Source organism: Mucilaginibacter rubeus, from assembly GCF_014643835.1.
In the GTDB taxonomy this organism is placed as follows: Bacteria; Bacteroidota; Bacteroidia; order Sphingobacteriales; family Sphingobacteriaceae; genus Mucilaginibacter; species Mucilaginibacter rubeus.
The window spans coordinates 1-57671 of sequence record NZ_BMKD01000004.1 but is presented as its reverse complement, the minus strand read 5'-3'; the positions used below and the strand labels follow the sequence as shown (position 1 = coordinate 57671).

The window sequence follows — 57671 nt, the reverse complement described above, 5'->3', positions numbered from 1 at the left end:
TAAAAACTGGGCTTTTATAAAAGATAAAATACTGGATAAACAAAACGGTGAATGGTTTTGGGGTATCAAAGCCGATGGCAGCATAATGCCCGGCGAGGACAAAGCAGGGCTTTGGAAATGCCCCTATCATAATAGCCGTGCATGTATTGAAATTATCAGGCGTATAGGCCCGATAAATTAGCCGTAAAGCAAGGCTTCAAATGGTTTAACTTAGCGGCAGTGATTATGATAAAATTTTTCAGAAGGATTGCTGTTTTATACCTGCTGTTCCATAGCTCAACCGCTATGGCGCAGCTGTTTGAACCTGCCGATAAGCACGCCACAACCGAAACCCTGCAGCTTTTTTACAGTATGCAGCGCCTGCTTAACGTGGGGGTAATATTTGGTCACCACGATGACCTGGCTTATGGTGTGGGATGGCGTAATGAACCAGGCCGCTCAGATGTTAAGAGTGTTACCGGATCATACCCGGCTCTGTATGGCTGGGATTTGGCCAGGATTGAGCACGACAGCATTCATGATATTAACGGAATCGCCTTTGAACAGCAGAAGCAGTTTGTTAAGGACGTTTACGCGCGCGGCGGCATCAATACATTTTGCTGGCATATGGATAACCCGGCCAATGGCAAAACCGCCTGGGATACCACACAGCATGCCGTAAAAGATCTTATCCCCGGCGGCGCTTTTCATGATGTATACGTTGGCTATCTTGATCGTGCGGCCAATTATTTAGCTGATATGAAAGGCCCGGAAGGAGAGGCTATCCCGATATTGTTCCGGCCATTTCATGAACTTACGGGCAATTGGTTTTGGTGGTGCAAAAACACCTGTACCCCCGATGAATTTAAAGCCCTGTGGCGTTTTACTATCGAATACCTGCGGGATAAAAAGAAGCTGCATAACCTGCTCATCGTATATTCGGCGGCTGATTTTGAATCAGAAGATGAGTTTTTGGAACGCTATCCCGGCGATGCTTACGCGGATTTTATAGGCTTTGATAATTATTGTACGCAAAGCGTTGAGCGTTTTCAAGCAAAGCTGGATCAACGCCTTGCCATTGTTGATGGCATCGCTGTAAAACACCATAAAATAACATGCCTGCCCGAAACCGGCTATGAAGGTATCCCCATGCCCAACTGGTGGATGGATATATTACTGCAAACCCTTGCTAAGCATAAAGTATCCTACGTAATGGCATGGCGCAACGGAAACGATCATCATTATTACGTTCCATATCCCGGCCAATCCAGCGCCGGTTATTTTATAAAGTTTTATAACAACCCGCAAACCATTTTCCAAAACCGCATAACACCACTGGGCATTTATGGTAAGCCAAATTGGAAGCAGTAGCCTTGCGGTTCATGGATGATATTTCATGGTTCATAGAGGAGTGGATAATACATTCATTTTGGCTTTATGCTTTAAGCCTTCGGCTTTTTGCTTAAAACAGCTACCCCCGATATCCCGGCCAGCAAAGAGGCTAACAGGATCCCATATTTGGCCTGGTCAATCATTTCGGCATGATCAAAGGCCAGTGCCGATATAAAAAGGGACATGGTAAAACCTACGCCTGCAAGCAAAGCCACACCTGTCATTTGTTTCCAGGATGAGCCTGCGGGTAATTGTGCGCCAAATTTTACCATGAGCCAGGTAAAGAGCAATACACCTGTAAACTTGCCGGCAACCAGGCCTATAGCCACGCCCATGCTAACAGGGTTGGCCAGTGACGAGAAAAAGTCATGGCTAACAATAATCCCGGCATTAGCCAAAGCAAAAAGCGGCATGATGACGAAAGCTACCCAGGGGTGCAGGATGTGTTCAATTTTTTGCAGCGGTGTTTCGGCGTCAAGGCTCAGCTTTTTTATTTTATCAATAATGTGGTGCTGTCCGGGCGTTATAAGTGTGCTGTTGTTTGGCTGCTCGTTTTCAAAATCGGTAAGGTATTGCTTTACAGATTGGGTGTAACTGATCTCACTGATGCGGGTACGTGCGGGAATAGTAAAAGCCACCAACACACCCGCGATGGTTGCGTGGACGCCTGAAAGTAAAAAAGCTATCCAAACAGCGAAGCCTATGATCAAATAAAAAGCGGTACTCCTGATCCCCATTTTATTGCCGATAAGTAAAAGTACCAACAGCCAAACCCCAACAGTAAGCGGTACAAGCGCTATGTGGCTGCTATAAAAAAGAGCAATAACTAAAACAGCGCCAAGGTCATCAGCAACGGCCAATGCCGACAGGAAAACTTTTACAGAGGATGGAATATGTTTGCCCGCCATAGATAGTAAAGCCAGCGCGAAGGCTATATCTGTAGCCATCGGAATTCCCCAGCCATGGGCTGATGGCTTACCTGTATTAAAAAGGAAAAAGATGAAAGCGGGCACCAGCATTCCGCCCAATGCGGCAAACATGGGGAGCGAAGCCTTTTTTACAGAGGATAGTTCGCCGGCCATAAACTCGCGTTTCAACTCGAGGCCTATCACAAAGAAAAATAAAGCCATAAGGCCGTCGTTGATCCAAAGGTGCAGCGGATGGTTTAAAACATATTTATCAAAACCGAGCGATAGTTTAAGGTCCCAAAGTTGGTGGTAACTGTGCTGAAAAGGCGAGTTTACCCATACGATAGCCACGATCACGCTGATAAAAAGCACTATGCCGCCGGTATGTTCCTGGTTTATGAATTTGCTTACCGGCTGCGTGATTTTATCAATAGGGTAGCTTTGTTTCATAGATGCCTAAAATAAGGAATTAAGTTTGATTTTTGGGTGACACAACCTGTCGATTCAGGGAAATCGCTTTTAACCACATGCGGATTGAAAAACAATAAATGAAAAATTTTCACACTAATTTTTACGGATTAATCGAATTACACGAATTGAATCAATTTAAGATTCGTGTAATTCGATTAATTGTGGAGCGCTGCAAAGCATTTGTGTAGAAGTTTTTCAGTATGAGATTAGTAAAACAAATCGAATTATTTTAAACGCGATTTCCCTGCCTGTCGATTACATCCATTTAAAACAAAACCCGGCCATAAAACATTTATCAATGAAACTGGATATTATGAATAACTATCAGCAAAAATGGATAAGTACATTGAAAAACGCTCATTTAAATGGTTGGGAGATCAAGCCGCAGGGTGATGATATTTTTGTGGAAATGCCGCATGTTACGGATCTTAAACTGATAAGGGATAACCTGCCCGAAACACTTGCGCTGATGGCTTTAGATATTAATTTACCGAAGGAAAGGCTGAAGTTTATTTTTCACAACGGGTACGAGCAGTTTGAATACCTGCTTAATCCTGCTGCTGCGGATTTGGAACAGGAGGGGTAAAATCAACGGTTGTTGTTTCGTTAGGTAATTCCTCTTTGGTATTGTCCGAATCAATTTTGGCCATTGTTGATACCACTACTACCGAAATTCCCATACAGGCAATCAGGATAAAAGAGGCCCTGAGGGTAGCAATTCCTGCTATAAAACCGATAACCGGCGGACCGACTAAAAAACCCATAAAACCAATAGTTGATACTGCCGCCAGTGCAACGCCCGGCGACATGGTTTTTGATTTACCGGCAGCGCTGTATACCATTGGCACTACAGATGATACACCTGCACCGACCAGTAAAAAACCGGCCATGGCTGTATAAACATAAGGGAAAGCTACCGCTATTAACAGGCCTGTCGCGGTCAGTGATCCGCTAACCTGCAAAGTGCGTTTTAAGCCAAATTTGTGAGCAAACCAATCGGCCACAAAACGGCCGCCTGCCATGGTGAACATGAATGTAGTAAAGCCTATGCCAACCAACGCCTCGGGGGCCAGTACCACTTTTTTGAAGTAGATCACGCTCCAGTCGAACATGGCGCCTTCGCAAATCATCGAACAAAAGGCTATGATACCTAATTTGATGAGCGATTTATCAGGCATTACAAACACAGGCCCGGAGTCGGTTACTTTATCATCTTTCAGGTAACGGGCAGCTACGGCCACGCCAATCGCTATCACGATCAGCATTAACGAAAAATGATGAAAAGGGATAATGCCGTTGGCTATCATGAACGTGCCTATACCTGCTCCGGTAAAACCGGCCAGGCTCCACAGTCCGTGAAAAAATGCCATAATTGGTCTTTGGTAAAGCTGCTCGGTAGCTACTGCCTGCGTGTTTACCGCAATGTTTACAGAATTGCTTGCAAAGCCGAAGCATAGCAGGCAGATGATAAGCTGAAACGTATTTTGTGCGAGGCCTAAACTTACCAATGCGGCAGCGTAAACCAATAGCGCGGCGATAACGAGTTTTTTACTGCCTATTTTGGTGATGATCCAGCCCGAAAAAGGCAGGGAACACATGAGGCCAACCGGCAGGGCGAATAACACGGCACCCAAACCGGCATCTGATAAACCTAAATTTTGCTGAACAGTAGCAATACGCGATGCCCAGCTGGAGAAACTTAACCCCGCCATAAAAAACATAGCACCCACGGCAATGCGGAGCGTTAGTTTGTTAATGGTATCTGTTTTTTGTGCGATATTGTTCATGTTTTAGCATTGCCATAGTGTCTAAATGACACTATGGTTAATTGCCACAAATATAAGGCAATTAATTGTACTTTTAATAAGCTAAATCGTTTTTTACTTTTACGTGAATTAAACGCTATATAAATGGAAAAGCGCTCGCTTAGCCTGTAATTGACTGAAAGCGAACGCTTCTATAATCTTGTTTTATATTGTTAAGTTTTTACATTGAAGGAGCCAACAACGACATATGATATACCAGTATTCAGGTTTTTAAACTCAGCCCTGAAAGTACCTACTGCATTTCCTTTGCTTGTGCTTGAATGATTTAACGTTGTAAACTTAACTTTGCCACCCAAAAAAGTAGCATCTATATTTGTACCCAAATTAACATTCAAATCTATTAGATCATAGGTGCCTGCGACCACTGTATTGGCTCCTAACTGAAATATATCCGAACCATTACCATTGATGTACGAAACCATAGTAGTTCCGGTAGTAGATATCGGACTTTGATCGATAGATGTAAGCATAGGGCCGCTCTTTACAACCTTGGCACCTCCATCAACCTGGTAGGAGATGGTTCCTTGGGAAGTAGCCGGGTAATCAGATCCATCGTCGGCAGTGCTGGTTCCTGTTCCAGTCCCTGTGCCCGTCCCGGTACCTGTCCCCGTTCCGGTGCCTGTACCCGTCCCAGTTCCTGTACCTGTACCCGTCCCGGTGCCTGTACCAGTTCCCGTTCCCGTACCAGTTCCTGTACCCGTCCCGGTTCCAGTCCCTGTCCCTGTTCCTGTATTTGTAGTAGGGACAACGGCAATTGTTTTTGTTTCTTTATCCGGCCCGAGCGGTGGGTCAAGTTTGCAGCTACTTACCGAAGCTGCTATTAAAAGAAGGGTAATTACTTTACAGTAAATTTTTTTCATATATACAAAGAGTGATAGTTTATGGTTTTAACGGTTTAAATATAAGTATTTTAGCTCTTTGTACGTAGGAGAAAAACTATTTGATACAAATAATGTTAAGAAAAGTTTACAATTTTTTTAATTATTTACAGTCGCCATCGGGGCTGCATGATTCACCTTCGATCGTATCAAATGCTGGTTTGGGGTTTTCTTCCTGCCAGCCGGTAAAGGCTTTTGCAAGGGTATCTTTAAATACGGCCACCTCCTGTGCCCCTGATACGGCATATTTGCGGTTCATTACAAAAAACGGAACACCGCGTACACCTAAATATTGAGCCTCGGCAATATCATGTTTTACATCGTCGGCGTAGGTGTCGCTTTCAAGCGTTTGTTTAATTTCTTCAGCGTTCAGGCCAATCGCCGTACCCATTTCAATAAGGGTTTCGGTATCATCAATATTACGGCCTTCAGTAAAATATGCCCTGAACAAAGCTTCTTCGGCAGCGTCTCCCAATCCATGTTTTTTGGCCAGATGAGCTAACCTGTGCGCGTTAAAACTATTAGCTACAACCGATTTGCTGAAATTATAGGTAAGGCCGGCTTGCGCCGCCATTTGGGTAACATGCTCGTTCATCTGTTCGGCATGATCAAGCGTCCATCCTTTTATATCGGCCAGATACTGGTTAATGCTGATATTGGGATTGGTTTTAAGATCGGGATTTAGCTGAAAGCTTTTCCATTCTATCTCAATTTGTTCTTTGCCTTCAAAGCCGGCCAGTGCTTCCTCGAACCTGCGTTTGCCTATATAACAAAACGGGCACATCACATCCGACCATATTTCTACTTTCATCATTTCCATTTTAAATGTTTAAACAAATTTAAGGCCTGTAATTCTTAACCCCGTAAGGGCAAAGTAAAATTTAACAGGCTTTGTTAGATGCCAGAGTGATTTTTGAACTACTTTTATGGCTTTAAAAACACGTTCCCCTCATGAAGAATTTATGCCTGAGATGCTTTTTGCTCTTAATGATCTTTACATGCCTTAAAACATCGGCACAACAAAAAGTAGCTGATAAAAATTTATTCAGTGCAGGTTACGCGGCAGGTTTTATCGGCGGCTTGTATGATTCCTATTATCCATATAAACAATTAAAGCAACATGGCGATTTTGGTTTGGGCGCCCCGGGCAAGCTTGATGGTGAGCTCATGGTGTTTAACGGCAAACTTTATCAAACCCAGTCAACGGGTAAAACAACCCAACTTGCCGATACCGGCAAAACCCCTTATGCTGTGGTTTGCTTTTTTCATGCCGAAAAAAGATATAAGTGTAATAAGCCTTTATCTAAATCGGCACTGTTTAGCTACCTCGACAGTATCTTAACCAACCAGAACGGGATCTACGCTATCCACATCAAAGGAAATTTTAGTACGGTTAAAACAAGGGCTTTCCCGCCGGTTGATAAACCTTATTTACCCTTGGCGGCGATGCTTGACAGGCAGCATTTTTTTGATTTTAAGAACATCAAAGGCGATTTCATAGGTTTTAAGATCCCCGCACTGATGGAAGGAGCGCATATCAGCGGTTACCATTTTCATTTTTTATCTGATGATAAAACCGGTGGTGGCCATATCATTGATTTGCTTGCAGATGATATCACCATTGAAGTTGAAACGTTGACAAGTTATACCATTGACCTGCCGCAAACGCCGGAATTTAACAGCTTTGACTTTAAGAAAGACCGTAAGGAAGAGATCAAAAGCGTGGAGAATGGAAAAAAGCAATAATGACTGATCGTTTTTATTTGGACGATAATTTTTTGTAATATGTAAATTTTTATAAATTAGGAAATTATAAACCAATTATAAACTTATTGAGGTAACAGCCCAATGCTGAGGATTTATTGAATAAGCATGAGATGGAACAGTGCTAAAATATTCTGGATAGGTATCATTTTACTGGTGGTACCCGGCCTTATTCATGCTTACCTGCTCATGCCATTTCCGGGCAGCCAGGATCTGAATGCCATAACCCTGTGTTACTATCTCGAAAAGGTGATCATGCCGCTGCGTTTGATTGGCTTGCTATTCATTGTTTGGTACTTATTTAAATTCTACGCTAAAAATACCTTTAAACAAAAGGCTGTTAAAGCCGCTGTTTTTGTACTTTGTATAGGCAGCTTTTACATAACCGATTATATGTATAAGGCCGAAACCATGTTTAAAGAAACCACAAAAGCTGTTTTTGCCAATGGATTAAAAAACAGGGTGCCGTTAAGCTACCTGGTAGTAGGTGTTGTAAACAACGGTGTCGCCAAAGCTTATCCGCTCATCTACCTGGGCTATCATCATAAACTGCAGGACGATGTAGGCAATAAACCTGTTTTGGTTACCTATTGCACCATGTGCCGTACAGGCAGGGTTTACAGTCCGGTTATAAACGGTGTAAGGCAAAACTTCAGGCTGGTGGGGGCAAGGCACTATAATGCCATAATTGAAGATGAAAACACTAAAACCTGGTGGTACCAGGCTACCGGTAACGCGGCTGTTGGGGAGCTGAAAGGAAAACAATTAACCGAGCTGCCTTATGAACAATTAACCCTCGCGGCCTGGTTACAGAAACATCCCGAAACACTCATTTTACAACCCGACAGGCTATACACCGCAGATTATGCCGACCTGAAAAACTACGACCGTGTGCAAGCTATCGATCGTGACAGCACTATAAAAAACAAAGACTCCCTGATGCGTAAAAGCTGGGTAATTGGTGTGATCATAAACGGCAAAGCCAAAGCTTATGACTGGCGCCACATGTACGCCAAACGTCTGCTGAATGATGAGTTGAACAAAAGTTCACTGCTTATTGGCATTGAAAAAGATAGCCTCAGCTATCATGCCTGGAATACATCAGTAAGCGGTAAAACCCTGCACTTTAAACTGGATGATAAAGGTATGCTTACAGACGAGGAAACCGCTTCGGTTTGGGATTGGGACGGCCTATGCTTAACCGGTACGCAAAAAGGGCAGCGCCTTGCTAAAATTCAGGCCTACCAGGAATACTGGCACTCATGGAAACATTTTCATCCCGGTACCGTGTTTTGGAAAGGCGATGAATCGCTGGAGCAAACGGCATCCATTTACCCGCCTTTTTAACAAGCGGCTTTAATTAAATAGCGGTTGCTATTTTGCTGATGTCATCGTCATTAAGCAGAGCGTCTTCAGAAATGTTGGGGTAATACTTATTCAGGATCTTTTGAATAAGCTGGTAGCTTTCGATGGATTGAATGGGAGCGGAAGCCAGTTCAGTGATGGTTGAACCAATGAGCTTAAGTTTTTTTGCCTCATACTGGTTGATCACAAAGTCAGAAGTTTTTTTCTTACGGCTTTGTTGTATGAGATCATCAAGTTTCTTGATCTCTTCAACCAGGTCAATCATTTTTAATACTTCCACCTTTTTCATCAGCGCCAAAATTAGTGATTTATTTGTAACAGGGGGTATAACAGGATATAAGTTGTATTGTTTGTAAGTATGAGACGGGTGGAAGAGGTAATTGTTACGGATAGAAATTGAGCATGTTTTCAGTGTGTGCAAGATAGCGAAACAAAAAAAGCGTCATTGCGAATGATTAAATCCATGGACTCTGAAGGTTAGATGACAAAGAGGGACTTGTCAGTCTGAGTGTTAAATCCGAAGGCCTTTGAAGGTGAAATGACAAAAGAGGGCCTGTCAGTCTGAGCTTGTCGAAGACTCGTGCGCAGAGGCCCTGCCCGCCATACTTCGACGGGCTCAGTATGACACCCCTTTTTTAAGTCGTCATGGGTAGGAACGAAGCAATCCCCGACTTTACAGGGCGGATGTGCATAGCCGCTCTGCTACCTGGGGATTGCTTCGTTATCTTATAATGACGTGATTGTAAGTTGTTGGTTATTAAATATATTTTTTTGATCGATATTATAAATATGGGCGTTGCCTGCGGCCCGTGCTATACGCTCATACTGCACAGGCATTAGCCACAAGGCCGGTATCCGCTCCTATCACTAACGCCCCCCCGCACCGTCTGTAAAATGTGTTTTATACATCATTACCCATTTTTTTTCCGGGTTTCCCCGGTGTTTCCTTGTAATGAAGGGGCGGAGACAGAATTATAAAACGATTATTTCTTATCCTCCGTAGTATCTCTTTCAACCAGGGCCATACCGCATTTAGGGCAGGTGCCGGGTTTATCAAAGGTAAGATCGGGGTGCATGGTGCAGGTGTATTTGCCTTTTTTCTTTACGGTTGAGGTACTGTCGGTTTTGCCGTTGCTTTTAACCGCACTGTTGCAGGCGCCAAGGGTAAGGCCGGCTAAGGCTAAAATGATAAAGCTTTTTTTCATTGATTATTTGTTTTTGATGAATGAGGCCAACCCGAATAACGATACTACCAGCACACCTAAGGCGGCCAGCATACTCACTATATCGCGGATATCCTTACCCGCCCAGGTCATGCCGAAATACTTGTGTAAAAATATAAAAGAAAGCCCTTCGGCTCTGTCAATTCCTGCAACTTTTGCAGCCAGTTTTGATGAGGTAGTTTCAATGTACCAATTGCTGCCGTCGGCATAATTTACCCTTTCAACCGGCAGGCGTTTGTTAATGAAACCGTACTCGTTATCAAACTGCTTTACCTGGTTAACTTTTACCCTGCCATAAAATTTATCAGCATCAAGGTTGGTATGGTAATAGTTACTTAAAAAACGGGCATAATTCTCATCTCCATTAATTTGTTCTTTGCCGGTTAAGGTGTTGAAGTAGGAGATCTGCTTTTTATTATCAGTTACCTGGTAATAGCTGTTGCCATTAAAGCTGACCACGGCTATCCTCTTGATGATACTATCGGCAACAGGAAGCTGAAGGTTGGAGATAGCCAACTGTTTCCTGTTGATCACCTGCCCATAATCAGGCTTTGGTGTTTCGGTATTGTGCAGTTTTACGGCAAGGTGAAAAGCCCCGCTGATCACAAAAGTAAACATCACAAACGAAACAATAAGCCCTATCTGCCGGTGATAACGATGAACGATGCGCTTGTCCTCACCGCCATTTTCTTTTCGCTTTTGAGTTACGAATTTAAACTTCTTCCACATTAAACCATAAACGGCTAAGCCGCTGATAAGGGCTAACAGCATTACCGTCATGATGATGAGTAATATTACATTACGGAAAGTATCGCCGCCGATATCAGCCAAAAACTGCCAGGTATGGAACTGTTCAAACAGCCAAAGGAAAGCTTTGCGGATATTGTTATTAAATGTCCCCATGCGGCTCTGACTGGTTTCAATATAAATATTCATGCCATCGGGACGGTCAAAGCTAATCTTCCAAACAGGCAAAAGGTGATTGATGGGCTGGTATTGCCCATCAAACGTTGTTTGCAGATCGATCTTTTTAATGTTAGATGTCGAATCCTGCGTAAAATAGCGGGCAAGATAAGTGGCATATAGCTTATCCCCATTTTTTAACAATACCCCATCATTGGCTGAGTAGTAATTGTACACGCTATCTTTATCCAGCACCTGGTAATAAGTGTTGTGATTGAAATTAACCAGTCCGAAGTTCCTGATAACGGAAATGTTATTTTTATCCAATACCTGCTGAATGCTGAGCACCGGTTTCATCCGGCTTTGTAATAAAGGCTTGAATACCTCTTCGGCTATTGACGGCCGGAACCAGTTTGACATGAACGGGTGTGAAAGACCGCTCAATGTCCAGAAGATCACCGGGATGAGGGCCGTTAAACCCAGCACCCGGTGCCATTTATAAAAATTGCTTTTTACTGTTGCAGATGCCATTGATCAATATTTTGAAAATGAATAACTGATGCCCAGGGTGTAAGTACGTGGCGGCGCGGCATTATAAGTATCGCCGTACTGGCTGCTGGTTACTGTTGTAGCGTAAAGCTCATTGGTTAAATTAAGCACATTGAACCAGATGCCCGCGCCTTTTAATACGCTGCTTTTTACATCATAACCCAGGCGCAGGTTGTAAATATCATAACCTGAATAGGTTTTGGTATTGGCAGGGTTGGTGTAGTATTGATTGATGTGCTGCCACTCTGTTGCTATCCTGAAGCCGGGCAGGTATTGCGGCTTGTAGCTGAGCTCGGAGTTGGCAACCCAGGCCGGCGCGTTGTTCATGCGTTTGCCATCATAGTTGGTAACCGTGTTGGTACCAGTGGTGTAATTGGTGGTCACTTCACTGTATTCCACATAGGTGTGTTTGGCATTGGTACCGCTAAACCTGAAGGTAAGCTCTTTAACCGGGGCCACAGTAAGCGAGTATTCAACCCCCCGGTGACGTGTTGCGCCTGCGTTTTGGTTCTGGGTAGTGTTATCCGGCAGAAGTTGGTTAATGATTTCGTTATGGCCTTCTAAATCAAACACACTCAGCTCAAAATATAGCTTTTTGTTAAAAGCGGAAAACCAGCCACCGGCTTCGTAATTATCAAAAGTGGCCTGTTTAAGCTGGGTAAGCTGACGTGAACTGTACAAATCACCTGTCTCTGGTGGTTGGAAACCTACGCTATAGTTGGCGTAAATACCTTTGTTATTGCCAAAGTTATAGGTGATGCCCAATTTGGGAGCAACGATATTAAAATTGTTGGTTTCCTGTTGTTTATACTTGGTTTGTCCGGCCGGGATCTCATTATCGAAATTGTAATGAACCCTGTCATAACGTAAACCGCCTACAATTCTTAATGCTTCCGTAGGCTTGACTTCATACTGGACATAAGCCGCTGTGTTAAACAACTTGATCTTGTAATTATCAATGTACCTGCCGGTATTACTGAAACCGGTGTAGTAGTTGTTGGCTACATCTTTGGTGATATCAAGATATTGGGCATAATATGAACTCGGGCTATCATCCATATAAACACCGCCAATCAGCCTCGAATGCAGGAAATCAAAATCAACCCGGTGCTGTGCCAGTAAGCCATAGCTGTTGAATTTTTGATCGTTTACCTGGCCGTTGCTGCTTTTGTAAACGCCATTAACGTCGCGAACATCGGAAATATAATAGCTTGGTAATTGTGCTGTGGAGTTATTGCGAAAGAAGAGCGTTACAAATGTGCTGTTCTTATCACTCCACTGATGATCCAGGCGGGTGCCGACACGAAACGATTTTACCTTGCGATAGGTGAAACGTTGGTTGGAGCCATAGCTGCGGTCATAAAACCGGGCGCTGTCCAAACTACCCGGAGTTTGGGTGTTGAGGTAATTATAGGCAGCTGAAGTGGTAAGCTTTGTTTTGGTACTGAAATCATAGGTAGTTTTAAAATTGGCCGAGTACTTATCAAAATCAGAATAGTCCTGCCAGCTATCTGCCTGATGGGCTATATAACCGCCAACGTATAAACCAAATTTGCCTTGTGTGAAACCACCATCGGCATCCACGCGGCGGTAATGGTAATTATCTCCCTGAACAGAAACATTGCCGGCGTAGCCTGTAGGCGGTCCCTGGGTAATAAAGTTAACCGCGCCACCAATGGAGTTACTGCCGTAAAGCGATGATGCTGGTCCTTTAATCACTTCGATATCCTTAACGCCCGACATGTTGATCTCATACAGCGAGTTATGGTTGAAGATGCCTGTTGGGCGGATAGGTACGCCATCTTCCATATACAGGTAAAGTGCATTGTAAGTTATAGGCTGACGAATAGCCATGGTATGCTGTTCGTTACCCAGGTTCACCATGTAAACACCTGCAACCTTGTTCAGCAATTGATAAAGGGCAGTGGCTTTGGTATCCTTAATTTGGGTAGAATTGATTTTACTGATGGCGATGGGGGCGTCCTGCCTGGCCTGGCCCTCGCGGCTGGCGGTTACCACTACAGGTTGCAGGTCCACAGTTGAAGGCTCTAAGGCAACGTCAAGTTTTTGGCCTTTTATGGCAGATACTTCAATAATGTGCGCGCTGTAACCAACCATGGCAAATTTAAGCCGGTTAACGTCTTGTGCATTGATGCTAAAGTGCCCTTTGGCGTTAGTCATGCCCAGTTTTTCGCCGGTTTTAGCATCGGCATTACAAATTGATGCACCCGCGATGGCTTCGTGAGTATTGGCATCTGTTATGGTGCCCTGTATGTTTTGGCCGTGAGCCAGGGTTTTAACGAGTATAAAAGTTATAAGTAGGATTAAATATCGTTTCATTATGTAGTATTACGGGAGTTGCCTCCCGGTGTAAAAATGGGTAGGGTAGGGTGTGGAGCGATTGATGGGAATGGATTGTAGCTTCTGCCTGCCATTACTTTTTGCCGATGATTGGTCAAAAAACGTATGTCACGCCGAGGAACGAAGTACTTAAAAACGGGTGTCATGCTGAGCTCGTCGAAGCATGGTGGGGGGGCCTCTGCGCGCGTCCTTCGACAGGCTCAGGATGACAATCCCTCCGCACCCAATGTCATTTAACCTTCTTTTGATGGTTTTTTAGCACGTAATTACAAGGTTGTAGTTATACAACTGATATAGCTATCCTACACCATCAATCAAAAACCAATAAAAATGAAATGATTATCCTAACTGCGGAGGCTGGAATATCGTAGCCGGGCGATCGGCCGGTACGGTGGGGGTGTAAGGGGTTGAAATAACCTGCAACAGGCTGGAGTGGAATTTAACATCAGTTGAGCTGATGACATAAACCTCCTGAAAGAGGCTCTTTTGCGACTGCCTTTCGTCGCTGGCCTGCTTGTCCTCTGCCTGTTTGATCTTTTTCGCGAAGTAGCATTTGCCATCGCAATGGAGCCAGGGTTTGTTCCTGTTTTCGCAAAGCTTGGTGGCAATGTAATTCCTGTTCAGTTCAAAACCCGCGAAAATAAAAAAACGCGAGAAGTTGACCGTGATCAGTGAAAAGATGAGTAAATAGGCTGTAATACGTTGCAGCATGGCGCAAAGGTACGCCCTGTGGGTTTAATAAGCAACTTTAGTTAAAAGTCGGTAGTCTTAAGTCGCAAGTTCTAAGTCGGAAGTCTCGGTTTTTTTTAAGTCTTGAGTTAAAGTTCAAAATCTAAAAGCATCAGACTAAAGACTTAGAACTTTCGACTCAAGACTTGTCCCTTTTCAGCGTAGCATGCAGGTGCTGGCCTTTGTAAACCAGGTCCATACCAATGGAATCCTGATAAACTTTACCCGTATGGGGCGAACTGCCTCCCGGCACCGGAATACTGAAAGAGAAATTATCGCCGTTGATCATGCCGTCGGTAATAGCCACATCCCCTTGTGGCGCGTGGGCAGTGCCGGTAAGCTTGCCACTGTCTACCTTAAAAGTGTAGCTTAAGGGAAAATGATCATCGCCCGGAAGCGCTAACGAACCTATCCATCTGCCGTTAATATCGGCCATCGAAATAAAACTGAAAGCGGTAATAATAACAAACGCACTGATCACCAGGAACTCTTTTTTCATTGTTGATATAGTTTAAGCAGATGCCTATAAGCAGTAATTTTAAACTATATACAATTTTGTTGCCTTTAAGTTTAAAAAAAAGAAAAACCTTACCGGACGGGTAAGGTTTTTTCTTTTTTATTTTAGAAAATGTCATCCTGAGCGTTTAAATCCGGAGGCCTGTGAAGGGGAAATGACAAAAGAGGGTCTGTCAGTCTGAGCCCGTCGAAGACTCGCGCGCAGAGGCCCTGCCCACCATGCTTCGACGGGCTCAGCATGACACCCGTTTTAAGTTGTCATGAGTAACTTGTTTCAGCACCCCACGAAACAGGCAGACCATGCAAGGTCGCTTAGCAAGTGGGGTGCTGAAACAAGTTCAGCATGACGATAATATTTGAAAATTATTTCTTATCAACTGGTCTTTTCAATACCGAGTTGCTTTTTGAGCCATTGATATCCAGTTCAACGCTAATCGAATCGCCCATGAATTTACCTGTATGCGGAATTGTGATACCGCTGGTGGCTACTGTAAATGAAAAGTCGGTACCATTGGTTTTGCCTTCTTTAATGTCAACGTCGCCTTCCGGAGTTAAGGCTGTGCCGGTCAGTTTATCGCCATCAACCTTAAAATTATAAAGCAGTGGGTATTCCTGGCCGTCGCTTGTAACTAATTTGCCGGCCCATTTGCCGTTAAGATCAGCTATAGCTGCAAGACATATCATAAAGCAGCTTACCAATAGTGTAGTAGTAAAAATCTTTTTTTTCATAAATTTGAATTTTGGTTTATAAATATAAGCACCTTGATTTATAGGATGAAATGATTATATGATATTTTATGGTGTGGAATTTGAATATCATGTAATTCTTAAATCAGGAAATTAAGGTTGTTGAGCTCTTTTTAAAGTGCTATGTACTTTTGAGCCATTGGCTTCAATATCAACACCTACCGAATCGCCATAGAATTTACCTGTATGGGCAATGTGAATATCTTCGATGCTTACGGTAAATTTAAAACTGTCGCCGGTTATTTTGCCATCTTCAATCGGCATATCGCCTTTAGGCGTTTTGGCTGTGCCAGTTAGTTTGTTCCCATCAATCTGAAAATTATAAAGCAATGGGTAAACTTCTCCGGTTTCTGTTTCAAGCTTACCTTCCCATTTTCCGGAAATTCCCGCAAGGGCTGCAAAGCAGGCTACAAAACAAACTGTTACAAGGGCTAAGGTTAAAAAAGTCTTTTTCATAGCTGTTGTTTTTCTATCAGTAAATGTATAATCGATATTGAACCAGAACGTAAACTGTACATTAAATTTACCGTCGGCAGTATTATCGGTTTATGAACAAAGATTGTACTATAACGGCTTGGTAATTAATGCCGGGTTCAATTTTTTACTTTCACTTGTATTTAGGGGCATTTTTTGACTATCTCTAAATAAATGTTAATGATACATTTCCAATTATTCAAAATCATTGTACCTTTAAATCTGCATACTAACCGGGCGAAATCCTGTTTCGCTTTTCACTTTTAAACAACCTATAATAATGAAGAAAATTTTTACCGCATTGCTATTGTTGGGTGGTACATATCTGGGCGCTTCTGCACAGGATGTTCAGCTTAACAAAGGCTGGAAATTTGCCGTGGGTGATTCTGCCCAATGGTCGTCCCCAACTTTTAACGATCAAAACTGGCAAAACATTAATGTTGCCCATTCCTGGGAGCCTCAGGGGCATCCCAACTACGATGGCTTCGGCTGGTACCGTGTCCACGTAGTGATCCCATCATCGCTTAAGGAAAAAGCCTATTTAAAGGATAGTCTCCGCTTAAGCCTGGCCAGCGTTGATGATAATGACGAGGTGTATTTAAACGGAAGGCTTATCGCCAAATATGGCGGCCACAGCGGAACCATTAAAGATGGCCATTACGGGCCGCGCACTTATAGTATCCCGGCTTCAGATCCGGCAATTTTGTGGGATAAAGAAAATGTGCTGGCCATCCGCATTTATGATACCGGCGGAGATGGTGGTATTTACGGCGATAATTTTTCTATTGCCATGGCCGATGTAATGGATCACGTTACAGTTAATACCGATGGCGATTTTACTTTCCAGGAAAATAACAGCCTGGCCAAATCAGTTAAATTGATTACGACCAATAAATACCAGTACCAGGGTACTTTGGCCTTTAAAGTTACCGATCCTGAAACGGGCGCGGTGATCTACGAAAAAACAAACCCTGCAAACTTTACCACCGGCAAGCCTTTTACCTATTCGTTTGTGATAGCCCGCTTAGCAAAAAAATCGTATACCATAGCTTATACTTTTACAGATCAAAAATCGGGTAAAGAGATTGTTAAAACCGAAACCACGCCTTATGTGCTTACACCTTACCCATCGCCCAGGCCAAAAATTAATGGTGCCGATGTTTACGGTGCAAGGCCGGGTAACCCTTTCCTTTATCTGATCCCGGCAACCGGTAAAAAGCCGCTTACCTATAAAGCTGCGGGCTTGCCCGCGGGCTTAACGCTTGATGCTAAAACCGGTATCATTTCGGGTGTAGTAAACCAAAAGGGAGATTATCCTGTAACGCTTACGGTTACCAATAGCTTAGGCAATAAAACCAAAACACTAACGATTAGCATTGGCGATAAAATCGGTCTTACCCCAGCCCTCGGCTGGAACAGCTGGAATGCCTGGGGATTAAGTGTTAATGACGAAAAAGTAAAGATCTCGGCTAAAGAAATGTCGGAGAAATTAAGTGCTTATGGCTGGAACTATATCAATATCGACGATGGCTGGGAGGCGGAAAACCGTGCTGCCGATGGCGCCATTGTAGCTAACAGCAAGTTTCCGGATATGAAAGGGCTGACCGATTATGTACACAGCCTTGGCTTGCATACCGGGATTTATTCATCGCCTGGTCCGCGCACCTGCGGCGGCTTTTTGGGCAGCTGGCAGCATGAAGACCAGGACGCCAAAACTTATGCCGACTGGGGTTTTGACTATTTGAAATATGACTGGTGCTCCTACTCGGAAGTTACCCCACCGCATCCCGACCTGCCTGCACTTAAGAAACCATACGAAGTAATGCGTACCTCTTTAAATAAGGTAAACCGCGATATTATGTTCAGTTTTTGCCAGTACGGCTGGGGCGATGTTTGGAAATGGGGTGCCGAAACCGGCGGTAACAGCTGGCGTACCACCGGCGATATCCAGGATACCTGGAGAAGTATGAGTGATATTGGCTTTAGCCAGGATCCTGCTTCGCCTTACGCTGGTCCGGGACATTTTAATGATCCGGATATGCTGGTTGTAGGCAAAGTAGGCTGGGGGCCAAGCCTGCACAATAGCCGTTTAACCTATGATGAGCAGTATACCCACATCAGTTTATGGAGCCTGCTGTCTGCGCCGCTGTTAATCGGCTGCGATATGGGGCACCTGGACAGGTTTACGCTTAGCTTGTTGACGAATGATGAAGTACTGGCTATTGACCAGGATGCCTTAGGCAAAGGTGCAAGACAGGCTTCTAAAACAGATGAGCAGCAGATTTGGGTAAAAGAGCTTACCAAAGGTGAAAAAGCAATAGGTTTCTTTAACACATCTGATAAATATCAAACTGTTAACCTGGAAGCTAATGACAAGTTGTTAAAAGGCTTTACCAAAGCCCGCGATGTTTGGGAACAGAAATACCTGATAGCGGTTAACCACAAATACACTTTCAAAATCCCACCGCATGGCGTAAAGCTTATTAGGGTTATGTAAGGATTTAGGATAGGGAGATAAAAACACGCGTCGTTGCGAGGTACGAAGCAATCCCCGATGAGCAGGGCCACCTGTATAGTTTGGGATTGCTTCGTACCTCGCAATGACGCTTTTTATTTGATTAGCTGATTTTCATGTCCCCTCATGGTCTCTCGCAGAGGACCCTGAGGTTCACCGCGTTTGGGTATTTAGAACAGCTGGTCTGGCGTATATATCAATCTGCATGGCGTATACATCAAGGTCCTCTGCGAGAGACCTTGATGGGATGTTGATAGCAAAAATGGCCTATATCTATTCGATAAAGGCCATTTTTATATAACGTAGTTGGGAAAATCAATTTGGCACATCGTAATGATATATCGGCGAAAAAACTCCTTCACTTGTAGTGTAGTAGCCTTTACCATCGGGTTGGAAGCCTATGGCTTCACCCTGTTTTTCAACTTTGTAGGTAAGTTCCCGTGGCTTGCGTACCATGGTTTCCCATATGGGTTCGTTATGCTGACGGCGCCAGTAGTAAACTTTGTCGTAACTTTTTAGCAGGATCTGCTGCCCGTCTTTAGAGATATCGCCGGCTGTGATCCATTTAAAAGGTTTAAAACCCGCGAAGAACAATTTGCAGCGTTTGGTTAATACTGTTGTTGTATTGGCCTGGTATTTTAACGGACTGGTGTAAACCGCAACGGTATCACCCCTTTTGCTCACAATGATCAATTGTTTGCCTATGGGGTCAATCATCAATGTTTCCGCATCTTTGGGGCCATCCGGATATTTAAAATCTGCCCGTACAGCTTGTGTGTTTGTAATAGCCTTATCACCTGTAGCCCATGATTTTTTTTCGGCCATGCGGTAAACTGTAATATATGGCCTGTTTTGATTATTATCGCCTATATCGCCAAGATAAACATAACTTTTACCTTTTTCCGGTCCGGGACCAACATCAATATCTTCACAATCCTGTACACCCAGCTTTTGAGTGCTGTCTCCCTTAAAATAAATGGTTGATTTAAGTTTGCCTTCGGCTGTTATAGCAAAAAAACGGCTGGTATCGCCGCTGTCGTTATGTACATAGTAAGTGTCGGGACTAATAGACGATGCCGCAATACCCGACGTTTCATCCATCTCTTTATCATTCAGGGTGCCTGTAATGTCCTGCCTGTCGAGCAGCCTGTGCTTGGCAAAAGCCCCCATAAAAAGCAGGGATACAATGGGTAGTAGTATATTTAATTTTTTTGATCGGCTCATTCTGTTTCTTGCAAACAATAACGCAAATAAAGCGCGTTAGTATGAAGTTGACATTAATTATTTGATTTTGTTACGATTATATGAAAATTAAGTAACAAACAGGGCAAATGGTACACAATATTCGTACCATGAAACATTTATGCCGATTCAAAGGCATGTAATAAAGCATTTTGCCTGTATATTTCGGTAGGGGTACGGTAATCGGCCAGTTCCAGTTCCTGAACGTATTTGCAATTACAGGGGTGCCCGGGTTCAATAAAAACAGGCATATCATAGCCCAGTTGCTGGTAATATGGAGTGATGAACGCTTTTACGGGCAGGTCGTTTGCTGCGGAAACAACATCAGGCGTAAGTTTTTTTAAGGCTTTAAAAGCAGTTTGATTTCGCAAAGTCTGAAGTTGTCATAAAGCGGGATCCAGCGTATTAGATCGTCAATATTAACTGCTATGGCATTATGTTTTACTCCAGTAAGGACGCCAATATTCACTTCGCTATTGTTTAAAAGACTAATGATCATAACCTGCTGACCGATATAACGGCTAAAAATAATGAGCTGGGCTGCCACACTTACATGTTTCATTTTGCTAATTTTATTAGCAAGATACGAAGATTAGTTAGTGAGATGCAAGGGGAAATGTGAAATGTTTTTAGGCGTGGGTCAGCAATGTACTACCAACAAAAAAGGGCCTTATTTCAGGCCCTTTTTCATCGCTACCGCAAGCGTCCTCGCTTGTGGGTATCATGCTAAGCTATGCGAGAGGCTAATCAGGTTGTATACCTAAACGCGGGCCACAAGCGTGGACGCTTGCGGCAGCGGCGGATGCAAGGGCGAATGTGAAATGTTTTGGGCGGGGGAGGCAATGTACTACCAACAAAAAAGGGCCTTGAAAAAAGGCCCTTTTTTGTTTTTATTATTTCTCAACGTCTATAAGTTCCGGCTTTGTGGCTTCAGATTTGGTGAGGTCGATATCTGGTTTTGAAATATCTGTTAACGCTACGCGGCCGCGGTCTTTACGCAGGATGCGGTTAAACAGCGAGATCTCCCTGTCGAACAAAAACTGGAAAAACAGTTTGGTCCATGAGGTATGATAGTATAATGTATCGTAATATTCCGGGGCCGTTTTCCTGATCTCCGGAAGTTTATTCCATGGGATAGAAGGGAAATCATGGTGCTCATTGTGGAAGCCTACGTTAAAAGCAACTGCATTGAAATTGCCGTAGTAGCTGTATGTTTCCTGTTCTTCGGTAACGGTAAGGTAATGTTCCTGGATCCAGCGGGCGCCCAGCGGGTGCAGGCCAACTGAAAACGAAAAGCTTAACAGCAAAAACGCTACTGCATGCCAGCCCATAAAGTAAGCGATTGCGGTTGTAAATGCTGCCTGTAATAACCAGTTTGTCAGGATCCAGCCGTCAAAAGGATGGATTTCCCTTAAACGTGAAAGGCGGAACAATTGAAATACCGGGAAAAACAGCAGCCAGATTGCTTTACCAAAAAATGAATTGCTGATCAGTTTGGCTTCCCAGCGGTTTGGTAAATCGGCATCAAGCTCATGTACACCTTGAAAGGAGTGATGTTTGATGTGGTATTTTTCGAATGAAATAGCGCTTGGCAATATTTGCGGTAAATTGGCAAACATGGATGCCCAACGGTTTGCGTTGCGGTTTTTAAACAATAGCTGGTGAGTACATTCGTGGATCATTACAAACAGCGCGTGATCGGCAAAAGCGCCAAGTAAATAGGCAGCTCCAAAAACTATCCACCATGATTGATCACGTACAAACCAGGCTAAAACAACCTGGAAAGCTACTAAACCAATAATGGCCCATATGGTTTTTGGGTTTTTGCCTATAAGCTTTCGCAGTTGCGGAAACTCCTTCAAGATTTTTTTTGTGCGGATACGATGAGGTTCAGACTCCTGGGAATAAACAAAATCAGTCTTTTTAATCATATAGTGTTAAAACGTTAAATATAACGATAACGTACACAAAAGTTCATTGTTTTGTAAAAATTAATTAGTAATATTAGGAATAAACAAAATCTTCATGATCATTTCATGTAAATTTTATATACAATTTACGTTAGTTTTGCTTAAAAACAAGCACCTTAAAAGTATTTGGAATGGCTTTACGTGTACCGGGCTCAAACTGTGCAACGCTTAAATAAATTTTGTGGGTTTTGGCGTCAATTGTCATCGTGCGGGCCCTTTCGGCAGTTTTTAGGGTTTGGATCACCTCATATTCATCAGCCGATTTTTGTTTGATGATGGTAGTGGTGCCATCGCCGCATGAGCAAAATATAAGTTTGGTTTCAGGGTCATAAACTACAGCATCAACCCCCGCGCCAATTGGCAGGGTAGCAGTCACTTTACCTGTTTTGATATCAACAACACTAACCCCCTTATTTTCGCGGCAAACGGTAAACAATTTCTGGTTAGCGGCATCAAGCGCTAAACCGGTAGGGCCACCACAGGGGGCAAGGGGATAGTTTTTAATCACTTTAAGGCTTTTGCTATCAATAACATTCAGGCTGCTTTTATCTTCAAGGTTATTGTAGATTTTACCTTTACCGTCGGATACTGCAAACTCGGGGCCGCCGCCAAGTGCAACCGTGCCAACCTGTTTAAGCGTTGCCGGGTTAATTACCGATGAATTATCACTTTCGCCGTTGAAGGTAAACACCCGGTCGGAGTAAGGGTCATACATAATGGCATCCGGGCCATTGGCAGCTGTTAGGGCAATTGTAGTAATGGTTTTAAAAGTTTTCAGATCAAAAACTACTACCGCATTTGCCTTGCCATCACTAATGAAACCACGATTAAGTTTATTTACAATGGCTATACCGTGAACGCCTTTCATGTTATCAATAACGCCAACCGGCTTTTCGGTATCCAGGTTGATGACATTTACAGCGGTACCATGCGATACATACAGGTTGCGGTTGATCTTGTCGATAGCCAGGTAATCGTAACCACCGTCACCCGGTAGCGCGATGGTTTTATCGGCCACATAGGTTTGCGCGTTCAGTTTAAAAGGAGCTATACCTGCTATGAGCAAGGCTACGGCCAAAATTTGCTTTTTCATTTTTCGGGAGTGTTTATTGCCATGAAATTAAGTCCCGAATCTGTAAAAATGCTGTGTTAACCGTTATGGCTTTCATTAATTTCATTTAAATGGGTACTAAACCCTTTGCTGTACAATATACGGAGCATAGCCGGCAAAACAATAAGCAGTAATGGCAATGCTGCTAAAAAACCGCCGATAACTGCAATTGCTAATGGCTGATGCAATTGAGCGCCGGCACCTATGCCTAAAGCAAGCGGCAACAGGGCTATAATGGCCCCCAAGGCGGTCATTAGTTTTGGTCTTAAACGGGTACTGATGGCAAAGGTTATAGCGGCGTCAATGTTTTTATTTTCATTTTCGATAGCGCTTTCCTTAAACTGCAGGAAGGTGAAAATGGCATTTTCGCCAATAATGCCCACAATCATGATCAACCCTGTATAGCTGCCCACATTGAGCGGCGTACCGGTAATAAATAAGGCCAGGAAGCTGCCGGCGATGCCTAAAATGCCAATTACCAAAATAAGCAGCGCTATCCTGAACTGCCTGAACAGGAATAATATCACACCAAAAACCAGTAAACAGGCAGTTATCAGGATAATAAGCAATTCTTTAAATGACTGCTGCTGCTGGGCGTAGGCCCCTCCGTACTCCACATGGTAGCCTGTTGGCAGGTTTACGTTATCGTGGATGGTTTTTTGAATGGCCGTTATTACGGTACCGAGGTCGCTGCCTTCCAGCCGGGCACTTACTACGTTCATGCTTTGCAGGTTTTCGCGGTTGATCTCGGCATCGCCGGGCTTTAACTCTACCGAGGCGAGTTCAGTTATAGGGATGAGTTTGCCGTTGGGTAAAAATATATGCAGGTTATGGATGTCATTCACGTTAAGCGAGCGGTTACCCGGGTAAACCATGCGGATGGGTGAAAGTTGTTCTTTTTCCAGCAAACTGCCTATCACATTACCTTCAAGCGCGGTTTGGACCTGCATTTGCAGATCGGCTGCGGTAATTCCATACTGTGCGATTTTGCTGTAATGGGGTTGAATGCTTACCGAAGGACCGGCGATAACAATACCCGGCAGCACATCGGCAGTGCCTTTTACTTTTTCAACCAGCCCGGCTATCTGCCTTGACAGGTTTTGCAATGTTTGTTGATTATCACCAAATACTTTGATCTCGATAGGCTCGGCTGATGTGGTGAGGTCGCCAAGCATGTCGGATATTACCTGGCCAAACTCAACCTGCAGCGCGGGTTGGGTTTCTTCAACCATTTTGCGCAAATCGCTGATCACCTCTTCGGTGCCTTTGGTGCGATCTTTTTTTAGTTGGATGAGGTAATCACCGCTATTAGGCTCTGTAATAAAAAAGCCCATTTGTGTACCTGTGCGGCGCGAATAGGCAGTTACATCCGGATGTTTTATGATCTGTTTTTCTATCTGGCGCAACATCCGGTCGGTTTCTTCCAGTGATGTTCCCGGAGGCGATTTATAGTCGAGCACGATGGCGCCTTCGTCCATATCAGGCAGAAATCCTGTTTCCAGCAAAGGCGGTACTATCACTATCACTGCTGCCAACGCGGCAACAATAATAAGGCTTACATAGGGGCGCAGGATACAGAAACTAACCCACTTTTGTTGTTTAACTGTATGTATTTCTTCTGTCTTGGCTTTTGCTGTATTTAATTTAGGCTTACGCGTTACGAGCAGGTAAATTACAGGCAAACCGATCCAGGTTACAAAGAATGAGCTCAGCAAGGTTATGATCATGGTTTCGGTAAGCACCTTGAAGTAGGCCCCGGCCACACCCGTCATCAAAACAAAAGGAATAAAAATTACGATAGTACTGATAGATGAGCCCACCATGGCCGGGAAAAGGTAATCAATAGCCTTGCGTACCAAATGGCTGCTCAACTCGTCCGGGTGTTCTTCGTGTACCCTGTGGATCTGTTCAACCACTACAATTGCATCGTCAATAATTAATCCTATGGATGCTGCGATAGCACCCAGCGTCATGATATTAAAAGTATAGCCAAGCCAGTATAGTATAAGCAGGGTAAGCCCGAGTGTAACCGGGATGGTAATCAATATGGTGATGCTTGCCTTGAATGATCGTAAAAAGATCACGGCCACAATAATAGCCAGGAGTAAACCTACCCAAAGGCTGTCACTCACGCTCCTAACCGAGTCGTTCACAAAATCGGCCTGAACATAATATGGCCGTATACTTACACCCCGCGGGAGTAGTTTTTTCAGCGCGTCAATCTTATCGGCCATATCGTTACTAACCGAAATGAGGTTGGCATTGGGTTGCTTCACTACGGCTATCAGTACCCCATCATGCCCGTTGGCGTTGATGCGGGTATACTCAATCCCTTCGTTAACCTGGATGCTTGCAAAATCCTTGAGCCGTACTATCCTTTTACGGTTGTTGCTGATCACCAGGTCTTCCAGTTGATCTTTGGCATTGATGGTAGCATCAGTAACAGTGAGGTACATGCGCTTATAATCAGACAGGTAACCCTCTGATTTTACGAAATTAGTAGTAGCAAGCGTATTGCTGATAATATCAGGCGTAAGGCCTAATGAGGTCATTTTTTGCTGATCGAGTGTGAGCCAGTATTCCTTGAGTTTACCGCCGATCACCCTGATCTCCGATACCCCGTCGACCTGCGAAAGGAATGGTTTTACTGTGTATGTAGCTAACTGCCTTAATTCAATAGGGGACAGGTTATGGCTCTCCAAAGTGTAACCGCTTACCGGTAAAATGGAAGGGTTCATTTTGGCTACGCTGATATTTACATCGGCAGGAAGGTCGTTCTTGATCTGGTCGATGCTCGACTGGATACGCTGCTGGCTCAGGTCGATATCGGCATTCCAGTTGAGCAGGGCCGAAATTTCGCAGCTTCCCCTGCTCGTAGTACTGCGTACCAGTTGCAGGTCGGGCACCTGCTTAATGGCATTTTCCAGCGGTTTGGTAACCGTAACCATCATTTTATTTACCGGCTGCAGGCCCTCGTCGGCAATGATCTTGATCTTGGGGAAAGTGATTTCAGGAAAAAGCGAAGTTTGCAGTTTTGAATAAGCAAACAAACCGCCCATAATAATCAGGGCCAGCACCAGGCCTAAAGGCTTGCGATGGGTTATGAAGTAATTTTTGCGCTGGTTTTCCTTCATCACTCTACAATTTTCACTTTAGCCGTATCTGCCAGTCCGTAATTACCTGTAACCACTATTTTATCATTCGCCGAAAATTTGGGGGTTAAAATTTCCACCCTGCCGCCGGCTTCAATGCCTTTGGTTATGGCGGTTTTTACCGCGGTAGTAGGATTGATCAGCTTCATTACCCAAAACTCCGTTTGTGTTTCATTGCTTAGTATGGCCGATTTTGGAAGTGATAGCGTATGCGGGCGTATCGACTTAATGATCCGCGCTTTAGCTACCAAATTTTCAGGGATGGGATTGGCGCTGTTTACCTTAAGCACAATGCCCTGGGTTTGCGATAGTGAATCAACAGCAGGCATTGATGAGCTTACTTGTGCCGTCAATTTTTCGCCGCCGGGCAGTACAAGTTGTACGTCCTGATTGTTTTTTACATAGCTACGCAGTTCATAAGGCAATTGCATCACAAATACAAAGCTTGAGCGGTCGCTGATCACGGCAAGCTGCTCACCATCCTGCACATAATCGCCCTGCTGGTGATTGAGTTGGGTAACGTAGCCATTACCGGCAGCTTTTATTTTATTTACGCCCGAAAACTTAAACGTAGTATCCAGCACATTGATGCTGTTACCAATACTCTGTGCTTCTTTAGTTTTTATGCTGAATAAAAACTCGCCTTTATTTACATAATGCCCCGGCAGGATGTTCACCTTTTGGATGTAACCGTTAGCATTGGCTTTCACAATGTTTTTTTGCTGAAAAACGGAGGTAGCGCTGAGGTCAATATAGTCCATCATGGCGCTATCGGCAACTGTAGTTACGGTTACAGGTGTTTGAGCGGCCGAACCTCCGTCGCCGGCATCATCCGCAGGTTGGGTATTGCCTTTGCAGCTATACAGCAAGATTAAAAGGCCTGCAAATAGGTATATATGTTTAAATTTCATATTATTTATTCCAGTAATTGAGCTGATTAATGAGCTGCAGCTTATTAATATTGGTTTGCGTTTTAAGGTTTTTTATAGCAAGATAATTATTAATGGCCAATACCAAATCGGCCACACGTACGTCACCTGTTTGCAGCAGTTGGGTGTCAACTTTTACCAGGCTTTCGGTATATTTCATCTGTTCATCTATCTGGGCTAACAGCTTTTCAGAACCATCAATCTGCTGGTTTAACTGGGCAATCTGCTGGCGGTATTGGGTATCAAAAAATGCTTTGTAGCTGCGCCGGGTATCCTCTTCTAACGACAGCTTACGGTACTGGATTTTGCGCTGACCACCGTCATACAATGGCAGCGTAAAGCTAAAACCAATACTGGCGCCGAAATTTTTATATGCCGGTCCGCTTAAAAAATCGGAGTTATAGCCGCCATCGGCCAGCAGATTGATCTTAGGTTTGTAGCTGAAATCCACCAATGCACGGCTATTCACCAGCTTAAGGCTGTCCGTTTTATACTGGCTGAAAAAGATGCTGTTGCTGATATCGGCCCGAATAGTTTTCTGAATGCCGGGATCCTGTAATTCAATATAGCTGGTATCGGCAATGCCGGTTAAATAGTTAAGTGTAGTATAGTCATTTTTATATTGCAGCCTTGCCTGCGACAGCGTTAGTTCCTGCTGCTTAAGGGTAACCAGAAAGGTAAGGTAATCGCTTTGGCGATAAACATTGGTGCGCGTTAACTTTTTAAGCAGCGCTTCCTCCCGGTTAAGCAGGGTGACCACTTCCTGGTTAAATTTTACCTGTTGCAGGCTGCCAAATGCGGCGATGTATTGCGCGGTGACTGCTTTTTTCAGATCCTGCTCGGATATTTTAGCGGTATTGAGCACCGATTGCGATTGCAGCTTAACTGCGTCGATCTGGGCGGCAATATTTTTTTTGCTATCCAGCGATTGATTAATACCCAATAGTGCGTTGAGCGTATGTTCGTTGGTTATAGCAGGCGCATAACCATAACCGCCGGACACCGGGGCATAAAGTCCTGCACTGTTAGCGCTAACCTGTGGCCTGTAACCTGCCCTGATCCGGAGGCTGTCCAATTGACCTGAAGCAACCTGGTTTTGCAGGTCCTTTAACAGCGGACTGTTGCTTTTGGCAAGCTCCAAATAATGTTCAAGATTGTAGGTTTGTGCCTGTGTAGCAGCACTAAGCAGGCAAAATAAAAAGCCGAAAACCCATTTTATCCGGATGGTCAAAATAATGCGTATTGTTTAAATAATAGCTAAGCTACACGATAATTCTGGAAAAAATTGGTAGGGACAGTGTAACAAATTTAAAAGTTAACCTTGAAGATATGGTAAGGCTCTTCATAACTGTAAACCAGTTGATAACCCAAACTTTCGCAGATCTGTTTGGAGATAGTGAGCCCCAGCCCGCTGCCTTCAGATGTGGATGCTTTATGAAAGCGGGTAAAGATATTTTCAGGATTCAAGGCTATTTGCTCGCCGGTGTTTTTGATTGTTAAATTTTCGGCTGTGAGGCTGATGGTGATTTCGCCGCCGCTTCTGTTATGCCGAACCGCGTTGATGATGAGGTTATTCAACAGGATCTCAATAAGGTAATTGCTGGCTTCAATTTCCTTTTTGGCAATTGTTGAAATAACCGTTATTTCTTTGTCGTTGAAAATATCTTCCAATTGATACAGCAAATCATCTATAAGTTCCTGTAAATCCAGGTGCTGTCGATCGTTCAGTAGTTTGTTCTCAATCTTGACCAGTAATAACAACGATTGATTAAGCCTGCTCAGGCGCGATACCGCGCTGTAAAGGTCATTGAGTAACTTGCTTTGATGCTCGCTAAAGTTTTCTGTCTGGATCAGGGTATCCAGTTTTGAATTGATCACAGCGATAGGGGTAAGCAATTCGTGCGAGGCGTTTTCGGTAAAGGTTTTAAGGTCTTTATAGTCTTTTTTTACCCTTTCGGCCATGGCGGTAACTTCGGCCTGGAGTTCGTTAAACTCGTCGATAGTAGTATTGGGAGATGGCATTTCGCGGCTATCGGTAACGTTGAATAGTTTCAACTCGCTCAGGATACTGTAAAATGGCTGCCAAAGCCGGCTCAATATGAGGCGGTTGGTAATTACCAGCACCAGCAGCAGTAATAAGATAACGCCAATGGTAATGCCGAAGATGATCTGGATCAGGTCTTCAGTTTCTACTTTCGATTCAACTATCAGAATTTTATAATACCTGTCGCCAACTTTTACCGAACTGACCAGGCCGCGACCAGATTCCGGCTCGTCTTTTTCGCGGTAATAAGTAGTGTTAAAAAATTCGCGTTTAACAGAATTGGGTTCGGCCGAAATAAAGGTGATCTGCTGGTCTTTCGAGGCAAAAACCTGGGGCAGGTGGTGATTGAGCTTTACATAATCAAAAACTTCCTGCTCTTCAACCTTAAGTGAATTGTCTTTTTGATTAGTAAGGATGAGGCTGATAGCCTGGTAATAAATAACGCCCGTTATCAGCATGATAACGATAGTAGCAATTAAATTTACCCGGTTATACCTTTCCGAAAGCTTCATTATTGATCGGCAAATTTGTAACCCATACCATAGGCTGCATAAATATAATCCTTACCGCCGGCTTCCATTATTTTTTTGCGGATGTTTTTGATGTGCGAATAAATAAAGTCGAAATTATTGGCCAGGTCGATGCCATCGCCCCATAAATGTTCGGCAATGGCGTTTTTTGAAATTACTTTGCCTTTGTTGGATATGAAATAGATAAGCAAAGCAAACTCTTTACGGGTAAACTTTACAGGGGTTCCGTTTACAGCTACGGTTTTAGCCATCAGGTCGATACTGAGCTCGTTAAAGTTAAGCACGTTGCTGCCATTGAACATTTTACGCCTGATGATGGCAGATACCCTTGCCTTCAATTCCGACAGGTGAAAGGGTTTTACCAGATAATCATCGGCACCCAGGTCAAGGCCCTGGAGGCGGTCATCGAGCGAGTTTTTGGCCGATATGATGAGCACCCCATCGGTGTAATTATTGGCTTTAAGCTTTTTTAATATATCAATACCATTACCGCCGGGCAAGGTGATATCCAGCAGGATACAATCGTAACGGTACAGTTCAACCTTGGCCAGGGCTGCTGCATAGCTGGCCGCGGTTTCGCAAATGTTGCCGGCTTCGGCAAAATATTCTTCAATACTTTCGCGCAGGCCTTCTTCGTCTTCGATGATGAGTATTTTCAAAACGTTTTTTTTGATAAAGTTAAAATGCCAATTTGTACAGATTCTGGATTTTGAGTAGAGCTAACAGCTATCTCACAGATTTTGTACAGAATGCCTAAGCAAATTTGCACTTAGCTTGTTGCAAGTTAAATACAAAATCTGATCATTATGTGGTGGATCTACGCATTACTTTCGGCACTGTTTGCGGCGCTTACAGCCATTTTTGCCAAAATAGGGATTAAAGGAGTTGATACAGATCTTGCTACGGCCATCCGTACCGTCATAATCCTGATCCTGGCCTGGGCCATAGCGCTTTTTAAAGGGAGCCATGGCGGTATGGGCAGTCTTACTAAAACCAACTGGACCTTCCTCATCTTGTCTGGCTGTGCAACCGGCCTTTCGTGGATCTGTTATTTCCGCGCCCTGCAGTTGGGCAAGGTAAGCCAGGTTGCCCCGGTTGATAAACTAAGCGTTGCTTTGGCCATCGCGCTTTCTGTTATTTTTCTGGGCGAACCGTTAACTTTAAAAAACGCTATAGGCGCGCTGCTTATCATCGGCGGCACAATTGTATTGATTTTCTAATCTTTTTGTAACATGCTCATATACAATGTAACAAGCATATATACATAACAAAAACATATTGTAACAAATACACTTCAATACCATTTAATTCAGATTTAATCCAATCTTTCTTATAAAATTTGTGGTTCCAAACACCCGTATTTTATAATGAAGTCTGTTTTTTTGATATTATTTTCTTTTATTTTTATAACCACCTTACACGCCCAAACTGCCCCAGGAGCCAGGGGGAAAATCACCGGTAAAGTTACCGATGCCACTACAAAGCTACCGGTTGACTATGCAACCGTATCTGTATTTAAACAAGGCGCTGCTTCACCCTTCAATGGCATCAGTACCGATCCCAAAGGAAATTTTAGCATAAATAACATCCCCGCCGGGGAGTATAAAATAACAGCCGAATTTTTAGGTTACCAGAAAGCAACTATCGAACATGTAATGGTTAAAGATGGAGCCGTATCATTGGGCGAAATCAAACTGGCGCCGGTTGCTAATGAACTAAAAGGCGTAACCATAACTGCCAAAGTACCTACCGTAGAAAACAGGATTGACAAAATGGTTTACAACCCTCAAAACGATTTAAGTGCACAGGGCGGCGTAGCTATTGACGTATTAAAAAAAGTACCGCAGATCACGGTTGATATTGATGGTAATGTGGAGCTTCAGGGCAATGCCAATATCCGTTTTTTGATCAATGGTAAACCATCAAGCATTTTTGGGGCCAGCCTTGCCGATGCTTTGGCCAGCATCCCGGCCAGCCAGATCAAAAGTATTGAGGTGATTACCAGCCCGGGCGCTAAGTATGACGCGGCCGGTACGGGAGGTATCGTAAACATTATCCTGAAAGACAGCAAAGTGCAGGGCATTAACGGCAGCGTTAACCTATCGGCAGGTACCCGCCGCGAAAACGGCTCATTTAACCTGAATGCCCGCAAAGGCAATTTTGGCGTGAATGCTTTTTTTAGCGGTAATGCCCAAATTAATACTAATGCACCTAATACCCGTAACCGCGTATCAACTGATTCGGCCAATAATAAAACTACCTTGTTCCAGCAGGGAAGTAATAACTTTAAACGTAATGGTTACGAATCAGGGATCAATTTTTCGTGGGATATTACCCCTAAAGATCAGCTGACCGCAGGTGTGGGCTTTAATCATTTTGGTAACCATGGCAACGGAATTACCAACCAGGATCAAAGCGAGGTTGACGCAGCAGGTAACCCAATATCTGATATCAGGAGTATCCGTAACTCAAGCAGTAAATTCAGTGGCTACTCAACCGATGTAAGTTTGAATTACAAAAAAACTTTCGCCAAAGAAGGACAGGAGCTTGATGTATTATATTCATCAAGTTTTGGCCGTAATTCGTTCAGTTCATTTCAGCGGCAGGATTATGATTCGGGCATAACCTCATCCGGTATCTCCAACAACAATCCGGGTAAGGACAGGGAAACCGATATCTCTGTTGACTATACGCAGCCGGTAAGCAAAAACTTTACACTTGAAACAGGCGGCAAGCTTGTATTTAACCATATCAACAATAACGTTATAACGGATACGCTTTTTGGCGGTAATACCTTTGTGCCCAACCCAAGCCAAACCTATGGTTTTACTTACGACCGTAAAGTGTATGCCTATTACCTGTCGGCCTCAACATCGGTATTTGATAAGTTTTTGGATGTGAAAGCTGGTTTAAGGGATGAGTATACCACTACTACAGCCGATTTTCAGGGTGTAAATATCCCTTCTTATAATATCCTTGCGCCATCATTGGTTTTCTCTCATAAGTTTGGAAACGGCGGCGAATCACTTAAATTAAGCTACACCCGCCGCATTCAACGCCCTGATTACGGCGACCTGAACCCTTTCCTGAATATCAGCGACCCGCATAATATCAGTACCGGTAACCCAAATCTTAAACCCGAAAAGGGCGACAACTTTGAGTTGGGTTATAACAAATCATATGATAAGGGAGCCAATATCAACATAGCGGCCTTCTATCGCCGTAATACTGATGATATTCAACAGTTCACTACCTTTTATTCCACGTTTGACGTGAATGGTACAATGTATACCGATGTGTCATTGAACCAGCGTTATAATATAGGTTCGGAAGAGCGCATCGGTATCAATATTTATGCTTCGGTGCCGGTAACCAGTAAGCTAAGCCTGCGTACCAATATGATTTTCAGCGACAGGCGCAGCACCAACCCTGGTTTCGCCAATGTAAGTGCCTTCGCGTACCGCCTTAACCTCAACGCGCAATATAGCTTTGGTCATGATTTGAGCGCCGAGTTTTTTGGTAACTACAATTCATCGCAAAAGGGCATCCAGGGTACCAATCCCAAATTTGTGTTTTACAATTTCGCCATGCGCAAAATGTTCATGAACAAAAAAGCCAGTATTGGGCTTACAGCTACCAATCCGTTTGCCAAATATGTGAGTCAAAGCTCATCAACCTTTGGCAGCAACTTTTATTCAACCAACCTGAGGCTGGTGCCGGTACAGTCGTTCGGCATAAGCCTGAGCTATAAGTTTGGCAAGCTTGAATTTAAGAAGGATCGGGAAAAAGATAGAAACAATGATCAGGATAATAATGGAGGTGACAATGGCCCTCAAACTGATAAGGGGAAATAACCTCACCTAAATCCTCTCCAAAGGAGAGGGCTTTAAAAACAAAAAAGCGATGAGTTATCATCGCTTTTTTGTTTAAAATATCTATTTAAAGGCTTCTCCTTTGGAGAGGGTTGGGTGAGGTTACCCGTTCTTGATCAAAATACTTTCAATGATCAGCGTTGTATCTTCACAGCTGTCGGTAGCAGTTTCCATGGCTGCAAAAACATCGGTATATTTAATTAATTCAATCGGATCTTTTTCATTATTAAGCAGATCGGCAAAGGCTTTATTGTGAACTGAATCGGCCTGGGCTTCCAGTTTTTTGATATTGCTGCAAAGCTCAAAGATCTCAGCCGATTTGTTCAGGTTATTCATCGCGTTTACCGCTTTTTCAAGCTCTGTACTGGTCTTAAGGATCAGCGCGGCCAAATCTATCATTGGCTGGGTAATAACAGGCACGTTGTAAAGGTTGATCCTGCGGGCCGCCATGGTAATGCTATCGGCTACGTCATCAATAGCCGATGCCAGATCGCACATATCCTTACGGTTAAATGGAGAGATCAGCATCCGGCCCGATTCTGAAAATACCCTGTGGGTAACTTCGTAACTTTTAAATTTCAGCTTATCAATATGCGCAAAATTAAACTTTTGCTCATATGATGTTGGGGCGTTAACGGCTTCATTCAGTAGCCTGGCCATTTCGGTAACATTGGCTACAGCAGTGTTGAACAAATCGTAAAAAACCTGGTTTGAGTTTGGAAATATCGATTTTGAGTTAGTGCTCTTCATTGATCTGTCTTATCAGTCCGTGAATTTACAGTAGTTATATTCAGTGGATTTTAAAATATGTTACTATAAATTATTCAGCGGATAAAAGTAACCATTAATACAATGCCAAATGTTAAGTTAATGTTAAGAATGGTTAGGCCAATGTAATAAAACAAAATTAATGAGATTATAACTTGTTGATTTAAAGTAAAAAGAAACCCGTATATTGAATGAAGAAAATTGTGTAACATTTAAGTTTAATTAAAACAATCCTGCCATCTGCAGTATTGTATTTGTATTAGTCAATCCAATTATGAAAGCCGGGGAAAAGCATTATAAATGCGTAAACAGCAAAACAGGTTACGCCATTTATTACCATTCGCTGGGTAGGGAGCTCAGCAATGAAGAAGTGAAAGCCGAATTAGAAAAAATACGTGCGCGTGTAGCTATTCAAAACGGTATTTACCTTGAAACACTTTACTGGGAAGAAATGAAGCAGGATGCTGAACTGACGCAATAGCAGGCGCGGTTTTGCAAGGGGGTATAACTAATTTAAAATGAGTGTTTTTGCAAATAAATACTTATATTTAATTGCCATTATATAACCAGTCTAACCTGCTATTATTCCCGCTTATGAAAAAGATAGTTTTATCGCTGTTAGCGGCATGGTGTTGCTCTGTGCCTGTTTTTTCACAAAATAATAAGCCGGTTTCACCTTCCGTTCCTTTAGATGCTGTGGTATCGCGCCTGCAAACTTTATCGGCCAGTAAAGCGGTTGAAAAAGTGTACCTGCATTTAAATAAACCTAATTACAATGCAGGCGATACCATATACTTTAAAGCATATGTAACCCTGGGCGAACAGCATGAGCCTTCAAAGTTAAGCGGCATGTTGCATGTCGACCTGGTTAACCCCTCCGATTCTCTGCTGCAAACAATCCCGCTGCAAGTGGTTAATGGCTTGGCCGCAGGTGATTTTAGTCTTCCCGGTATCTTGCCCGGAGGGGCCTATCGTATCAGGGCGTATACTAAGTGGATGATCAATAACGGGCAGAATTTATTTGACCGGCAGGTAAACGTCAATGGGAAGGCATTTGCGGGCAATAAAGCGTTAGTGGTTAGAGCAGGTAAACCTAACATCGCTTTTTTTCCGGAAGGGGGAAGTTTTGTAAACGGTATACCAACCAAGCTGGCCTTTAAAGCGGTAAGTGCAAACGGGCCGGGGCTTGATGTTAAAGGTGTTGTGGTTGATAACTCCAATGCCGAAGTAACCAGGTTTGAATCGAAACACCTGGGCATGGGACTTATATTTATTACTGCCGAAGCAGGTAAAACTTATAAAGCTAATTTAACCTATGCCGATGGTACCAAAGCGATAGTGGATTTACCGAAAGCCGATAACGAGGGGATCACATTGATGGTTAACAATGATAATCCGGATAAACTTGGCATTGAAATAAATGCCAATAAAGCTTATTACCTTAAAAATAAGAACAAAGAAATAGGTATAATTATTTATTCGGCCGGTAGTATCCGCTCGGTAAAAACCGTGCTTGATAACCAGGTGCTCGACCTAAATCTTAATAAAAAAGATTTTAAAACAGGTATAACCCGGATAACGCTTTTTTCGGAGCAGGGCGAACCATTGAATGAGCGCCTGGTATTTATCCAAAATCCCGACCTGTTAACGATTACATCTGTTAGCGATAACCCTTTATACCCGGTAAGAGGAAAGGTGCATATTGCTATCAATACTAAAAACAAAAATGGAGAGGCGGTAAAAAGCTATTTATCAGCATCAGTTATTGATGCCGGTAAAGTATCTGTAACCGGGGACGATGAAAATAGCATATTATCAAGTCTGCTGCTAACTTCTGATCTGAAAGGGACAATTGAGCAGCCCGATTATTATTTTGCTGATGTTAACAATGATACCCGGTCTAACCTGGATGTATTGATGTTAACCCAGGGGTACCGCCACTTTGAGTGGAAGCAAGTGCTCAATGATAACAATACCGCCGTAGCGTATACTGCCGAAAACGGTTTCGATGTATCGGGCCAGGTGAAAACAATTTCGGGGAAGCCGGTTGATGGCGGTATGGTAACCCTGATGCCGCAGGCAGGCGGGGCTTTATTAACACAAACCACCGATCTGGATGGTAATTTTACTTTCAAAAACCTGGTTTATGATGATAAAACCCCGTTCATGATCCAGGCTAAAACAGCCGAAGGGAAAAGTAATACCAAAATATCCATTTCTCTGGCAAAGGCATTAACAAATATTAAAACCGGAGATTTGATGGGCCCGGCACAGGGGGTAAACGGTGCGGGCTTTGATAAAACAACGCAACAGCCGGTTTACATAGCTGATGCGAATAGCAGGGCACTTAATGCGGTTACTATTAATGAAAGAGGTATTAATGCCGGTAAACTTACTACAGAGGTTTTGGGGAAAAATAACCTGCGAGACCAAAGCACCCTGTCAAACGGGTTGCAGGGCCGTTTAAATGGTGTTGTTTTGAGGCAAGGCGTACCCTACCTGGCCGATAAGGTGAACCCGGCCATGCAGGGAGGGCCAATGTTGATCGTAGTTGATGATACCGTAATACCGGCCGGAACAAGTATCGATAATTACAATGCTGCTGATGTTGAAAGTGTAAATGTGTTAAAAAATAACGATGCTACCATATATGGTGTAAGAGGGGCAAATGGGGTATTGGTGCTCAAATTGCGGAAAACTCAAGCTCCGGTTGTTTCAAATAATGTGATGTCGCCAGGCTTACTGTATTTTACAGCAAGGGGTTTTTACAAAGCCCGTACCTTTTATTCACCGGTTTATGAAGCATCAACAGGTGCTGATAAGAAACCTGACGCAAGAACCGCTATATACTGGAACCCCGATATTGTAACCGACAAAGATGGCAATGCCTCGTTTGATTTTTTTAATGCAGATAGCAAAGGTAATTACCGTTTGGTGATGGAGGGTATTGATGAAGCAGGCAATATAGGACGGAGCATATTAACTTATAAGGTACAATGATGCCGGCGCATAAAAAACCCTGCCATGGTAGGCAGGGTAAAAAAACCACAACAATTGTTTAACCTTTGGGCTATGAATCCCTCCGGTCGATTCCTAATTGCAATATGATCTTTCAATTATTAAACAATATAAAATCAAAATAGTTTAACCATCAGGTGTTTATTTTCAGTGTTTTATGTGTTAAAATCACCTCTCGAAGGTATTTAAACGAATAGTTGTTTTTAAACCAAATTTCAATCTATCTTTATATTAAACAATTTATGAGAAATCTTATGAAAAAATCATTTCAGCTTAAAGCAGCATTCCTGTTTGCTTTCGCCTTATTAGTATCAGCGGTAACCTTTGCCCAGGACAAACCAGCAAGCCCGCGCGATAGCGTTAGCGGTACAGCGGCTGGTTCAACTATTACTATTAACTATGGCAGCCCATCGGTTAAAGGCCGTAAAATTTGGGGAGGTCTTGAAGCTTACGGTAAAGTATGGCGTGCAGGTGCTAACGAGGCCACAACTTTTACAACAACAAAAGATATCAAAGTTGAGGGTAAACCACTGGCAGCGGGTACTTATAGCTTCTTCCTGGTCCCTGCCGAAAACGGTACCTGGACAGCTATCTTTAACAAAGTGGCCAAACAATGGGGCGCGTTTAAATACGATGAGTCAAAAGACGCCCTGCGTGTAAACGTAAAAACCAAAGCCGCGCCGATGCACGAAAGATTAGTTTATACAGTTGATGCAAAAAGCTTTTGCATGTTCTGGGATAAGATTGTAGTGCCGGTGTCTGTAAGTAAATGATATTCAGTAACCTTATTTTTCACAATTTTGAAAGCCTCCTGCCAAGGGGGCTTTTTCTATTACCCGGGTTTTTAGCGCGCAAAAGCATTCTTTTTTAAACCTGAACCCTAAAGCCCTATATTTACCTTAGATAATGCGCTACCCAACCAACAAAAAACCTGTACTAAAAAGGATCATCGCGATAATATCATTGGCATTGGTTATTTTTTTGCTGATGCTGTTTACTGATCACCCGGCCGCTGTTGAACGTTATTATGCCAATGGTTTTTACATTATTATTTGCCGGGTTTTTCATTCCGTTTTAAACGTATTTCCGTTTAGTGTTGGCGACATTATATATATAGCCGTGGTTATTTATTTGATCTATGCGGTGATCAGGCTAATTGCCCTGCTGTTTAAAAAAAGGTTCCAAATGGCGGGGAGACTTTTTTTAGGATTGGTTATAGGTATACAGGCGGGCATTGTGGCTTTTTATTTGTTGTGGGGAATGAACTATTTCAGGCTGCCGGCCTCCGAGCGGCTTGGGCTCAGCGACACGGCTTTTACAACCGCCGATCTTAAAGCCGTAACCCGCATCCTGATTGACAGCGCCAACGTTACCCGTGCACGGCTTACACCGGCCGACTGGGCCCAAAGTAATACCCATATTTATAATACAGCACGGCATGCAATCGGCGTACTCAGTAAAGATTCTGTTAATTTCAGGGCTTATAATCCTGATATTAAACCATCGATATTGACGCCCTTATTAAATTATATTGGCACCTCGGGCTATTATAACCCTTTCACCTCCGAAGCCCAGGTAAATTACCAGATGCCCATTTTTAACCGGCCCTTTGTGGTATGTCATGAGATGTCGCACCAGATGGGATATGGAGCAGAGGATGAAGCTGATTTTGCAGGTTTTGTCGTAGCCGTAAAATCACATGACAGGTTACTGCGTTATTCGGCATATCATCTCGCCGTGCAGGAGTTCATGCATTCGCTTGGTGCCCGTGATACCCTTGCTCATAAAGAACTCAAAGCACTCATCAGTAAAGATGTACGCGGCGATTATATCACCGAGCGTAATTACTGGCTGGCCTACGAAAACAAGCTGGGCGCCATAAGCAGTATTTTTTACGATAATTTCCTGAAAGCCAACAACCAGCCCCAGGGCCTCGAAACCTATAACCGCATGGTGTTGTTAGCTATGGCGTGGTATAGGGGTAAGTGGGTTCATTAATAGTTCATAGTTGATGGTTCATGGATCATGGCCGAATTTGAATCTCGTTAGTGATTACCACTAATTGCCATGAACCATTAACTATGAACCATGATCTCTTTCATAAACAAAAAAAATGCGTTCCGTATCTCACCCCGGAACGCACACAATATCACGTCTCAAATGATATTGAATCAACTAAATCTCAGATATCATCTTAAATGCGTACCCAAGCTCTTTATATTCGGATACCGGAGTGGAAACCGGTACAGAAATTTATCAAATGTTAACTGTACAGTTTTAAAGTACAGCAAATAATTACCTCAAAAAGCCGATTGTAAATATTTGAATAAAAACGGCGCTGCTATGTAATTATTATGAATTAATCTCCAAATTTACCTCAAAATCTTTAAAAAGCCTCGTTTACTTCACATTTATATGGATAAATTGTTTGGTAAAATTGCTGTTACTATAAAAGCAAATTTTATTATTGTTTCAATGTTTCTTCCTGCTTTGGTTTTTGCTCAAAAAATTAATCAAAAGGAAATAAAACGGGAGAAAACATTAGCAAAGTCAGTAACCATTATCAGGGATAATTGGGGAGTTCCTCACATTTATGGAAAAACAGATGCAGCTGTTGTTTTCGGATTGATGTATGCCCAGTGCGAAGATAACTTTAAAGGCATTGAACGTAACTACCTTTACCAGTTAGGTAAACAGACCGAGGTTGACGGCGAAACTAATTTATATACCGATGTGCAGCTGCAACTGATTGCCGATAGTGCCGACGCCATCAAAGATTACAAAACAAGCGCCCCTTGGTTCCGGAAACTATTGGATGCTTTTGCCGATGGCATTAATTATTACCTGTACAAACATCCCGAAGTAAAACCCAAAGTATTTAAACATTTTGAACCCTGGTATGCGTTGATGTTTACCGATGGCAGCGTTGCCGCTACCGAAACCGGGGGCATTAAACTAAGCGAAACCAACGACTTTTACAGTACCGCCCCCGAAAAGCTTGGCGCGGTAACCGGCCAGCCTGTAAAAAATATTTATGATATGGTGAACGAGCGCGAAACCGGTTCAAATGGCTTTGCTATAGCACCATCCAAATCGGCATCGGGCCATGCTTTGTTGTATATCAATCCGCATGTGCCGTTCTATTTCCGCAGTGAGGTTGAGCTGGTAAGCGATGAAGGCCTTAATGCGTACGGGGCCGTTACCTGGGGCCAGTTTTTTATTTACCAGGGCTTTAACCAGCATTGCGGATGGATGCATACCAGTGCCTATGCCGATGTGGCCGATCTTTACGCCGAAAAGGTGAGCAAAAAGGATGGTAAATGGTATTACGAATATGATGGTAAGCTAAGGCCCGTTATCACCCGCGAACTATCTTTCAAAATAAAGCATAGCGATGAGATTGAACAGCGCTCTATAACAGGCTATTATACCCATCATGGCCCGGTGCTGGGTGCAAGGGATGGTAAATGGCTGGCACTTAAAGCCAACAACCGTTCATACAATGCCCTGGTTGAGTCATGGCTGATAACCAAAGCCAACAACCTGACCGAATATAAAAAGGCCATGAACATGGTATCAAACGCTACAAACAGTACTGTTTACGCCGATGATAAAGGGAATACCATTTTTTGGTACGGCAATTATATTCCTAAACGCAACCCTAAATACGACTGGAGCCTGCCGGTTGATGGCAGCACATCAGCTACCGAATGGCAAGGTATCCACAAGCTGAGCGAGATCATCACTATTACCAACCCCGCCACCGGGTGGGTCCAGAACTGTAATTCAACGCCGTATACGGCTTCGGGCACGTCAAGTCCGAATAAAAGTAAATACCCGGTTTACATGGCCCCCGACGGTGAAAACTACCGCGCGGTAACTGCTATCAGGATTTTAAAAGATGCGAAAAACCTTACGCTTGATGACCTGGTAGCTAAAGGGTATGACCACCATCTCGCTGCTTTTGACGATCTGTTACCATCACTTTTCAAAGCTTATGACGCCGCTCCCGATTCGGTTAAGCAATCGCTTGCCGGGCCAATAAAGGTCCTGCAGTTGTGGGACAGGAATACCGCTATCCATTCGGTAGCCAGTTCGCTTGCTATTGAATGGGGCACCCTGATGATGAAAGCGCTGCCCCCGCCTCAAACCGATCAGGAAAGCACTTTTATTACCCGGCGCTTTCAAACGCTGGTTAAAACCATAAGTCCGGCGCAGCAGTTGGCCTGGTTAAACGATGTACTTCAAAATTTGCAAAGCCGTTTTGGTACCTGGAAAGTGGAGTGGGGGGAGATGAACCGTTACCAGCGCCCGGATGATGGCATTAGCTTTGATGATAATAAACCCAGTATCCCGGTTGGTTTAACAGGATCGGGCTTTGGACAGCTGCCATCGTTCCAGAGCCGTACCATGAACACCAACAAGCGGTATGGATATTCGGGCAATAGTTTTATCGCTGTTGTGGAATTTGGTACACGGTTAAGGGCTAAAAGCATCGTAAACGGCGGCAGCTCTTTTGACCCTGCATCAAAAAACTTCACCGATCAGGAGCAGGGCATTATTGACGGTAAATTTAAGGACGTGCTGTTTTACAAAAAAGATGTTTTAAAGCATGCGCAGCGCACCTATCATCCCGGCGACTATTTTAAATAGTATAAAAAGTATATTTGGTAAGTTAAAAAATGAAGAGAACCCTGTTAATTGCCTTATTGTTGTTTTGTGGCGCAACGTTGTTCGCCCAAAGCATAACCATTAATGATCTGGCAAATATCTCCAATCTTTCAAACGCCGAAGCACACAACTATCTTACCCTCGGAAAAAAATTCAAGCGCCAGTATCTCCAGGATGTTAATGGCAACAGCATTGAGCACCTGAACAGGATAGGGCCGGATAATAAGGAAGAAACTATTGTAATAGGCGTTAACAGCAAGCTAAGCAGCGGGGCTATATTGCGCACCGTTACCTACGCCACTTCTACACCGCAACACATCATTAATTTAATAGGCCAGGCAAAACACATGGGCCTGATCATGAAACTCCACGGTTCTGATATTAAAAACGATATCTATCTGTTTGATAATGATTTTTTCCATATCGTAATATTCCTTAATCACGATAATATCTCCGGCTCGGTAGAAGTGCACCAAAAGGAATATTTAGGTTTTGATTGATTCTGAACCGTGATTTTCGGGATTTAAGGATTGCCGGGATAATAGTCGAAATATCCCTGGTTATTTAAAATTCCGTCCATTTAACAAATTCAAAAAACAGTTCAGACAAAAATCCTGTCCATCTAATAGATTCCTTAAAAATCCCGGTTCAGAAAAAATCATGACAATCCTTAGATCCTGAAAATCATGGTTCTGATCTATGCCAAAATAGTTGAACATTTTGTTTAATTCCCGATAACTATTTACCTGCAAACCTTATTTCTTTGTATTACCGATATAAACTTTTTTGAGAGCTATTCTATGAGTAAGCGATACTGTTTAACCCTCGATCTGAAAGATGACGCGGCACTCATTGCCGAATACGAAAAATATCACCAGGCTATTTGGCCCGAAATTCATGACAGCATTATCGCCAAAGGAATCACCAAAATGGAGATATACCGTTTTGATACCCGCATGTTCATGATCATGGAGGTTGATGATACTTTCAGTTTCGATAAATCGGCAGCTTTAGATGCGGCGAACTCTAAAGTAAAGGAATGGGAAGATTTGATGTGGGGATTTCAGTCGCCGGTAAAAAATGCGCCCGCAGGTGCAAAATGGGTTTTAATGGACAAAATTTTCTCCTTATAAATAGAATAGTTATGCTAAAGAAACTACAATTACTGTTGATGTTTGTATTGCTGATGGCCCCATCGGTATTTGCACAAAAAATGATAGGCACCGAAACCGACGCCCAGAAAGAGAAACGCATGGAATGGTGGAAGGACGACCGCTTCGGCATGTTCATTCACTGGGGCCTGTACTCGCAGGCCGCCCGTCACGAATGGGTAAAGCATAACGAAAAAATTGATAATGCAGGTTACCAGAAATATTTCGACCAGTTTAACCCTGATCTTTTTGATCCGCAGAAATGGGCAAAGCAGGCCAAAGCGGCAGGGATGAAATATGCTGTGCTGACCACCAAGCACCACGAAGGATTTTGCCTGTTCGATTCAAAATTTACCGATTATAAAGCTCCCAATACCAAAGCCAAACGCGACCTGGTACGTGAATATGTGAACGCTTTCAGGGCACAGGGTTTAAAAGTGGGTTTTTATTATTCACTGTTAGACTGGCACCATCCCGATTATATAATAGATGAGCATCATCCGCAGTCACCTGCCGATAAAAGTGATGCATCATACGCTAAGCTGAACAAAGGGCGTGATATGGCCAAATACCGCCAGTACATGCGCGATCAGATCACCGAACTACTAACCAAATACGGTAAAATCGATATCCTTTGGCTTGATTTTTCATTCCCGCGCAAAGATGGGCATGGTAAAGGTAAAGACGATTGGGGATCAGTTGAATTACTAAAGCTGATCAGGAAGTTACAGCCAGGCATCATTGTAGATAATCGCCTTAACCTGGAAGAGTATAAAGACGGCGCCGATTTTGAAACCCCTGAACAGGTAAGCACCGCCGAGTTAGCTAAATACCGCGGCAAAACCTGGGAAACCTGCCAAACCTTTTCGGGTTCATGGGGGTACTACCGCGATGAAAATACCTGGAAAACCCATCGTCAATTGCTCGACCTGTTAATTACTTCGGTAAGCAATGGCGGTAACCTGATCCTGAACGTAGGGCCAACCGCCCGCGGCGAGTTTGACTATCGTGCTACCCGCGCGCTGGATAGCCTGGCTTATTGGATGCACGCCAACAGCAAATCGGTATACAATTGTACGTTTGCTTCTGATACTTATAAAATACCCGAGGGAACCAAGCTTACTTATAACAAAGCCGCCGGTAAACTGTATATACATTTGTTTAACTATCCGCAAGGCAAACTGGTATTGCCCGGCTACAAAGGCAAGATTAAATACGCGCAGTTTTTAAATGACAGCTCGGAGCTTTTATATAAGGATGGCAGCGGTGACGACCTGGAGTTAACGCTCCCCGCACAAAGGCCGCCGTATGAAATTCCGGTAATTGAACTTACGCTTCAGCAATAAGCAAAAAAATATTGTCCTTACTAAAAAAAGGACCGATCATATACAAATAATGTCAACACAAAAGGAAACATATTTAAGGATCCATCCGCATGATAACGTACTGGTAGCCTTACAGGACCTGCCGCAGGGAACCGTTATCACGTTTGATGGACAGACTTTTACACTGGTAGATAAAGTAGCAGCAAAGCATAAATTCGCCATTAACGAACTGCCGGTAGGCAAGGAAATTTACATGTACGGCGTACTGGTAGGCAAAGCCTCGGCCGTCATACCGCAGGGTGGTTTGTTAACTACCGAAAATGTACACCACGCAGCCGAAGGATTTCACCTTGGCGAGCGCAAACTACAATGGCACCAGCCTGATACGGCTAACTTTGAAGGCAAAACCTTTATGGGCTACCACCGTGCCGATGGTTCGGTAGGTACAGGTAACTACTGGATTGTGGTACCGATGGTTTTTTGCGAAAACAGGAATATCAATGTATTAAAGGAAGCACTGGTTGATAAGCTGGGCTATAAAAAAGCCAAAAGCTACGAGGGCGATGTGGAGCAGTTGATGGAACTTTACCAGGCTGGTAAATCTGTTGAGGAAATTTTGAATGCCGATATCCAGGCATCCGAGGATAAGCCAAACTCTAAACGCTTGTTCAAAAATATCGACGGTATTAAATTTTTGAGTCACAGTATGGGTTGCGGCGGCACCCGCGAAGATTCAGATACCCTTTGCGGATTGATAGCAGGCTACATTACCCATCCCAACGTGGCCGGGGCAACCATATTAAGCTTAGGCTGCCAGCATGCGCAGGTAAGCATTTTGCAAAATGAAATTGCCAAACGCGATGCTAATTTCAATAAGCCGCTGGTTGTATTGGAACAACAAAAAGTAGGTACCGAAAGCGAATTGTTAAAACAAGCGTTGAAGCAAACTTTCGCCGGTTTGGTCAAAGCCAATGAAACAACCCGTCAGCCGGCACCATTGTCAAAACTATGTGTTGGTTTGGAATGCGGTGGTTCGGATGGTTTTTCGGGCATTTCGGCTAACCCGGCATTGGGTTATTTATCCGATCTGCTGGTTACCATGGGCGGTTCGGTGATCCTTTCAGAGTTCCCTGAGCTTTGCGGTGTGGAGCAGGAACTGAGCGACCGTTGTATCGATGTTGAAACCGCTAACCGTTTCATGCACCTCATGACTACTTATAATGCACGTGCAGAGGCGGATGGGTCGGGCTTTTATGCTAACCCATCGCCGGGTAATATCCGCGATGGATTGATCACTGATGCTATCAAATCGGCCGGTGCGGCGAAAAAGGGTGGCACTTCACCAGTAACAGCGGTATTGGACTACCCGGAAAAAGTAACCAAACCGGGTTTGAATTTACTATGTACCCCCGGCAGCGATGTGGAAAGCACCACTGCCGAAGTAGGTGCAGGCGCAAATATCGTATTGTTCACCACCGGTTTGGGTACGCCTACAGGCAACCCGGTTACCCCGGTCATCAAACTATCAACCAATACGGCCATGTTTGAGCGCATGCCCGATATTATAGATATTAACTGCGGTACCATTATTGAAGGTTCTGAGACCATTCACCAGGCCGGCGAGCGGATCCTGGATTACGTGATAAAAGTAGCCAGCGGCGAAGCAGAACCAAAATCGGTAAAACTTGGCCAGGATGATTTTATTCCGTGGAAAAGAGGAGTGTCGTTATAGGCAGCCCCACCCAACCCTCCCCGAAGGGGGGAGAACTTTCGATTTGCGTGGAGGCATAAAGTTGTAGGTGACAACACCAACAACGGCGAAGAGGAGAGTGTCGTTATAACATCAATAAAAGCCGGGGCTCGTGCGATTCCCTCCCTCGGGGAGGGTGTAGGGAGGGGTTTCTTCGATATGCTTAATCGGCAAGCATGGTGTATAAACCCCTCCCTGCCACCGCATAGTCCAACCGCACCCCTCCCGAGGGAGGGAATTGAAAAAAGTTGTTGGTGACAATACCAACAACGGAATTGAGAGATAAATTAATAATAACCATAAAAACAAAAAAGTCTCCCCTTTAGGGGGAGATTTAGAGGGGGCCCGGCCCATACTTATGTTCAAACTAACCAATAAATCAGTAATTGTAACCGGTGGCGGCAGCGGCATAGGCAAAGCTATGGCCGTGTTATTTGCACAGCAGGGTGCCGAAGTTCATATCATCGAATTAAATGACCAGGCGGCAGCCGATACCGTAACTGAAATAACTTCGGCAGGTGGCAAAGCAACCGGCTATGCGTGTGATGTTAGCAACCAGCAACAAGTGGTTGATACTTTTACCAAAATAGGTAAGATAGATATCTTGATCAATAACGCAGGCATAGCGCATATTGGCAGGGCAGATAATACCAGCACCGAAGATTTTGAGCGCGTGTTTAACGTGAATGTTAAAGGCGCTTACAACTGCCTTTACGCGGCCCTCCCGGCAATGAAAGCCAATGGCGGCGGCGTGATCCTCAACACGGCTTCCATAGCGGCCAGCGTTGGTATTACCGACAGGTTTGCTTACTCCATGAGCAAAGGCGCCATCCATGCCATGACTTTATCGGTAGCGCGCGACTTTCTGCATGATAACATCCGTTGCAACTGTATCTCGCCGGCAAGGGTGCATACACCTTTTGTGGATGGCTTTATCGCCAAAAACTACGCCGGCAAGGAGGATGAGATCTTCGAAAAGCTCTCAAAAAGCCAGCCGATAGGCAGGATGGGCAAACCTGAAGAAATAGCAGCTTTGGCGCTATACCTGTGTTCGGATGAGGCCGGATTTATTACCGGTACCGATTACCCTATCGATGGCGGCTTTATCACCCTGAACAATTAAACCTGACTTGATATGATTAAAAAGCTATTATTAATGGGTATGTTGCTTGGCGCCGTACGCGCGGGTGCTCAAACCTACACGCCAACGGCCGACAACCTTGCTGCAAGGCAAAATTTCCAGGATATGAAGTTCGGCCTGTTTATTCACTGGGGTATTTACAGTGAGCTTGGCGCGGGCGAGTGGGTGATGAATGAAAAGCATATCCCTTATGATAGCTATAAACGCCTGGCCGATTTCTTTAATCCGCAGGCTTTTAACGCCCACGACTGGGTGATGTTTGCCAAAAAAGCGGGTATGAAGTATATCACCGTTACCTCGCGCCATCATGATGGGTTCAGCATGTTTGGTACTAAAGCATCGCCGTACAATATTGTTGATGCTACGCCATACCACAAAGACCCGCTGATGGAGCTGGCGCAGGAATGTGTTAAAGAAGGCATCGAACTGCATTTTTATTATTCGCTGTTGGATTGGGGCCGCAAGGATTATGCTTATGGCAGTCCGATAGTTGACGGCAAACCCGCAAATGGCGACTGGGACAGCTACATCAATTTCATGAAAGCGCAGCTTACGGAGCTCATTACCAAATACCCCGGCGTTAAAGGCATTTGGTTTGACGGCCACTGGGAGCGTGATGTTAACTGGCATTATGACGAGATCTACGGATTGATCCATAAACTGAACCCCGCCATACTGGTAGGCAACAACCATCACCTTGAACCTAAAGAAGGCGAGGATTTCCAGATGTTTGAGAAAGACCTGCCCGGAGCCAATACAACCGGCTTCAGCGGTAAATCAAAAATAGGTGCATTACCTTTGGAAACCTGCGAAACCATCAACAACAGTTGGGGCTTTAACATTACCGACAGGAGCTTTAAATCATCAAAACGCATAATCCATTATTTGGTGAACGCAGCCGGTTTAAATGCAAACTTTTTATTGAACATAGGCCCGATGCCTAACGGAAAAATTCAGCCTGAATTTACCGATACACTGGCTGTTGTAGGCGCCTGGGTACAAAAAAACGGGGAAGCTATTTATGGTACCCGAGGCAGCGGTATCCCGGCACAGCCCTGGGGAGTAATCACCCAAAAAGATAAAAACCTGTATGTGCATGTGATGACCGCACCGCAACAACCCTACGTTTTCATTCCGCAATTAAAAGGCAAAGTAACTAAAGCAGCATTACTGGCCGATGGCAGCACGGTGAAATTTAAACAACAAACCGAGGGCGTGTTTGTATATCTTAGCGGCGTGGCAACCGACCCTAACGATACAATTATTAAACTGATAACAAACTAATACAACGACAATATGAAACTTATACGATTTGGCGAGATTGGGAAAGAGAAGCCGGGAATTATACAAAACGATAAAAGATATGATGTATCGGCCTTTGGCGAAGATTACACCGAACAGTTTTTTGAAACTGACGGACTTAGCCGCCTTGCTGATTTTATAAAAGATAACTTACTGCCCGAAGTTGCCGATGATGTACGCTTAGGAAGTCCTATCGTGCGCCCTTCAAAACTGGTTTGTATTGGCCTTAACTATGCCGATCACGCTAAAGAAACCAATGCACCGCTGCCGCCCGAGCCGGTGATCTTTATGAAAGCAACCACCGCTATTGTTGGTCCGTTTGATGATATCATGATCCCTAAAAACTCGGTTAAAACCGATTGGGAAGTGGAACTTGCTGTGGTTATCGGCAAAAAAGCATCGTATGTGGAAGAAGCCGAGGCTATGGACTACGTTGCCGGTTACGTACTGCACAATGACGTAAGCGAGCGTGAATTTCAACTGGAGCGTAATGGTACCTGGGATAAGGGTAAAGGCTGTGATACCTTCGCGCCGCTTGGCCCGTTTTTAGCTACACCTGATGAAATTGCTGATCCGCATAACCTGCGACTGTGGCTAAAAGTTAACGGCGAAACCATGCAGGACGGTACTACCTCAAACTTTATATTTAACCTGCCGCACCTGATCTCATACACCAGCCAGTTCATGACCCTGCTGCCGGGCGATATTATCTCGACAGGTACACCTGCAGGGGTTGGCTTAGGGATGAAGCCGCCGATCTACTTAAAAGCAGGCGACGTGGTAGAATTAGGTATTGAAGGCCTTGGCGAATCAAAACAAAACCTGATAGCTTATGCTAAAAATTGATGCACATCAGCATTTCTGGCAATACAACCCGGTAAGGGACAGCTGGATCACTGAAGACATGCAGGTAATAGGGCGGGATTTTTATCCCGAAGACCTGTTACCTGTACTGCAAAAACACGGCATGGATGGCAGTGTCGCCGTTCAGGCCGATCAGTCGGAAAAGGAAACAGAATTTCTGTTAGATCTGGCATCCGTTAACCCCTTCATCAAAGGGGTAGTAGGCTGGATAGATTTGAAAGCCGGTGACCTTGAAGATCGCCTGCATCATTTCAAAAAATATGAAAAGCTTAAAGGCTTCCGGCATATTCTGCAGTCGGAGCCCGACGAGCAATACATGCTTGATCCGCAATTTAAAAAAGGCATCGCCGCTTTGGGCAAACACGGATATACTTATGATATCCTCATCTTCCCTAACCATTTGCCGTATGCTGCGCAATTGGCAGCTGAATTTCCGGATCAAAAGTTTGTGCTCGACCACATGGCCAAGCCATACATCAAAGCCGGAAAAATTGATGGATGGAAACAGGATATCGAAAAGCTGGCAAGCTATCCCAATGTATCCTGCAAGGTATCGGCCCTGCTCACCGAGGCGGACTGGGACCACGCTCCCGCAGCTGATTTTATCCCTTATATCGATATTGTATTCAACGCTTTCGGTATCAATCGGGTAATGTTTGGTTCCGACTGGCCGGTATGTTTGCTGGCTGGAGGCTATGAAAAAACAATGGAGGTAATGGACCTGTATGCCGAAAGACTATCTGCTGCAGAAAAGGAATTGTTTTTTGGTGGGAACGCAACTGCTTTTTACAGCTTGTAGCTGGTGTTACTATTGATGCAAATGACAGGCGATCCGTGGGGACACGGATCGGGAAGTGTTCGGAAGAAATAAAAAAAGCGAGGATTGTGCGATTCCCTCCCTTGGGAGGGTGTAGGGAGGGGTTTCATTCACAGACTTATTCGCCCGAAATGAAGTATAAACCCCTCCCTGCCACCACGAAATCCAGACGCACCCCTCCCAGGGGAGGGAATTAAAAATCTTCCGAACACATATGGTGTCCTCACGAACGCTTTTGTAATTTATGTCATTGGATAACCACCACGGCCCTCCCGGGAAAAATCGTAATAACTTGTAAAATACATTTAAAGATGGTGCGCGGGGCGCGTTAGTGATAGGAGCGGATACCGGCCTTGTGGCTAATGCCTGTGCAGTATGAGCGCATAGCACGGGCCGCAGGCAACGCCCATGTTCTGAACCGGGATTTGGGCGGATTATTCGGATTTATTGGATTTCTCTTGAAATATCTCCGGCTATTTAAAATCCTGTCCATTTCAGAGGCTGTTTAAAAACAAATAAAAAGCGCCATCGATATGACATGGTTTGATAAGTCTTAAACCATCAAATTCCGCGTTTTTACGATACTTCGCCACTGTACTAAAATCACTAATCTGTACTGTATATTATTTATTTCAAAACGATAGGCTCTATTATCAATATGATAGCGCAGTGTTTGGTGCATTTAATTATAAATCAATTAAATATCAGTATAAATGTAATATTAAGGTAACACAGAGCGTCAGATATAAGTATGGCACACATTTAGCTGTATGTACACATGATGGGTATAAAATAACATTAAAAAGGCGAACCATTTCTCTCCCGATAACGTTATATGGATACCAATCAGACTTAAATTTTTATGTTAGACGTTATGTACACAACCCTGTTACAAGTTGTAGTCCTGCTTGCGGTTTTCATTTTGCCGATGTTCATATTTGGCAAAAAGATCAGGAACAAAAAAGTAAAGACCGTTAATTACAAGATAGATACCGATACCTCTGAGGCCCGATATGCTATTAATGAAAATGGCTTCCTTGAAGAAATAAACACAGGCAAGCTGTCAAAGCACCGTAGTTGAGTGCAAAAACATACAAAAGCAAAGCACGCTTTTGCCTGCTTTGCTTTTGTATTTAAAACTGATCTTATTACTCCTGTTTTTTTAGAAACCCTTCTCATCCGCGCTTGGGCCGTAGCTGCCCGGTATCGGGATATCCAACAAACGCAAATAAACTCCCAACTGTGCCCTGTGGTGTACAATCTGGCAATAGGTCATCCTGATCACTTCTGCTTTTGTACGTTGATTAAGGATCTGTTCTCCGTTACGAAGTGTCCAGATTTTATCAAACGTGCTGATATCAGCTTTTTGCAGGCTCGAATAGCCATCGGCCAATGAGTCTTCAAATAATTTCAGCAAATCGGCAGTGCCGCTTACTTTTTTAGGCTCGTAAGGTACAGTGGCAAAATCCAGTTCATCGGTATTTAAGGTAATAGTAACCCAGGTAGGCAGTTCAGCAATGTGGGTCGAGAGCTGTTCAATGGTCATGCTTTTAGGGTGCGGTTTCCACTGGTATTTATCGTCGGGGATGCGGCTTAGCATTTTTTCGGTGGTTTGAGCTTCCTGCTCCATCTCCTGCAATAACGATTTCAAAGTGTCCATAAGTGTTGTTGTTTGTTTTATGATGTAAAGTAACGGAGGGGTAATGACAGCCCTATGTCAGCAGGGACAGATAACGGCAATATTATTTTTCTGAACCAGGATTTTTAGGATTTGAGGATTGACAGGATAGTTTATTTTGACTCCGCTGCTTTAATAAAATAGTGTTTCTCCGTCAGCAGATAAGTTTCGGGTGAAAACAGGCAGAACAATGTTGGGCTTGTGTGGTTGCAAGGGCATTAGCGAATTTTGCCGGAAGAGGAAACGGGTAAGGCCAGGCAAAATTTAGCAGCCGTGGTTCTGCCTGTTTTGCAGGGCAAAGGCATGGCGAGGCATGGAGGGCTGGCAGTGCGGCAAAGAAACCTCTCTGCTGACTTGATTTTTTGGTTACTTTTGTATCAAGACAAAAGTAACAGCCACCGCGGCAATTGAGCGGCGAATGTATGTTGGTTAAAACCGAAGCCTAATTAAAGAATAATTTGGGCGTTTCCACGAAGAGTGGCCGGGCTTTCCGCTCATACGCCTGCAGGCATTACGCTCAGGGCCGGTATCCGCTGCAATCTCTAACGCTGGCTTTTGCTAATTTAAACTATGAACTACACACCACCACAGCTCCGCACCGTTAACGTAACCCGTTACGTAACGCCTTTGCGCGAGGGCGGGTCATTACCGGCCATTGCCGAAGCTGATGACGAATTTTTATATGTACTGAAATTTCGTGGGGCAGGCCAGGGGGTAAAAGCCCTCATTGCCGAACTTATTGGCGGCGAAATAGCGCGCCTGTTAGGTTTCAAGGTCCCTGAGCTGGTATTTGCCAATTTAGACGAAGCCTTCGGCCGTTCGGAAGCTGATGAAGAGATCCAGGACCTGCTGAAGTTTAGTGTGGGGCTTAACCTGGCGCTGCATTATTTGTCGGGCGCTATTACTTTTGATCCGGCGGTAACTATTGTTGATGGCAAACTGGCTTCGCAAATAGTTTGGTTCGATTGCTTGCTTACCAATGTAGACCGTACCGCCCGTAACACCAATATGCTGATCTGGCATAAAGAATTGTGGATGATTGATAACGGCGCCGCGCTGTATTTTCATCACTCATGGAACAACTGGGAGGAAATGGCTACCCGCCCGTTTTTACAGGTGAAAGACCATGTGCTGCTGCCCCGGGCCAACCAACTGGACACGGTTGATGCTGAATTCAAAGCGATCCTAACGCCCGAAAAGATCCGTGATATAGTAGCGTTGATCCCCGACGAGTGGATCACCTACCGCGATTTTGAAGAAACGCCTGATGAGGTACGAAATATATACGCGGAGTTTTTAATAACCCGGCTGGCCGCTTCAGATGTATTTGTTAACGCCGCAAAACAAGCCCTATATGCAGGTATTTGAGTACGCCATAATCCGCGTTGTACCAAGGGTGGAGCGCGAAGAGTTTATCAATATAGGGGTGATCCTGTTTTGTCCCAAACAAAAGTTTTTAAAAGTATTGTTCAAGGCTGATGACGCAAGGTTAGCTGCCTTTTGCGGTGACCTGGACCTGGATTGCCTGAAGGAAAATATCAATTCGCTTGAGCGCATCTGCAATGGCGAAAAAGATGCGGGGCCAATCGCGTTGCTTGACCAACCTTCACGCTTCCGCTGGCTTACGGCTACACGCAGTACGGTGGTACAGGCTTCCAAAGTGCATCCGGGTATGACTGCCGATGCGGAGGCTACGTTGAACAGATTGTTTGAGCAGATGGTGTTGTGATAATATTTGCCCGTGAGGACACAGGCAAAGGGGAAGACAAAAAACTCGCGCTCGTTTGTAACGAGTGCGTAGCTGGGTTTGCGTTTATAACGCACAGGCGATACAATCGCCAAACCAGATTAAGCACTCGTTGCAAACGAGCGCAAGAACATTATCTTAACACTACATTACCTCTCATCACTTCGCCGATGCTGGTGTTGTCTCCAACATCTAACCGCCCCTACATTACCTCTCATCACACTATTTCTCCATCATCGTAAAATCAAATCCATTAGTTTTATAAGCACAATTATAAACGCAGGGATATGAACATCAACCGAAATCTGATCAACAGGGCCATGCTGCTTGTGGCTCTCATCATTATAGCTGTTTTTACAGCAGTAAACGCCAATGCCCAAAGCCACAAGAAATTCAAAATAATAGCCTTTTACACCGGCCGGAGCGACCTGGCACATATCAGCTTTGTGCACGAGGCTAATCGGTGGTTTCCTAAAATTGCTAAAAAGTATAATTTTACCTACGACAGCACCAACAACTGGGCAAATATGAACCCTGAGTTTTTGGCCAGATACCAGGTAGTAATATTTTTAGATACCCGCACTGATAACCCCGAACAACGTGCAGCTTTTGAACAGTATATGAAAAAGGGCGGCGCCTGGATGGGGTTTCATTTTTCGGCCTTCGCGCTTACGCCTTCAGACTTTCCGCAAAACTGGGACTGGTACCACAACGAGTTCCTGGGTTCGGGACAATATGTAAGCAATACCTGGCACCCAACTTCGGCCATTTTAAGAGTTGAGGATGCTAATCATCCGGTAACCAAAGGCCTGCCCACCATTTTTAAAACCAACGCTAACGAATGGTACCGCTGGGAACGCGATCTTCGCAAAAATCCTAATATCGATATCCTGCTGGCGGTTGATTCAACAAGTTTTCCCTTGGGTACAGGCCCAAAGCAACACGAGATTTGGCATAGCGGTTACTACCCCGTAGCCTGGACTAATAAAAATTACCGCATGGTTTATTTCAACATAGGCCATAATGATATGGACTATGACAGAGGCACCAACAAAGAGCTTTCTCAAACTTTTGCTAATAATAATGTTGATAAGCTCATCATCAATTCGCTGCTTTGGTTAGGCAGAGGAAAATAGTGGCGCCAGCCCCTTGAAGCGGAAGTTTTATTTTTACGCGGGTTTAAGGTGCATCCACGCCCTGAACCGTAACCTAAGAAAAAAACTCTTCAAAAGTGGGGGAATGTGCGATTCCCCTCTTGAGAGGGGCGGAGGGGTGTGTTATTCTACGTGTAGCTTATCGCTTGTATAACACCCCCCCTGCTCCCGCTCTTTCCCACCGCGCCCCCTCTCAAGAGGGGATTTTAAAGCGCTTACGCTAAATTAATCCCTTAGGTAATGGTTATGGCGTCCACGCCTGAACATGGTCATGGATAGAGCGTCCACGCTCCCGGCCACAGGCAGAAAATCCTGCGTATTCCGGCGCAAAAAACGATCCGAAAAACAGACCATAAAAATGGTGTCACTACTTTGTCAGCATGCAGACAAATTAAGCCGCCAATTGGTTTTTTCTCAAAAAAATCCTAAAAATCAGCAAAAATTACATTGGTAAATGCTGCCGTTTTTAATCTTTCGAAAAAAAGTATTTTAAACTCATTATAGTTTTAAGCGTTGATTATCAGTATTTTAATAATGTTTCAGGTAAATGGTTAAAATATTGAATATCAACGTGTTTCATAAAATGGGTGTACCGCGTTTTTACATTCAGAATTTGGAACACCCCAGTTTTCCGGAAAAAGAACGCCGGGAGGATTTTTAAATTTTTATGGGGAATCAAAAATTTGGGACATGCGTTTTGTTACAATTGGAATGCAGGACTTCGTCGGGACAATGTAAATAAAATACCTATTGGTATATTTTAAAGGTGCTTTTGCTTATTTTGCCGGCGAAATCCTGCCTCGCTTATGAAAAAGTTAAAAACGGTATTTAACCAGGTAAAATCTCTTAATGGCGCCGAAGCGCCTGGTATGGTTAACTTGCTATGGCAATTGATCTGTTATTCGCCCAAAATGCCGGTCCGCTTGCAACAGCAGCAATTGCTTGACGAAGCCAAAGCATTTACGCTTGAAGTAGACGATCCTCATTTTGCCAAATCTGCTTTAAAGTTCAATGGGTTTACCTGGGGGGAGGGGAAGCGCAAAATACTTATTACCCACGGCTGGGGCTCAAAAGCCGCCGACTTTGCCGAGCTCATTACGGCTTTAAAAAATATTAATGATGTGCAGGTAACCGCTTTTGATGCGCCGGGTAATGGCAGTTCGGATGGGGAGCTGTCAAACCTCCTGCTCTTTGCCAAAGCTGCGACTATGGTAATCAAAACCTTTGGGGCGCCCGATATGCTCATCGGTCACTCCTTAGGGGGAATGGCCAATGCCATTGCTATTAAGGAAACGGCTATTCAGCCTGCCTTGCTCATCAGCATTGCCCCGCTGATTAATCTGAAAGAGAATTTTATAGCCAGCCTGAACGCGGCCGATGTAGCCCCGGGTTTACAGGATCAATTCTTTACTGATTTTGAGGCATTGTTTGATATGGAGGCTTCGGATTTTACACTTCATAATTTATATCCTGCCGGCTTGGTCCGGAAACATTGGTTAGCCTATGACCCGGAAGATAAAATTGCACCCTTCGCATTCCTGGAAAACTTCCTTATCGCTCATCCCGAAGTTGAAACCAAAGTATACCAGGGGCCCGGTCATGAACGCATTATTAAAGATGAGCTTGTTATATCAGATCTCGTTAGCCTGATAGCTTAATTTTACATAAAATGCTTTTAGCCTTCTGCTTTTAGCTTTTATAAAACTATTTGGCTGCCATTACCTCATCCATGGCTTTCATAAAAGTTGTCACTTCAATTTCGTTCCGGTGTGCCTTTAAATATGCTAACAGCTTCCTGTGCGCATCTGCGGGTGTAACCAAATAATCGCCGCCCACGCCGTGAAACATGAAGATGCCCAGTCCGCCGCTTTGTTGTACTTTCTTTACAAAATCTATCAGGGCATCGCCGGTTACCGGGTTGCCTGTTACGCCCCATGAAGGCACTTTTAACGGGTCGAGGTTTTTAAAATCAGTGATCACAGCATCAGGTCCGCCGCCTATACGGGCGTATTTTGCGAGGCCTGCTTTACGCAGGGTATCAACATAGTTCACGCCGCCAACTTCAAGTTCAGTGCAGGGGTAGGCATAAGTGCGGCCACCCGTTTTACTATCAAGGGCAAGAAGCAGGGTGTTCATTTCCTTTATTTCGCGCACCATGATATATGGGGTATAATTGGCCGAATTGTCGGCAGGATTAGTTTTTACATTTAGCAGGCAGGGATGGTACAAAGTATGGTTAGCCAGTTCGTAACCTTTTTCACCTGCCTGGCGCCAGCGGGGTAACGAAGCTTCGGTCATGTTTCCGGTTAAAAAAAAGGTGGCGGTAAGGTGTGCCGAATCAAGCTGAGGTATAGCTGTGTTTAGCTGCGAAGTTAGCCCGTCATCATATGTAAGCACAATGATGGCTTTTTTGCGTTTGGCTTGTTGCGCGTTGGCAGCAAATAAAAAGTTGAGCAATAACAGAAACAGCGTTAATTTTTTCATGACGAGGGCTTTGGATTAGTTGGCCTAAAATAAAAAAATCCGGTTGATAACCGGATTTTTAAATAAGAGTTTCGTTTGTAAAAATGTCATTTCGATAGAGCTGGAACGGATGGTGTGCGGGCGCGAAAGAGAAATCTTGTACACCTTGTTGAGCCTAAATGCATGGCGTATAAGATCGTATGCATGAAACAGTTAAAGAAGAGTTCTTGAAAAAAAGGTTGTAGATTAAAGTAAACAACTAAGAACAAACACTTTAAATCAAGAACTCATGCAACAAGTTACACAATTAGATTTTAGCGGGCAAAAGATTTTTGCGGGGATAGATGTCCATAAGAAATCCTGGAAGGTAAG

51 protein-coding genes (1 of these 51 running past the window's edge) are annotated in these 57671 nt (G+C 44.0%); 26 read left to right on the top strand and 25 right to left on the bottom strand.

Annotation, left to right across the window (positions count from 1 at the left end):
- Together IEX80_RS14105 and IEX80_RS14100 are read left to right on the top strand one after the other, a co-directional pair.
- Positions 1-181, top strand: the final stretch of a protein-coding gene (locus tag IEX80_RS14105) for an AGE family epimerase/isomerase (protein ID WP_188833286.1). 1043 nt of this gene lie to the left of the window's left edge; 181 of the gene's 1224 nt are visible here — the last part of the coding sequence; the start codon falls outside the window, past its left edge; the stop codon is at positions 179-181.
- A 44-nt stretch (positions 182-225) separates the two neighbouring features.
- Positions 226-1350: a glycoside hydrolase family 26 protein gene (locus IEX80_RS14100; protein WP_188833285.1), complete on the top strand. Its 1125-nt coding sequence runs from the start codon at positions 226-228 to the stop codon at positions 1348-1350.
- A 71-nt stretch (positions 1351-1421) separates the two neighbouring features.
- Here the strand turns inward: IEX80_RS14100 and nhaA are convergent, their stop codons facing one another.
- Positions 1422-2729, bottom strand: coding sequence for a Na+/H+ antiporter NhaA (nhaA, locus tag IEX80_RS14095; RefSeq protein WP_188833284.1), 1308 nt, complete (start codon positions 2727-2729; stop codon positions 1422-1424).
- 319 nt (positions 2730-3048) lie between these two features.
- Between nhaA and IEX80_RS14090 the strand changes: the two genes are divergently transcribed.
- Complete coding sequence (locus tag IEX80_RS14090; RefSeq protein WP_188833283.1) at positions 3049-3336, top strand: hypothetical protein; 288 nt, start codon at positions 3049-3051, stop codon at positions 3334-3336.
- On the opposite strand, the gene IEX80_RS14085 is transcribed toward IEX80_RS14090, so the two are convergent.
- The 3 genes from IEX80_RS14085 to IEX80_RS14075 form a co-directional block, all read right to left on the bottom strand.
- A complete protein-coding gene (locus IEX80_RS14085; protein ID WP_188833282.1) occupies positions 3299-4537 on the bottom strand; it encodes an MFS transporter in 1239 nt (412 codons plus the stop codon). The two genes, IEX80_RS14090 and IEX80_RS14085, sit on opposite strands and share 38 nt — an antisense overlap.
- A gap of 191 nt (positions 4538-4728) precedes the next feature.
- Entirely contained in the window at positions 4729-5436 is a 708-nt protein-coding gene (locus tag IEX80_RS14080; RefSeq protein ID WP_188833281.1) for a hypothetical protein, read from the bottom strand.
- Between the two features lie 121 nt (positions 5437-5557).
- A complete protein-coding gene (locus tag IEX80_RS14075; protein ID WP_229701632.1) occupies positions 5558-6268 on the bottom strand; it encodes a DsbA family oxidoreductase in 711 nt (236 codons plus the stop codon).
- A 173-nt stretch (positions 6269-6441) separates the two neighbouring features.
- Between IEX80_RS14075 and budA the strand changes: the two genes are divergently transcribed.
- Both budA and IEX80_RS14065 read left to right on the top strand, forming a co-directional pair.
- Entirely contained in the window at positions 6442-7200 is a 759-nt protein-coding gene (budA, locus tag IEX80_RS14070; RefSeq protein ID WP_188833280.1) for an acetolactate decarboxylase, read from the top strand.
- A gap of 126 nt (positions 7201-7326) precedes the next feature.
- Positions 7327-8565: a DUF3179 domain-containing (seleno)protein gene (locus IEX80_RS14065; protein WP_112653595.1), complete on the top strand. Its 1239-nt coding sequence runs from the start codon at positions 7327-7329 to the stop codon at positions 8563-8565.
- A 13-nt stretch (positions 8566-8578) separates the two neighbouring features.
- On the opposite strand, the gene IEX80_RS14060 is transcribed toward IEX80_RS14065, so the two are convergent.
- The 8 genes from IEX80_RS14060 to IEX80_RS14025 form a co-directional block, all read right to left on the bottom strand.
- Positions 8579-8872 (bottom strand): hypothetical protein, encoded by a 294-nt coding sequence (locus tag IEX80_RS14060; protein ID WP_091166807.1) that lies wholly within the window; start codon positions 8870-8872, stop codon positions 8579-8581.
- 694 nt (positions 8873-9566) lie between these two features.
- The gene (locus tag IEX80_RS14055; RefSeq protein WP_188833279.1) at positions 9567-9788 is read right to left on the bottom strand and encodes a heavy metal-binding domain-containing protein; all 222 of its coding nucleotides are present in this window, start codon (positions 9786-9788) and stop codon (positions 9567-9569) included.
- Positions 9789-9791: 3 nt separating this feature from the next.
- Entirely contained in the window at positions 9792-11240 is a 1449-nt protein-coding gene (locus IEX80_RS14050; RefSeq protein ID WP_188833278.1) for a PepSY-associated transmembrane domain-containing protein, read from the bottom strand.
- 3 nt (positions 11241-11243) lie between these two features.
- Complete coding sequence (locus IEX80_RS14045; RefSeq protein ID WP_188833277.1) at positions 11244-13598, bottom strand: TonB-dependent receptor; 2355 nt, start codon at positions 13596-13598, stop codon at positions 11244-11246.
- A 360-nt stretch (positions 13599-13958) separates the two neighbouring features.
- Positions 13959-14330 (bottom strand): hypothetical protein, encoded by a 372-nt coding sequence (locus tag IEX80_RS14040; RefSeq protein WP_091217873.1) that lies wholly within the window; start codon positions 14328-14330, stop codon positions 13959-13961.
- A 157-nt stretch (positions 14331-14487) separates the two neighbouring features.
- Positions 14488-14847 carry a hypothetical protein gene (locus IEX80_RS14035; protein ID WP_188833276.1) on the bottom strand — a complete coding sequence of 120 codons (360 nt, stop codon included), beginning with the start codon at positions 14845-14847 and terminating at the stop codon, positions 14488-14490.
- Positions 14848-15227: 380 nt separating this feature from the next.
- A complete protein-coding gene (locus IEX80_RS14030; RefSeq protein WP_188833275.1) occupies positions 15228-15593 on the bottom strand; it encodes a glycoside hydrolase in 366 nt (121 codons plus the stop codon).
- 111 nt (positions 15594-15704) lie between these two features.
- Positions 15705-16067 (bottom strand): hypothetical protein, encoded by a 363-nt coding sequence (locus IEX80_RS14025; protein WP_090528316.1) that lies wholly within the window; start codon positions 16065-16067, stop codon positions 15705-15707.
- Positions 16068-16365: 298 nt separating this feature from the next.
- Here IEX80_RS14025 and IEX80_RS14020 point away from each other — a divergent pair, with 298 nt between their 5' ends.
- Positions 16366-18582, top strand: coding sequence for a putative Ig domain-containing protein (locus IEX80_RS14020; RefSeq protein ID WP_188833274.1), 2217 nt, complete (start codon positions 16366-16368; stop codon positions 18580-18582).
- 333 nt (positions 18583-18915) lie between these two features.
- Here the strand turns inward: IEX80_RS14020 and IEX80_RS14015 are convergent, their stop codons facing one another.
- The 10 genes from IEX80_RS14015 to IEX80_RS13970 form a co-directional block, all read right to left on the bottom strand.
- Complete coding sequence (locus tag IEX80_RS14015; RefSeq protein ID WP_188833273.1) at positions 18916-19824, bottom strand: hypothetical protein; 909 nt, start codon at positions 19822-19824, stop codon at positions 18916-18918.
- 137 nt (positions 19825-19961) lie between these two features.
- Positions 19962-20213 (bottom strand): hypothetical protein, encoded by a 252-nt coding sequence (locus IEX80_RS14010; RefSeq protein ID WP_188833272.1) that lies wholly within the window; start codon positions 20211-20213, stop codon positions 19962-19964.
- Positions 20183-20404 (bottom strand): hypothetical protein, encoded by a 222-nt coding sequence (locus IEX80_RS14005; RefSeq protein WP_188833271.1) that lies wholly within the window; start codon positions 20402-20404, stop codon positions 20183-20185. The genes IEX80_RS14010 and IEX80_RS14005 overlap by 31 nt, the downstream gene beginning before the upstream one ends.
- A 331-nt stretch (positions 20405-20735) precedes the next feature.
- Positions 20736-21773, bottom strand: coding sequence for a fatty acid desaturase (locus IEX80_RS14000; protein ID WP_176628907.1), 1038 nt, complete (start codon positions 21771-21773; stop codon positions 20736-20738).
- Between the two features lie 130 nt (positions 21774-21903).
- Positions 21904-22905, bottom strand: coding sequence for a YncE family protein (locus IEX80_RS13995; RefSeq protein ID WP_188833270.1), 1002 nt, complete (start codon positions 22903-22905; stop codon positions 21904-21906).
- 56 nt (positions 22906-22961) lie between these two features.
- Positions 22962-26057: an efflux RND transporter permease subunit gene (locus IEX80_RS13990; protein ID WP_188833269.1), complete on the bottom strand. Its 3096-nt coding sequence runs from the start codon at positions 26055-26057 to the stop codon at positions 22962-22964.
- Positions 26057-26986, bottom strand: coding sequence for an efflux RND transporter periplasmic adaptor subunit (locus IEX80_RS13985; RefSeq protein WP_090528294.1), 930 nt, complete (start codon positions 26984-26986; stop codon positions 26057-26059). The genes IEX80_RS13990 and IEX80_RS13985 overlap by 1 nt, the downstream gene beginning before the upstream one ends.
- A 1-nt stretch (position 26987) precedes the next feature.
- Complete coding sequence (locus IEX80_RS13980) at positions 26988-28235, bottom strand: TolC family protein (RefSeq protein WP_188833268.1); 1248 nt, start codon at positions 28233-28235, stop codon at positions 26988-26990.
- Between the two features lie 77 nt (positions 28236-28312).
- Entirely contained in the window at positions 28313-29560 is a 1248-nt protein-coding gene (locus IEX80_RS13975; RefSeq protein ID WP_188833267.1) for a sensor histidine kinase, read from the bottom strand.
- Positions 29560-30237: a response regulator transcription factor gene (locus IEX80_RS13970; RefSeq protein ID WP_188833266.1), complete on the bottom strand. Its 678-nt coding sequence runs from the start codon at positions 30235-30237 to the stop codon at positions 29560-29562. The genes IEX80_RS13975 and IEX80_RS13970 overlap by 1 nt, the downstream gene beginning before the upstream one ends.
- A gap of 147 nt (positions 30238-30384) precedes the next feature.
- Here IEX80_RS13970 and IEX80_RS13965 point away from each other — a divergent pair, with 147 nt between their 5' ends.
- Both IEX80_RS13965 and IEX80_RS13960 read left to right on the top strand, forming a co-directional pair.
- On the top strand, positions 30385-30798 hold the full coding sequence (locus IEX80_RS13965) for an EamA family transporter (RefSeq protein ID WP_188833265.1): 414 nt from the start codon (positions 30385-30387) through the stop codon (positions 30796-30798).
- Positions 30799-30945: 147 nt separating this feature from the next.
- On the top strand, positions 30946-33432 hold the full coding sequence (locus IEX80_RS13960; RefSeq protein ID WP_188833264.1) for a TonB-dependent receptor: 2487 nt from the start codon (positions 30946-30948) through the stop codon (positions 33430-33432).
- A 120-nt stretch (positions 33433-33552) separates the two neighbouring features.
- Here IEX80_RS13960 and IEX80_RS13955 read toward each other — a convergent pair whose 3' ends face one another.
- Positions 33553-34200 carry a DUF47 domain-containing protein gene (locus IEX80_RS13955; RefSeq protein ID WP_090528277.1) on the bottom strand — a complete coding sequence of 216 codons (648 nt, stop codon included), beginning with the start codon at positions 34198-34200 and terminating at the stop codon, positions 33553-33555.
- A gap of 292 nt (positions 34201-34492) precedes the next feature.
- On the opposite strand from IEX80_RS13955, the gene IEX80_RS13950 reads away from it, so the two are divergent.
- The 14 genes from IEX80_RS13950 to IEX80_RS13885 all read left to right on the top strand — a co-directional run bounded on the left by IEX80_RS13950 (position 34493) and on the right by IEX80_RS13885 (position 51338).
- Complete coding sequence (locus IEX80_RS13950; RefSeq protein WP_090528273.1) at positions 34493-34699, top strand: hypothetical protein; 207 nt, start codon at positions 34493-34495, stop codon at positions 34697-34699.
- A 113-nt stretch (positions 34700-34812) separates the two neighbouring features.
- Positions 34813-37218 carry a TonB-dependent receptor gene (locus tag IEX80_RS13945; RefSeq protein ID WP_188833263.1) on the top strand — a complete coding sequence of 802 codons (2406 nt, stop codon included), beginning with the start codon at positions 34813-34815 and terminating at the stop codon, positions 37216-37218.
- A 272-nt stretch (positions 37219-37490) separates the two neighbouring features.
- Positions 37491-38009, top strand: coding sequence for a DUF2911 domain-containing protein (locus tag IEX80_RS13940; RefSeq protein ID WP_090528267.1), 519 nt, complete (start codon positions 37491-37493; stop codon positions 38007-38009).
- 133 nt (positions 38010-38142) lie between these two features.
- Positions 38143-39234, top strand: coding sequence for a DUF3810 domain-containing protein (locus IEX80_RS13935; protein ID WP_188833262.1), 1092 nt, complete (start codon positions 38143-38145; stop codon positions 39232-39234).
- 417 nt (positions 39235-39651) lie between these two features.
- The gene (locus tag IEX80_RS13930; protein ID WP_188833261.1) at positions 39652-41889 is read left to right on the top strand and encodes a penicillin acylase family protein; all 2238 of its coding nucleotides are present in this window, start codon (positions 39652-39654) and stop codon (positions 41887-41889) included.
- Between the two features lie 29 nt (positions 41890-41918).
- Complete coding sequence (locus tag IEX80_RS13925; RefSeq protein WP_188833260.1) at positions 41919-42407, top strand: hypothetical protein; 489 nt, start codon at positions 41919-41921, stop codon at positions 42405-42407.
- A 300-nt stretch (positions 42408-42707) separates the two neighbouring features.
- On the top strand, positions 42708-43040 hold the full coding sequence (locus IEX80_RS13920; protein ID WP_188833259.1) for an L-rhamnose mutarotase: 333 nt from the start codon (positions 42708-42710) through the stop codon (positions 43038-43040).
- An 11-nt stretch (positions 43041-43051) separates the two neighbouring features.
- Positions 43052-44404, top strand: a complete 1353-nt coding sequence (locus IEX80_RS13915; RefSeq protein ID WP_188833258.1) for an alpha-L-fucosidase — start codon at positions 43052-43054, stop codon at positions 44402-44404.
- Between the two features lie 49 nt (positions 44405-44453).
- Positions 44454-46115 (top strand): UxaA family hydrolase, encoded by a 1662-nt coding sequence (locus IEX80_RS13910; protein WP_188833257.1) that lies wholly within the window; start codon positions 44454-44456, stop codon positions 46113-46115.
- 376 nt (positions 46116-46491) lie between these two features.
- Positions 46492-47256: an SDR family NAD(P)-dependent oxidoreductase gene (locus tag IEX80_RS13905; protein WP_188833256.1), complete on the top strand. Its 765-nt coding sequence runs from the start codon at positions 46492-46494 to the stop codon at positions 47254-47256.
- A 12-nt stretch (positions 47257-47268) separates the two neighbouring features.
- The gene (locus tag IEX80_RS13900) at positions 47269-48558 is read left to right on the top strand and encodes an alpha-L-fucosidase (protein WP_176628923.1); all 1290 of its coding nucleotides are present in this window, start codon (positions 47269-47271) and stop codon (positions 48556-48558) included.
- A gap of 12 nt (positions 48559-48570) precedes the next feature.
- On the top strand, positions 48571-49422 hold the full coding sequence (locus IEX80_RS13895; protein WP_129571394.1) for a fumarylacetoacetate hydrolase family protein: 852 nt from the start codon (positions 48571-48573) through the stop codon (positions 49420-49422).
- Positions 49409-50239 carry an amidohydrolase family protein gene (locus IEX80_RS13890; RefSeq protein WP_188833255.1) on the top strand — a complete coding sequence of 277 codons (831 nt, stop codon included), beginning with the start codon at positions 49409-49411 and terminating at the stop codon, positions 50237-50239. Before IEX80_RS13895 ends, IEX80_RS13890 begins: the two co-directional genes overlap by 14 nt.
- Before the next feature lie 880 nt (positions 50240-51119).
- A complete protein-coding gene (locus IEX80_RS13885; RefSeq protein ID WP_229701631.1) occupies positions 51120-51338 on the top strand; it encodes a hypothetical protein in 219 nt (72 codons plus the stop codon).
- 81 nt (positions 51339-51419) lie between these two features.
- On the opposite strand, the gene IEX80_RS13880 is transcribed toward IEX80_RS13885, so the two are convergent.
- Positions 51420-51917 carry a DinB family protein gene (locus IEX80_RS13880; protein WP_176628925.1) on the bottom strand — a complete coding sequence of 166 codons (498 nt, stop codon included), beginning with the start codon at positions 51915-51917 and terminating at the stop codon, positions 51420-51422.
- A gap of 588 nt (positions 51918-52505) precedes the next feature.
- Here IEX80_RS13880 and IEX80_RS13875 point away from each other — a divergent pair.
- The 4 genes from IEX80_RS13875 (at position 52506) to IEX80_RS13860 (ending at position 56494) form a co-directional block, all read left to right on the top strand.
- Positions 52506-53303 carry a HipA family kinase gene (locus IEX80_RS13875; RefSeq protein ID WP_188833254.1) on the top strand — a complete coding sequence of 266 codons (798 nt, stop codon included), beginning with the start codon at positions 52506-52508 and terminating at the stop codon, positions 53301-53303.
- The gene (locus IEX80_RS13870) at positions 53290-53664 is read left to right on the top strand and encodes a DUF3037 domain-containing protein (RefSeq protein WP_188833253.1); all 375 of its coding nucleotides are present in this window, start codon (positions 53290-53292) and stop codon (positions 53662-53664) included. The genes IEX80_RS13875 and IEX80_RS13870 overlap by 14 nt, the downstream gene beginning before the upstream one ends.
- Before the next feature lie 305 nt (positions 53665-53969).
- Positions 53970-54818, top strand: coding sequence for a ThuA domain-containing protein (locus IEX80_RS13865; RefSeq protein WP_229701630.1), 849 nt, complete (start codon positions 53970-53972; stop codon positions 54816-54818).
- A gap of 824 nt (positions 54819-55642) precedes the next feature.
- Positions 55643-56494 carry an alpha/beta hydrolase gene (locus IEX80_RS13860; protein ID WP_188833252.1) on the top strand — a complete coding sequence of 284 codons (852 nt, stop codon included), beginning with the start codon at positions 55643-55645 and terminating at the stop codon, positions 56492-56494.
- A gap of 46 nt (positions 56495-56540) precedes the next feature.
- Here the strand turns inward: IEX80_RS13860 and IEX80_RS13855 are convergent, their stop codons facing one another.
- A complete protein-coding gene (locus tag IEX80_RS13855; protein ID WP_188833251.1) occupies positions 56541-57320 on the bottom strand; it encodes a polysaccharide deacetylase family protein in 780 nt (259 codons plus the stop codon).
- Positions 57321-57671: the final 351 nt, after the last annotated feature.

Bases quoted from the DNA above. Each gene is read 5' to 3' on its own strand.
- IEX80_RS14030 (WP_188833275.1), bottom strand. From the start codon at position 15,593: ATGAAAAAAAAGATTTTTACTACTACACTATTGGTAAGCTGCTTTATG.
- IEX80_RS13890 (WP_188833255.1), top strand. From the start codon at position 49,409: ATGCTAAAAATTGATGCACATCAGCATTTCTGGCAATACAACCCGGTA.
- IEX80_RS14000 (WP_176628907.1), bottom strand. From the start codon at position 21,773: ATGATTAAAAAGACTGATTTTGTTTATTCCCAGGAGTCTGAACCTCAT.
- IEX80_RS13965 (WP_188833265.1), top strand. From the start codon at position 30,385: ATGTGGTGGATCTACGCATTACTTTCGGCACTGTTTGCGGCGCTTACA.
- IEX80_RS14025 (WP_090528316.1), bottom strand. From the start codon at position 16,067: ATGAAAAAGACTTTTTTAACCTTAGCCCTTGTAACAGTTTGTTTTGTA.
- IEX80_RS14060 (WP_091166807.1), bottom strand. From the start codon at position 8,872: ATGAAAAAGGTGGAAGTATTAAAAATGATTGACCTGGTTGAAGAGATC.
- IEX80_RS13855 (WP_188833251.1), bottom strand. From the start codon at position 57,320: ATGAAAAAATTAACGCTGTTTCTGTTATTGCTCAACTTTTTATTTGCT.
- IEX80_RS14100 (WP_188833285.1), top strand. From the start codon at position 226: ATGATAAAATTTTTCAGAAGGATTGCTGTTTTATACCTGCTGTTCCAT.
- IEX80_RS14080 (WP_188833281.1), bottom strand. From the start codon at position 5,436: ATGAAAAAAATTTACTGTAAAGTAATTACCCTTCTTTTAATAGCAGCT.
- IEX80_RS13940 (WP_090528267.1), top strand. From the start codon at position 37,491: ATGAAAAAATCATTTCAGCTTAAAGCAGCATTCCTGTTTGCTTTCGCC.
- IEX80_RS13985 (WP_090528294.1), bottom strand. From the start codon at position 26,986: ATGAAATTTAAACATATATACCTATTTGCAGGCCTTTTAATCTTGCTG.
- IEX80_RS14055 (WP_188833279.1), bottom strand. From the start codon at position 9,788: ATGAAAAAAAGCTTTATCATTTTAGCCTTAGCCGGCCTTACCCTTGGC.
- IEX80_RS13905 (WP_188833256.1), top strand. From the start codon at position 46,492: ATGTTCAAACTAACCAATAAATCAGTAATTGTAACCGGTGGCGGCAGC.
- IEX80_RS13875 (WP_188833254.1), top strand. From the start codon at position 52,506: ATGAACTACACACCACCACAGCTCCGCACCGTTAACGTAACCCGTTAC.
- IEX80_RS13870 (WP_188833253.1), top strand. From the start codon at position 53,290: ATGCAGGTATTTGAGTACGCCATAATCCGCGTTGTACCAAGGGTGGAG.
- IEX80_RS14040 (WP_091217873.1), bottom strand. From the start codon at position 14,330: ATGCTGCAACGTATTACAGCCTATTTACTCATCTTTTCACTGATCACG.
- IEX80_RS14085 (WP_188833282.1), bottom strand. From the start codon at position 4,537: ATGAACAATATCGCACAAAAAACAGATACCATTAACAAACTAACGCTC.
- IEX80_RS13945 (WP_188833263.1), top strand. From the start codon at position 34,813: ATGAAAAAGATAGTTTTATCGCTGTTAGCGGCATGGTGTTGCTCTGTG.
- IEX80_RS13900 (WP_176628923.1), top strand. From the start codon at position 47,269: ATGATTAAAAAGCTATTATTAATGGGTATGTTGCTTGGCGCCGTACGC.
- IEX80_RS13955 (WP_090528277.1), bottom strand. From the start codon at position 34,200: ATGAAGAGCACTAACTCAAAATCGATATTTCCAAACTCAAACCAGGTT.
- IEX80_RS13950 (WP_090528273.1), top strand. From the start codon at position 34,493: ATGAAAGCCGGGGAAAAGCATTATAAATGCGTAAACAGCAAAACAGGT.
- IEX80_RS13925 (WP_188833260.1), top strand. From the start codon at position 41,919: ATGAAGAGAACCCTGTTAATTGCCTTATTGTTGTTTTGTGGCGCAACG.
- IEX80_RS14075 (WP_229701632.1), bottom strand. From the start codon at position 6,268: ATGATGAAAGTAGAAATATGGTCGGATGTGATGTGCCCGTTTTGTTAT.
- IEX80_RS13885 (WP_229701631.1), top strand. From the start codon at position 51,120: ATGTTAGACGTTATGTACACAACCCTGTTACAAGTTGTAGTCCTGCTT.
- IEX80_RS13920 (WP_188833259.1), top strand. From the start codon at position 42,708: ATGAGTAAGCGATACTGTTTAACCCTCGATCTGAAAGATGACGCGGCA.
- IEX80_RS13860 (WP_188833252.1), top strand. From the start codon at position 55,643: ATGAAAAAGTTAAAAACGGTATTTAACCAGGTAAAATCTCTTAATGGC.
- IEX80_RS13960 (WP_188833264.1), top strand. From the start codon at position 30,946: ATGAAGTCTGTTTTTTTGATATTATTTTCTTTTATTTTTATAACCACC.
- IEX80_RS13865 (WP_229701630.1), top strand. From the start codon at position 53,970: ATGAACATCAACCGAAATCTGATCAACAGGGCCATGCTGCTTGTGGCT.
- IEX80_RS14090 (WP_188833283.1), top strand. From the start codon at position 3,049: ATGAAACTGGATATTATGAATAACTATCAGCAAAAATGGATAAGTACA.
- IEX80_RS14045 (WP_188833277.1), bottom strand. From the start codon at position 13,598: ATGAAACGATATTTAATCCTACTTATAACTTTTATACTCGTTAAAACC.
- IEX80_RS13915 (WP_188833258.1), top strand. From the start codon at position 43,052: ATGCTAAAGAAACTACAATTACTGTTGATGTTTGTATTGCTGATGGCC.
- IEX80_RS13935 (WP_188833262.1), top strand. From the start codon at position 38,143: ATGCGCTACCCAACCAACAAAAAACCTGTACTAAAAAGGATCATCGCG.
- IEX80_RS13995 (WP_188833270.1), bottom strand. From the start codon at position 22,905: ATGAAAAAGCAAATTTTGGCCGTAGCCTTGCTCATAGCAGGTATAGCT.
- IEX80_RS14035 (WP_188833276.1), bottom strand. From the start codon at position 14,847: ATGAAAAAAGAGTTCCTGGTGATCAGTGCGTTTGTTATTATTACCGCT.
- IEX80_RS14065 (WP_112653595.1), top strand. From the start codon at position 7,327: ATGAGATGGAACAGTGCTAAAATATTCTGGATAGGTATCATTTTACTG.
- IEX80_RS13930 (WP_188833261.1), top strand. From the start codon at position 39,652: ATGGATAAATTGTTTGGTAAAATTGCTGTTACTATAAAAGCAAATTTT.
- IEX80_RS13910 (WP_188833257.1), top strand. From the start codon at position 44,454: ATGTCAACACAAAAGGAAACATATTTAAGGATCCATCCGCATGATAAC.
- IEX80_RS14015 (WP_188833273.1), bottom strand. From the start codon at position 19,824: ATGAGCCGATCAAAAAAATTAAATATACTACTACCCATTGTATCCCTG.
- IEX80_RS14020 (WP_188833274.1), top strand. From the start codon at position 16,366: ATGAAGAAAATTTTTACCGCATTGCTATTGTTGGGTGGTACATATCTG.
- budA (WP_188833280.1), top strand. From the start codon at position 6,442: ATGATCTTTACATGCCTTAAAACATCGGCACAACAAAAAGTAGCTGAT.
- IEX80_RS13895 (WP_129571394.1), top strand. From the start codon at position 48,571: ATGAAACTTATACGATTTGGCGAGATTGGGAAAGAGAAGCCGGGAATT.
- IEX80_RS13880 (WP_176628925.1), bottom strand. From the start codon at position 51,917: ATGGACACTTTGAAATCGTTATTGCAGGAGATGGAGCAGGAAGCTCAA.
- IEX80_RS14005 (WP_188833271.1), bottom strand. From the start codon at position 20,404: ATGAAACATGTAAGTGTGGCAGCCCAGCTCATTATTTTTAGCCGTTAT.
- nhaA (WP_188833284.1), bottom strand. From the start codon at position 2,729: ATGAAACAAAGCTACCCTATTGATAAAATCACGCAGCCGGTAAGCAAA.
- IEX80_RS13975 (WP_188833267.1), bottom strand. From the start codon at position 29,560: ATGAAGCTTTCGGAAAGGTATAACCGGGTAAATTTAATTGCTACTATC.
- IEX80_RS13990 (WP_188833269.1), bottom strand. From the start codon at position 26,057: ATGAAGGAAAACCAGCGCAAAAATTACTTCATAACCCATCGCAAGCCT.
- IEX80_RS14050 (WP_188833278.1), bottom strand. From the start codon at position 11,240: ATGGCATCTGCAACAGTAAAAAGCAATTTTTATAAATGGCACCGGGTG.